Source organism: Enterobacter cloacae complex sp. IR5441 (genome assembly GCF_049238215.1).
Taxonomy (GTDB): domain Bacteria; phylum Pseudomonadota; class Gammaproteobacteria; order Enterobacterales; family Enterobacteriaceae; genus Enterobacter; species Enterobacter hormaechei_C.
Genome location: NZ_JBMKIA010000008.1, coordinates 111,895 through 169,405, shown reverse-complemented (window position 1 = coordinate 169,405; position 57,511 = coordinate 111,895). Strand labels below are relative to the sequence as shown.

Genomic DNA, 57,511 nt, shown 5'->3' with positions numbered 1-57,511 from the left:
AAGCCGAACGGGCACAGTTTGAACTGGCATGGGGTTTCAGCCGTGCACAGGCGATCCATCTCCTGTCGGTTGCCTGGACACGCGTTTTTCTGTTTGAACCCCATCCAGCCTATTGATGTAAAGGGCATTGCCTGCGCTATCCATACTCTACGCCGCCGATCGTTAATAAGGATCCCCTGGTTTGAAGTGGTGATGATTTCACCTGTACGAACGTAATAATCTCCCTTTAACCACAGGATATAATTCAGGCCATACTGTGTTTCAACTTTGCAAAAGATGGTTCCGCTTTCCGGGCTCGCAATAGTCTCAACAACCTTCCATTCCATAAAGTCCTCTTTACTCGCTATATTGCTGTTTTGTTGTGTAAAAATGCTGCTTTTCTGGCACATCTTATACAAATCTAATTTCGCACCATAAAATAAGCGTAGACAAAGCCAGGCATAGTGAGAACATCCTTACAAAAAAAAGGGCAATATTTACAAAACTGGCGTGCCTGTGCTGTCCAAAAAGCGACTCGCCTTCAACAGTTCATAAACGGATGGCTGTTTTATCGGGATTGCGAAAGCTTGCGAAAACAAGTCAGTTTATATTACCCGCGCCTGCTGGGGGCGCATGAGGCTTACGTGAGTTGGGTGGGTGATATGAACCAGGCTCAGGTCAACATACTTACTAATCAGGTGCCTGGCGTCATCCCCCCCTGTGTTCGGGAGCATGAAAAAATCATTTAATTTCATTGCGCTGGTGTCAACCTGAATAATCAGCGTTAAACTATTCATACCATTTATAAAGGGAGAAGTGATGATGCGCGTACTGGTTGTTGAGGATAACGCATTGCTACGTCATCACCTGAAAGTTCAACTTCAGGAGATGGGTCATCAGGTGGATGATGCTGAAGACGCAAAAGAGGCCGATTATTATCTCAATGAACACCTGCCGGACATCGCCATTGTCGATTTAGGGCTGCCGGATGAAGACGGATTGTCCCTTATCCGCCGCTGGCGTAGCCATGACGTTTCCCTGCCGGTGCTGGTGCTGACTGCCCGCGAAGGCTGGCAGGACAAGGTTGAAGTCCTGAGCGCTGGCGCGGATGACTACGTGACCAAACCCTTCCATATTGAAGAAGTCGCTGCGCGTATGCAGGCGCTGCTGCGCCGCAACAGCGGGCTGGCGTCACAGGTTATCTCTCTGCCGCCGTTCCAGGTGGACCTCTCTCGCCGCGAATTTTCTATTAATGATGAAGTGATCAAGCTGACCGCATTCGAATACACCATCATGGAAACGCTGATCCGTAACAACGGTAAAGTGGTGAGCAAAGATTCCCTGATGCTTCAGCTCTATCCGGATGCCGAGCTGCGCGAAAGCCACACCATTGACGTACTGATGGGTCGCCTGCGTAAAAAAATTCAGGCGCAGTACCCGCATGACGTGATCACCACCGTGCGTGGTCAGGGCTACCTGTTCGAATTACGCTAAATGAAAGGGATATTGCGCCACATTTTACCCCTTTCGCTGCGGGTTCGCTTTTTGCTGGCAACCGCCGCCGTCGTGCTGGTGCTGTCGCTCTCTTACGGGATGGTGGCGCTGGTCGGGTATAGCGTGAGCTTCGATAAAACCACCTTCCGCCTGCTTCGCGGCGAAAGTAACCTGTTTTATACCCTGGCGAAGTGGGAGAACAACCGAATCACCGTCGAGATGCCGGAAAACCTGAATCAGCAGAGCCCGACGCTGGCGCTGATCTATGATGAAAAAGGGAAATTGCTTTGGGCCCAGCGCGATGTCCCGTGGTTGAAAAAGCGCATCCGTCCGGAATGGCTGAAAACCAACGGTTTTCATGAAATAGAAGCCGACCTCAACTCCACCAGCAGCCTGCTGCGTGACGATCGCGCCTTACAGATCAAGCTTAATGAGATCCGTGCCGAAGATGACGACACGGAGATGACCCACTCTGTGGCCATCAACCTTTACCCCGCCACCCTGAACATGCCGCAGTTAACCATTGTGGTGATAGATACCATACCGGTTGAGCTGAAACGCTCGTATATGGTCTGGAACTGGTTTGTGTATGTTCTGGCTGCCAACCTGCTGCTGGTGATCCCTCTCCTGTGGGTTGCTGCGTGGTGGAGCCTCCGCCCGATTGAATCCCTTGCCAAAGAGGTGCGCGAGCTGGAGGAACATCACCGCGAGAAGCTAAACCCGGAGACCACGCGTGAGCTGACCAGCCTGGTGCGCAACCTCAACCGCCTGCTGAAAAGCGAACGTGAACGCTACGACAAGTATCGCACGACGCTCACCGACCTTACGCACAGCCTGAAAACCCCGCTGGCCGTGATGCAGAGTACCCTGCGTTCCATGCGCAGTTCGAAAATGAGCGTGGATGACGCCGAGCCGGTGATGCTGGAACAAATCAGCCGTATTTCACAGCAGATCGGCTATTACCTGCACCGCGCGAGCATGCGTTCCGGAAGCGCTCTGTTGAGCCGTGAACTGCACCCGGTAGCCCCGCTGCTGGATAACCTCACCTCTGCGCTGAACAAGGTGTACCAGCGTAAAGGGGTCAACATCAGTCTGGATATCTCACCGGAAATTAGCTTTGTCGGTGAGAAAAATGACTTTATGGAAGTGATGGGAAACCTGCTCGATAACGCCTGCAAATATTGTCTGGAGTTTGTCGAGGTGTCCGCGCGGGTAACGGATAACGAACTGCATATTATCGTTGAGGATGATGGTCCTGGCATTCCCTGTAATAAACGCGAAGTGGTATTCGATCGCGGCCAGCGCGCCGATACGCTGCGGCCAGGCCAGGGCGTCGGATTATCCGTCGCCAGGGAAATCGTCGATCAGTACGAGGGCAAGATTGAAACCGGTGAAAGTTTACTGGGCGGTGCCCGTATGGAAGTCATTTTTGGCCGCCAGCATCCCGTATCGAACGATAGTTGACCCGAAATGTGAAAAATACGCGGATCTCGCAGTCAGGGGGCGGTGCTTCCGTTATAATCCGTCTCAGTAAGAGCCTGCGGAATACAAAAATATGGATTATCAATTAACGCTTAACTGGCCCGAATTTATTGAACGTTACTGGCAAAAACGCCCGGTCGTTCTTAAACGCGGGATCAGCAGTTTTATCGACCCTATTTCTCCTGACGAACTCGCTGGTCTGGCGATGGAAAACGAGGTAGACAGCCGTCTGGTGAGCCACCAGGACGGGAAATGGCAGGTCAGCCACGGTCCCTTTGAAAGCTACGATCACCTGGGCGAAAACAACTGGTCTTTACTGGTGCAGGCGGTCAACAACTGGCACGAACCCACCGCAGCCTTAATGCGTCCCTTCCGCGCCCTGCCAGACTGGCGAATGGACGATCTGATGATCTCCTTCTCCGTTCCCGGTGGCGGCGTGGGTCCGCATCTGGATCAGTACGACGTGTTTATCATTCAGGGTACCGGTCGCCGTCGCTGGCGCGTGGGCGAAAAAGTGCCAATGAAGCAGCACTGCCCGCACCCGGATCTGCTTCAGGTTGATCCGTTTGAAGGGATCATTGATGAAGAGCTGGAGCCAGGTGACATTCTTTATATCCCACCGGGCTTCCCGCATGAAGGTTATTCCCTGGAAAACTCGCTGAACTATTCGGTTGGTTTCCGCGCGCCAAGCGGGCGCGAGATGATCAGCGGATTTGCTGACTATGTTTTACAGCGTGAGCTGGGCAGCTACCGTTACAGCGATCCGGACGTTCCGGCGCGTGAGCACCCGGCGGATATTCTGCCAGAGGAGCTGGATAAGCTGCGCGGGATGATGCTGGATCTGATCAATGAACCGGAGCACTTCAGACAGTGGTTTGGCGAGTTTATCAGCCAGTCGCGTCACGAACTGGACGTCGCACCACCAGAGCCGCCGTATCAGGCAGATGAAATTTATGATGCGCTCCAGCAGGGCGATAAGCTGGTTCGTCTGGGCGGATTACGCGTACTGCGCATTGGCGAAGAGGTATTCGTCAACGGCGAGCGCCTGGACTCTCCGCATCGCCCGGCGCTGGAAGCGATTGCCAGCCATATGGTGCTGACTGCGGATACCTTTGGCGACGCACTGGACGATCCCTCCTTCCTCGCCATGCTGGCCGCGCTGGTGAACAGCGGGTACTGGTTTTTTGAGGACTGAGCCGCTTTAATGCCCGGTGACGCTGCGCTTACCGGGCCTACGATCGAAATGTAGGCCGGGTAAGGCGTAGCCGCCACCCGGCTTTGTTTTACTTCCGCTCCCCCGCCGCAAAATCCTCAATCTCACCCGCCCAGTCTGCCGGATATAACCCTTCCCGCACGTCCCGATGAAACGTTGAATATGGCCAGTCGACGACTTTCCCGACATAGCCATGCTTCAGCGGATTGATGTAGACGTAATCCATATGCCGCCGATAATCCTGCTCATTGCGAATAGTGTGCTCCCAGAAACGCGGTTGCCAGACGTGGCGCATTTCAATGTTGCGGCTAAACGTTTTTTTGATGTCGCGCCAGCGCGCTGAAAAGTCACTGTCTCCTTCCGGCAGGGTCCAGATACAGTGCATATGTTCAGGCAGGATAACCCAGGCGTTAATGGTAAAGGGCTTCGCACGCTTAACCGTGGCGGTAGCGGAACGCAGGCTGTCGATGTGGCGAGTAAGTAAATCGCTCTGGCGGTTTTGCAGATTGACGGTGAAAAACCAGGTCCCACCGGGGATGTAGTGGCGGCGGTAGTTTGACATTGGCACTCCTTGCCCATTGCCCGGTGGCGCTGCGCTTACCGGGCCTACGATCGAAATGTAGGCCCGGTAAGGCGTAGCCGCCACCCGGCATAAAACATTACCGCTTCGCGGTTAACTCCGCTATCCGCACGATCACCTGCACCGCTTTCTCCATCCCTTCCAGCGTCACGAACTCATGCTTGCCGTGGTAGTTATATCCACCGGTAAACAGGTTCGGGCACGGCAGGCCCATAAACGACAGCTGTGAACCATCGGTACCGCCACGGATCGGTTTCATCACCGGCTCGATGTCACAATCGCGCATCGCCTGCTGGGCGATATCAAGAATATGCGGATGCTCCATCACCTTATCGCGCATATTGTAATAGCTGTCTTCGATGATGAGTTCAATATAGCAATCCGGATGTAGCCCCTTGCCGACCTTTTTCGCGATCTCCATCATCTTACGTTTGCGTGCTTCAAAGGCTTTGCGGTCGAAATCGCGGACAATATAGTGCATCTGCGCGCTGTCCACGGTCCCCTTGATGCTGGTCAGATGATAAAAACCCTCATACCCTTCCGTCATCTCCGGGCTCTCTTCGGCGGGCACTTCCGCATGAATACGCGCAGCCAGCGACAGCGCATTCACCATCACCCCTTTCGCAGACCCCGGGTGCACGTTATTCCCAACGATTTTGATCGTCACCGATGCCGCGTTAAAGTTTTCATACTCCAGTTCACCCACGCCGCCACCGTCGACGGTGTAGGCCCACTGCGCGTTAAAAGCCTCAACGTCAAAGTGTTTTGCGCCTTTTCCAACCTCTTCATCCGGCGTGAAGGCCACGCGGATATCGCCATGTGGGATATTTTTGCCCTTCAGCACCGCCAGCGCCGTCATGATCTCGGCGATGCCCGCTTTGTCATCGGCCCCCAGCAAGGTTTTGCCGTCAGTGGTGATTAACGTCTGCCCCAGCAGCTGATGCAGTACCGGGAACATCACCGGCGACAGCACTTCGTCGCCAATGCCCAGCGCAATATCACCGCCGCGGTAGTTTTCAACAATCTGCGGGTTTACGTGTTTACCGCTAAAATCAGGTGAGGTATCGACATGAGAAATAAAGCCAATTGCCGGGATATCGCCGTCAATATTCGCCGGCAGCGTTCCCATCACGGTCCCTTTTTCGCTGAGCGTGACATCAACCAGCCCCATGGCCTCCAGCTGCTCTTTCAGCAGATTTAGCAGCTTCCACTGGCCTTCGGTGCTTGGCACCTGTCGGACCCCCGGCTTAGATTGGGTATCCAGCGAAACGTAATGTAAGAAACGCTCAAGTAGTTTATCCATGCAGTCACCCTCACTTTTTGTGACAACATTATCATTAAGCAGCAAAACGCAAATATTGCGTCAGGTCACTTTTATCCCGCAAACGAGAACTTTTTACGTTTATATCGTTGTGCGTTAATAAATGTAGCTTATGAATAAGTGAGAAGGATTGGCGATTCAATGGGTTTGCCGTAGAATGTCCGCCCTCATTACGAGTCACCAAGGTGGTTACACACAAACCCCGCTTCAGTCTGCTGCCTGAGGCGTCTATATGGGACAGCGCGAAAATTGAATACACAACCCCGTTCCCTTTCACCGCTGGTGCAACTGGAACGAATTCGTAAAAGTTTCGATGGCAAAGATGTCATTTCCGACCTTAATCTGACCATCAATGACGGTGAGTTTCTCACGCTGCTCGGCCCCTCCGGCTGCGGCAAAACCACCGTCCTGCGCCTTATCGCCGGGCTGGAAAGCGTCGATAACGGCCATATCCATCTTGAGAACCAGGACATAACCCAGGTTCCAGCCGAAGATCGCCACGTCAATACCGTCTTTCAGAGCTATGCCCTGTTCCCGCACATGACCGTGTTTGAGAACGTGGCGTTTGGCCTGCGGATGCAAAAAACACCGGCCAGCGAGATCCCACCTCGGGTTACCGAAGCCCTGCGCATGGTACAGCTGGAGGCGTTCGCCCAGCGCAAGCCGCATCAACTTTCCGGTGGTCAGCAGCAGCGTGTGGCCATTGCCCGCGCCGTGGTCAACAAACCTCGCCTGCTCCTGCTGGATGAATCCCTCTCCGCGCTGGACTACAAGCTGCGCAAGCAGATGCAGAACGAGCTGAAAGCGCTTCAGCGTAAGCTCGGCATCACGTTCGTGTTTGTCACGCACGATCAGGAAGAAGCCCTGACCATGTCAGACCGTATCGTGGTGATGCGCGACGGCAAGATTGAGCAGGATGGCACCCCGCGTGAAATTTACGAAGAGCCGAAAAACCTGTTCGTCGCCAGCTTTATTGGCGAAATCAATATCTTTAACGCCACGGTGATCGAGCATCTGGACGATCGGCGCGTTCGCGCGAATGTGGAAGGCCGCGAATGCAATATTACCGTCAACTTTGCCGTCGAGAAGGGTCAAAAGCTCAACGTCCTGCTGCGCCCGGAAGATCTCCGCGTTGATGAGATCCACGACACGGCTGACGTCGAAGGTCTGATCGGTTACGTTCGCGAACGCAACTACAAGGGAATGACCCTCGAATCCGTTGTGGAACTGGAAAACGGTAAAATGGTGATGGTCAGCGAGTTCTTTAACGAGGACGATCCGGACTTCGACCACTCGCTGGATCAGAAAATGGTCATCAACTGGGTAGAAAGCTGGGAGGTTGTACTGGCTGATGAAGAACACAAGTAAGTTCCAGAATGTGGTGATTGCCACGATCGTCGGTTGGCTTGTGTTGTTTGTCTTTCTTCCCAACCTGATGATCATCGTGACCAGCTTCCTAACCCGCGACGACGCGAACTTCGTGACGATGGTCTTTACGCTGGACAACTACGCGCGCCTGCTCGATCCGCTCTATTTTGACGTGCTGCTGCACTCGCTCAATATGGCGCTGATTGCCACCCTCGCCTGTCTGGTGCTGGGGTATCCATTCGCCTGGTTCCTGGCCCGCCTGCCGCAAAAAGTGCGGCCGCTGCTGCTGTTTTTACTGATTGTACCCTTCTGGACCAACTCGTTAATCCGCATCTACGGGCTGAAAATCTTTCTCAGCACCAAAGGTTATCTGAACGAGTTCCTGCTGTGGCTGGGGGTGATCGAGACGCCGATCCGCATCATGTTCACCCCGGGCGCGGTAATTGTCGGCCTGGTCTATATCCTGCTGCCGTTTATGGTGATGCCGCTCTACTCCAGCATTGAAAAGCTCGATAAACCGCTGCTGGAAGCGGCGAAAGACCTGGGTGCCAGTAAGTTACAAACCTTTGTCCGCATCATTATTCCGCTGACCATGCCGGGTATTATCGCCGGCTGTCTGCTGGTCATGCTGCCTGCGATGGGCCTGTTCTACGTATCGGACCTAATGGGCGGGGCGAAAAACCTGCTGATCGGTAACGTGATTAAGAGCCAGTTCCTGAATATCCGCGACTGGCCGTTCGGCTCGGCCACCAGCATAACGCTGACGGTGGTGATGGGGCTGATGCTGCTGGTTTACTGGCGTGCATCACGCCTGCTGAATAAGAAGGTGGAGCTGGAATGATCGGTCGACTGCTTCGCGGCGGTTTTATGACCGCCATTTATGCGTATCTCTATATTCCGATAATCATTTTGATCGTGAACTCCTTTAACAGCTCACGCTTCGGGATCAACTGGCAAGGGTTTACCACCAAATGGTATGGCCTGCTGATGAACAATGACAGCCTGCTACAGGCCGCTCAGCACTCGCTGACGATGGCGGTATTCTCTGCCACCTTCGCGACGCTGATTGGCTCGCTGACCGCCGTGGCGCTGTACCGCTACCGTTTTCGCGGTAAGCCGTTCGTCAGTGGCATGCTGTTTGTGGTGATGATGTCCCCAGATATCGTGATGGCCATTTCACTGCTGGTGCTGTTTATGCTGCTGGGCGTCCAGCTCGGTTTCTGGTCGCTGCTGTTCTCGCATATCACCTTCTGTCTGCCGTTTGTGGTGGTAACCGTCTACGCGCGTCTGAAAGGGTTCGACGTACGCATGCTGGAAGCGGCGAAAGATCTGGGTGCGAGCGAGATGACTATTCTGCGCAAAATCATTCTGCCGCTGGCGATGCCCGCCGTGGCAGCAGGATGGCTGCTCAGCTTTACCCTGTCGATGGACGACGTGGTCGTGTCCTCCTTCGTCACCGGGCCGAGCTATGAAATTCTGCCGTTGAAGATCTACTCAATGGTTAAAGTCGGTGTTTCACCCGAAGTGAACGCGCTGGCGACTATTCTGTTGGTGTTATCGCTGGTTCTGGTAATTGCCAGCCAGGTTATTGCTCGTGATAAAACAAAATCTCAGGGGACACAGAAATGAAAAAAATGCTTGCCGCTGCGGCACTGGTGCTCGGAATGGGCGCCGCGCATGCTGATGACAGCAAAACGCTCTATTTCTACAACTGGACCGAGTATGTGCCGCCGGGCCTGCTGGAGCAGTTCACCAAAGAGACGGGCATCAAGGTGATCTATTCGACCTACGAGTCGAATGAAACCATGTACGCCAAGCTCAAAACCTATAAAGATGGCGCGTATGACCTGGTGGTGCCGTCGACCTATTTCGTCGACAAGATGCGCAAAGAAGGCATGATCCAGAAGATCGACAAAACGAAGCTAACCAATTTTTCAAACCTCGATCCTGAGATGCTAAACAAGCCGTTCGACCCGAACAACGACTACTCCATTCCGTACATCTGGGGCGCGACGGCAATTGGCGTCAACAGCGATGCCATTGATCCAAAAACGGTTTCATCCTGGGCTGACCTGTGGAAGCCGGAATACAAAAGCAGCCTGCTGTTAACCGACGATGCGCGCGAAGTGTTCCAGGTTGCGCTGCGTAAACTCGGCTATTCCGGTAACACCACCGATCCGAAAGAGATCGAAGCGGCGTATAACGAACTGAAAAAGCTGATGCCAAACGTGGCGGCGTTCAACTCGGATAACCCGGCTAACCCGTATATGGAAGGTGAAGTGAATCTGGGTATGGTCTGGAACGGCTCTGCGTTTGTGGCGCGTCAGGCCGGGACGCCGCTGGAGGTGGTCTGGCCGAAGGAGGGCGGCATCTTCTGGATGGACAGCCTCGCGATCCCGGCGAATGCGAAAAACGTCGAGGGCGCCCTGAAGCTGATCAATTTCCTGCTGCGCCCGGATGTGGCAAAAGAGGTGGCGGAAACCATCGGCTACCCGACGCCAAACCTGGCCGCGCGGAAGCTGTTAAGCCCTGAAGTGGCAAATGATAAATCGCTCTATCCGGACGCTGAAACCATCAGCAAAGGGGAATGGCAGAACGACGTCGGTGACGCGAGCCGCCTGTATGAAGAGTATTATCAGAAGCTAAAAGCAGGCCGTTAATGCACAACGGGCGACGCAATGTCGCCCGTTACTCTTACAGCCCCTTTAGGAGTTTATCCACAAAGGCTGGCACCACCTCGCTCGCCAGACCGTAATGTTTCTCTTCAAACTCGCTCCCGACCTGGCTTGGCTCCAGATTAAGCTCCACCGTATGGGCACCTTGCAGTCGCGCTTCGTGAACAAATCCTGCCGCCGGATAGACATGTCCCGAAGTGCCAATGGCGATAAAGACGTCCGCCATAGCCAGGGCGCTGTAGATCTCATCCATTCCCAGCGGCATTTCGCCAAACCAGACCACATGCGGACGCAGACGCGAAGGGAACTGACAGCAGTGGCAGCGGTCTTCGTCCAGCACGTCCTCTTTCCAGTCCAGCACCTGACCACTCCATGCGCACCGCACCTTGAGCAGTTCGCCGTGCATGTGAATGATGTTGTGGTTTCCGGCCCTTTCGTGAAGATTGTCGATGTTCTGCGTGACCAGCAGAAAACGATCCCCCAGCGCTTCCTCCAGCTTTGCCAGCGCCAGGTGCGCCGCATTCGGCGCAATCTCCGGCTGCTGAAGCTGGCGACGGCGGGCGTTGTAGAACGCCTGCACCAGCGCCGGGTCGCGGGCGAAACCTTCCGGCGTCGCCACATCTTCAACTCGGTGTTCTTCCCACAGTCCGTCCGCCGCGCGGAAGGTCTGAATACCGGATTCGGCGGAGATCCCCGCCCCGGTCAACACCACCACTCTGGGTTTATCCATCGCTTCTGGCATCATCCTGTCTCTGAAAAAGATCCGCTGACGCAGGCGTTCACGTAAGCGGCGTTTATTTTTGCGAAAACGGCTGAGTCGACCCTGGCGACGCGACAGCATAATAACCTCGTAAACTAATCGGTGAGATGAAGGAATGCGGCTCCGCGCATGCCTCCTGCGTCCCCGTGTCGCGCGCGTTCAATGCGCGGCACGCGGGCGACCGGCAATAAATGTCGGGGCAGACGCCCGGACAACTGTTCCGTAATCGCAGTGAAATTTGACAGCCCTCCCCCGATCACCAGCAGATCCGGATCGACGATGGTCAGGATATTCCCCAGGCACACGGCCAGCAGGTCGAGATAGCGTTCAACGTGCTCTCGCGCCTGCGCATCCCCTTGTTCCCACAGGGTAATGATTTGGGGGGCGTCATGTTTCTGATGATAGAAGTGTTCATAAAGCCATGCAAACCCACGGCCTGAAAGGTAACTCTCAATACAACCGTGCTGACCACAACCGCAGCGGATCAACGGGAAATCACGTCCGACAACATCCAGCGCATCCACCGGCAGTCGGATATGACCAAATTCGCCGGTAATGTAGCTGCGCCCGGTAATGGGCTTACCGTTAATGATTATCCCGCCCCCCACACCGGTTCCGAGGATCAACCCCATCACCAGCGGATAGCGACGAAACTCGTCGTCCCAGGCCTCTGAGAGAGCAAAACAGTTGGCATCGTTGTCTAAGCGCACGTCGCGCTCAAGGAGAGCAGAAAGATCGGCACGCAGCGGTTTGCCGCTGGCGGCAGGAACGTTGGCGGCATACAGCGTGCCATCGTCGGTTTCGGGCATACCCGGAATACCAATGCCGACGCTGCCTATGACGCCAAAGCGTTCATCCGCTTGCGCCACCAGCGCGGCAATGGCGGTTAAAAATTCATCGTAGCTTTCGCGCGGCGTGGGTACGCGGGTTTCCCATTGTAGCTTAAGGTCTTTATCGAACACGCCGAGCGCAATCTTGGTGCCGCCAATATCAAATCCGTAATACATGATGCATTCCTCTGTTTGATTCAGCGGCCAAAAGACCGCTAAACCATGACGAAATTACTGGCCACTTAATACCCTCGCCGGATCAATTCGGCTTGCGCGACGCGCCGGATACCAGCTTGCCAGCAGACTCAGTAAAAGTGCTGTAACCAGCACATAAATAACGTCCAGCCAGTGCAGTTCAGACGGCAGGAAGTCAATAAAATAGATATCGCCTGAAAGGAACTGATGGCCAATAAGCGCTTCAATCCCGTTGATAATCGGCGTCAGCTGAAGGGAAACCACCACGCCGATCGCCACGCCGCAGAGGCTGCCAAACAGCCCCGCCAGCAAACCGTACCAGACGAAGATGGCGCGAATAAGACCGTCTTTCGCCCCTAAGGTACGCAGCACGGCGATGTCGCCGCTCTTATCCTTAACGGCCATGACCAGCGTCGAGACGATATTAAAACACGCCACCCCAATCACCAGCACCATCGCCAGATACATAATCGCGCGGATCATCTGGATATCACGGTACATATACCCGTAAGTGCCGATCCAGCTTTTGATGTAGACATAGTTATTGGTCACGCTGCCAGCGTCACGCACCAGTTTATTGGCGTTGAAGACGTCGTTAACCTTAATGGCAATGCCCGTCACGCTGTCGCTCATATCCAGATACTGGCGCGCATCTTCCAGCGGCACCATCGCGAAGCTGTGATCGAGCTGGCCGCTCAGTTGCAAAATACCGGTGACGTGCAGACGTACGCGCTTAGGCTGCTGCAATTTGTGATCAGCGCTGGCGTTCGGGATCATGATCGAGACCCAGTCGCCCTGTTTCACCTTCAGCGCATCGGCAACGCCTTTGCCCATAATGATCTGCTGCTCGCCAGCCTTAAAGTTTGCCCATGCGCCATTTTGCACATAGCGCGGCAGCGCGCTCAGACGCTCTTCCTGACGAGGATTTACCCCTTTCACCTGAATGGCGCGCAGGTTTACCCCGCTCTCTACCAGCCCGGTAAAGTTGATGTAAGGTGCAGCCGCCGCAATGCCGGGCACCTTTTCCACTTTGTTAAGGGCATCACGCCAGCTGGACCACGGCTGGTTAACCGGCTCGATTTCACCGTGGGGGACAACGGCCAGAATGCGGTTATTCAGTTCACGCTCAAAGCCGTTCATGGCGCTTAAGCCCACGATCAACACCGCCACGCCCAGGGCGATACCGATGGTGGAGATCACGGAGATAAGGGATACCATCCCGCTCCGGCGACGACCGCGGCTAAAGCGTAACCCGATGAGTAACGATAACGGTGAAGCCATTACTCCGCTCCCATCAGCGTCAGTTCAGCATTCAAACGACCGTCGCGCATTTCCAGCTGACGCCCCATCCGCTTAGCCAGTTGTAAATCGTGGGTGACCACCAGAAACGCGGTTCCCTGTGCGGCGTTCAGTTCGCCGAGAAGCTGGAAAATGCTGTCTGCGTTACGCGCATCGAGGTTACCTGTCGGTTCATCCGCCAGCACCAGGCGCGGGTTGTTGACCAGCGCACGGGCGATGGCCACACGCTGACGCTCACCGCCGGAAAGCTCAGACGGACGGTGATTCCCGCGATGACCCAGCCCTACCGCTTTTAGCATGTCGCTGGCGCGGGCATTAATTTCCGCGGGTTTCTTTTTACCAATCAGCAGCGGCATTGCGACGTTTTCCAGCGCCGTAAAGTCCGGCAGCAGATGGTGGAACTGATAGATAAAGCCCAGCTCGCGGTTACGCAGCTCGGCTTTCGCCGTAGACGACATTTTACTCAGCGGCTGCCCGGAGAAGATCACATCGCCTTCGGTTGGCGTGTCCAGCCCGCCAAGCAGGTGCAGCAACGTACTTTTACCGGAGCCAGAGCTACCGACAATAGCCATCATCTCGCCTTCACCCACGCTAAAACTCACATTGTGCAACACGTCGGTCTGCACAGTGCCTTCCTGATAGCGTTTGGACAGGTTGTCGCACTGCAACAGGATCTTATTCATAACGTAAAGCCTCAGCGGGTTGAGTGGCGGCAGCCCGCCAGGAAGGATAAAGCGTAGAAAGCAGCGCAATGGCCATCGCGGCCAGCGCAATACCGACCACCTGGAGCGGCTCGATAGCCACCGGCAGCGCCGCGCCATCAAGCAGCGCGCCGATAATCGGCATGAGATTGTTGAGCTGGCTGGCGAGCAGCGCCCCCAGCGCCGCGCCGAGCAGCGCGCCAATGATGCCAGCGCTGGCACCCTGGACCATAAATACCGCCATGATCTGGCGCGGAGTCAGCCCCTGGGTTTGCAGAATGGCGACTTCGCCTTGCTTCTCCATCACCATCAGCCCGAGCGAGGTGATGATATTAAACGCGGCAACGGCCACGATCAGGCTCAGCAGCAGCCCCATCATGTTTTTCTCCATGCGCACGGCCTGGAACAGTTCGCCCTTCCGGTCGCGCCAGTCCTGCCATTTCGTCCCTTCCGGTAGCGTCTGCTGGCTAAGGGTATCCACCTTCAGCGGCGCATCAAGCCACAGACGCCAGCCGGTGATATTTCCCGCCGGGTAGCGCATCAGACGCGAGGCGTCCTGAATGTTCACCAGCATCTGGTAACCATCAACTTCGCTGTTCGCCGCAAACGTGCCAATCACGTTGAACAGACGCTGGCTTGGCAGACGCCCCATCGGCGTAAACTGACTGGCTGACGGCACCATCACACGCAGCTGATCGCCACGGTTGACCCCGAGCTGCCCGGCAAGCTGCTCGCCGAGGATGACGTTGTATTTACCCGCTTCCAGGTCGGTTTGTTTCACATTGACCAGGAACGGCGTCAGCGGATCTTTTTGCGCCGGATCGATACCCAGCATCACCCCGACCGCCACGCTACGGGCGCTTTGCAGCACCACATCGCCCGTCGTGAGCGGCGCAACGCGCGTGACACCCTGTAACTTCACCGCGCTTTCCGGCAGCTGTTGCGGATTAACGGAACCCTGAGTGGAAGAGAGAACGGCCTGCGGCATCAGCCCCAGGATATTGTTTTGCAGCTCGCGCTCGAAGCCGTTCATGACGGAAAGCACCGTCACCAGTGCCATCACGCCAAGCGTAATGCCAATAGTCGAAAGCCAGGAGACAAAGCGACCGAAGCGGTCCGCGGCGCGCCCACGCATGTAACGTAAGCCTATAAAGAGTGCGACAGGTTGATACATGAAATCCGTCTGTTTGCTGATAGCAGACCCACGAGTATATAAGCGAATCCGCTAAGCGTAAATGACTGAAACCGTAAGATTCGGTAATCATTTTTCCGAAAAATTCAGATAAATCATCATGCTACTGACTGAACTTCCGCCAGACAGCCTCCACCTTTTCCGAAAATCGTCCTGATACAGACTGTTACCCGTTACATCAGGGTTTCATTTTACAACAATCGTCCTTTCGTTTATGGCAACAAGGTCGTCACGCACAATGAAACAAAAAGCATTATGGATTAACCAGATAAAAGGTCTGTGCATCTGCCTGGTGGTGATTTACCACTCGGTGATCACCTTTTATCCTCACCTGGACGGGCTACAGCATCCGTTATCGGGCCTGCTCGCCAAATGCTGGGTCTACTTTAATCTTTACCTTGCCCCGTTCCGTATGCCGGTGTTTTTCTTTATCTCCGGCTATTTGATCCGTCGATATATTGACGAGGTGAACTGGCGCACCAGTCTCGACAAGCGGATCTGGAGCATTGTCTGGGTTTTGGCCCTGTGGGGCGTCCTGCAATGGCAGGCGCTGACTCATCTGAATGCCTGGTTCGCCCCCGAGCGAGAGCTGGCGACAGCATCCAATGCGGCCTACGCCGATTCCGTTTCAGGGTTTGTACGGGGAATGCTCACGGCCAGCACAAGCCTGTGGTATTTGTACGCCTTAGTGGTCTACTTTACGCTCTGTAAGCTGCTGAGCCGCTGGAAACTGCCGATGCTGGGGCTTCTGGCGCTGGCAAGCATCGCCATCAACTTCCTGCCGTTACCGTGGTGGGGAATGAACAGCGTGGTGCGCAACATGGTCTACTACAGCCTCGGCGCATGGTACGGCGCGCAGTTGATGGCGTGGATGAAAGGGATGAATTTGCGCCGCAGCTGGCTGATCCTCATCGCCTCTGGTGCGGTGTCGGTGGTGCTGTGGTTCGCTAATGTCCCTCTGCCGCTCTCTCTGCTGTCAATCGTGGTTATCATGAAGCTCTTTTACAGCTTCGAGCAGCGTTATGCCGTTCATCCCAATAACCTGCTGAACGTCATCGGTTCAAACACCATCGCGATTTATACCACCCACCGCATTTTAATTGAGGCGTTTAGCCTGCTCATGATCCGCGAAATGAATGCGGCGTACTGGCCGATCTGGGCGGAGTTAACGCTGATTCTGGTCTACCCGTTTATCAGCCTGCTCGTCTGCACGCTGGTTGGGCTGGGGGCACGTAAGCTCTCGACCGCCCTCTTTGGCGATCTTTTCTTCTCCCCTCCCGCGCGGCTTTCGCCCGTGCCCACGACCCGCTAACTAACCCTGTCCCATACGGGCTACAAAATAAGGCCTGCACAGACGGCTCCCTCTCCCTATGGGAGAGGGCTGGGGTGAGGGTGAACATACAGCTGTGGTGCTCGTTCCGTTCACCTTATGTTCCTTGCTATTCTATAACCGCACGAGCGGTGAACGTGCCAGGGTGGCTCAGTCGCCACCACCCTGGCAACCCGGGCTCCCGGCGGTAAATCGTCGCTTCGCGATACCCTCGGCTTATTCCTTCCGGCTATCGGGTCGGGCATGAGCCTGCATCCATGCAGGCCACGCCCTCTCGGCGCATCCCTGCGCCTCGCCCCGGCCTTCAGGAAACGCCTCAGCGATTTACAGCCGGACCAGGGCATCGCTGAAAGCCCTCAGTTAGTCTGAAGACAACGTTATTGCTTCTGCTTTCAAATTACTGAGGAACCCTCTACCCATCCGGGGGCACTTTCCCTCTTGTGCGGTTACGATTTGCTTATGTAAAACGATCGAGGATAATAAAGACATTGCGTATCAGTGATATGCCCCAATACTGTTGGTATATCCCCAAGAGACTCTGACATAGCCATGCCTGAACACTATCGTTACTCCTTGCCTGTCAAAGCGGGCGACCAGCGCCAGCTGGGCGAACTCACGGGCGCGGCCTGCGCCACCCTGGTGGCGGAAATTGCTGAGCGGCATCCAGGGCCGGTGGTGCTGGTTGCCCCGGACATGCAAAACGCCCTGCGCCTGCACGACGAAATTCGTCAGTTCACCGACAGTCTGGTATTCAGCCTGGCCGACTGGGAAACGCTTCCCTACGACAGTTTTTCTCCGCACCAGGAGATCATCTCCTCGCGCCTGTCGACGCTGTATCAGCTTCCCACCATGCAGCGCGGCGTGCTGATTGTGCCGGTGAATACCCTGATGCAGCGCGTCTGTCCGCACAGCTATTTGCACGGCCATGCGCTGGTGATGAAAAAAGGCCAACGCCTGTCGCGCGATGCCCTGCGCGTGCAGCTGGACGGAGCCGGCTATCGACATGTCGACCAGGTGATGGAGCACGGCGAATATGCGACGCGCGGTGCGCTGCTGGATCTCTATCCGATGGGCAGCGATCGGCCATATCGTCTGGATTTCTTTGATGATGAGATCGACAGCCTGCGCGTGTTCGACGCTGACACCCAGCGCACGCTGGAGGAAGTGGACTCCATTAACCTACTGCCCGCCCATGAGTTCCCGACGGATAAAACCGCCATCGAGCTGTTCCGCAGCCAGTGGCGCGACAGGTTCGACGTGAAGCGCGATGCCGAACATATCTACCAGCAAGTCAGCAAGGGCACCCTTCCGGCCGGGATCGAGTACTGGCAGCCCCTGTTCTTTAACGAACCGCTGCCGGCGCTGTTCAGCTACTTCCCGGCGAATACGCTGATTGTTAACACCGGGGATATCGACGCCAGTGCCAGCCGCTTTGAAAGCGAAACGCGCGCCCGCTTTGAAAACCGGGGCGTTGACCCGATGCGTCCGCTGCTGCCGCCGGAAATGCTGTGGCTACGTACCGACGAGCTCAACGCCGAGCTGAAACGCTGGCCGCGCATGCAGCTCAAAACCGACGCGCTTGCCGAGAAGGCGGCGAACACCAATCTCGCGTTCCGGACGCTGCCTGATCTGGCCGTCCAGGCGCAGCAGAAATCCCCCCTTGATAATCTGCGCAAGTTTCTTGAGTCCTTCACCGGGCCGGTGGTCTTCTCCGTTGAAAGTGAGGGTCGCCGTGAAGCGCTGGGCGAACTGCTGGGACGGATCAAAGTTGCGCCGAAGCGCATTCTTCGCCTGAGCGAAGCGACCGGAAATGGCCGTTACCTGATGATCGGCGCCGCCGAGCACGGATTCATTGATACGCTCAATAACCTGGCGTTGATTTGTGAAAGCGACCTGCTGGGCGAGCGCGTCGCGCGCCGTCGTCAGGACAGCCGTCGCACCATCAACCCAGACACCCTGATCCGTAACCTGGCCGAACTGCACCCCGGTCAGCCGATCGTTCACCTTGAACACGGGGTGGGTCGCTATCAGGGGATGACCACCCTCGAAGCAGGCGGCATCAAAGGTGAATACCTGATGCTGACCTACGCCAACGACGCCAAACTGTACGTGCCGGTGTCGTCCCTGCACCTGATCAGTCGCTACGCCGGGGGCGCGGAAGACAACGCGCCGCTGCATAAGCTGGGCGGCGATGCCTGGGCGCGCGCGCGCCAGAAGGCAGCGGAAAAAGTACGCGACGTGGCCGCCGAGCTGCTGGATATTTACGCCCAGCGTGCGGCCAAAGAGGGCTATGCGTTTAAGCATGATAAAGAGCAGTATCAGCTGTTCTGCGACAGCTTCCCGTTTGAAACTACGCCGGATCAGGCCCAGGCCATTAACGCCGTGCTGAGCGACATGTGCCAGCCGCTGGCCATGGACCGCTTGGTCTGCGGTGACGTGGGCTTCGGCAAAACCGAAGTGGCGATGCGTGCCGCCTTTTTGGCGGTGGAAAACAACAAGCAGGTGGCGGTGCTGGTGCCGACTACCCTCCTCGCCCAGCAGCACTTCGACAACTTCCGCGACCGCTTCGCCAACTGGCCGGTGCGCATTGAGATGCTGTCGCGTTTTCGCAGCGCCAAAGAGCAGACGCAAATCCTGGAACAGGCAAGCGAAGGCAAAATTGATATTCTGATCGGCACTCACAAGCTGCTGCAAAGCGACGTGAAGTGGAAAGATCTGGGGCTGCTGATCGTGGATGAAGAGCACCGCTTCGGGGTGCGCCATAAAGAGCGCATCAAAGCGATGCGCGCCGACGTCGACATTCTGACCCTGACCGCAACGCCGATCCCGCGCACCCTGAACATGGCGATGAGCGGCATGCGCGATCTGTCGATAATCGCCACCCCACCGGCGCGCCGTCTGGCGGTGAAAACCTTTGTTCGCGAGTACGACAATCTGGTGGTGCGCGAGGCGATCCTGCGCGAAGTGCTGCGCGGCGGCCAGGTGTATTACCTGTATAACGACGTTGAAAATATTCAGAAAGCCGCCGACAGGTTGGCAGAGCTGGTACCGGAAGCGCGCATCGCCATTGGTCACGGCCAGATGCGCGAGCGCGAGCTGGAGCGGGTGATGAACGATTTCCACCACCAGCGTTTCAACGTGCTGGTGTGTACCACCATCATTGAGACCGGGATCGACATTCCAACGGCGAACACCATCATTATCGAACGTGCGGATCACTTCGGCCTGGCCCAGCTGCACCAGCTGCGCGGGCGCGTCGGGCGCTCGCACCATCAGGCCTACGCCTGGCTGCTGACGCCGCATCCGAAGGCGATGACCACCGACGCGCAAAAGCGTCTGGAAGCTATCGCCTCACTGGAAGATCTGGGTGCTGGCTTTGCGCTGGCGACCCACGACCTGGAGATCCGCGGCGCCGGTGAGCTGCTGGGTGAAGACCAGAGCGGCTCCATGGAAACCATCGGTTTCTCGCTGTATATGGAGCTGCTGGAAAATGCCGTCGACGCGCTTAAAGCCGGACGTGAACCGTCTCTGGAAGATCTCACCAGCCAGCAGACCGAAGTGGAACTGCGCATGCCTTCTCTGCTGCCGGATGATTTTATTCCTGACGTGAATACCCGTCTGTCGTTCTACAAACGCATTGCCAGCGCGAAAAGCGAAGGCGAGCTGGAAGAGATCAAAGTCGAACTGATTGACCGTTTTGGGATATTGCCCGATGCGGCGCGCAACCTGCTTGATATTGCCCGCCTGCGTCAGCAGGCGCAGAAGCTGGGCATTCGCAAGCTTGAAGGCAATGAGAAAGGCGGCGTCATTGAGTTTGCCGAGAAGAACCACGTCGATCCGATGTGGCTGATTGGCCTCCTGCAAAAACAGCCGCAGCATTTCCGTCTTGATGGCCCGACGCGTCTGAAATTTACTCAGGATCTGACGGAACGTAAAACCCGCATGGACTGGGTGCGTAACTTTATGCGTCAGCTGGAAGAGAACGCCATCGCATAACGGTATCCCCCGCCAGCGCCCGGCTGGCGGGGGGACAATTTACAAACTCTTTGCACTTCGCCCGAACTTCCCGACTATACATTCGCCATAATTATCATTAACGCCTTATAAAACAATAACCTTATCATTTGTATGGATTATGATAATGATGATTTCTTCGCGTTTTACCCGCTGGTTAACTCTGTTTGCGCTGGCCGCGACGGTTGCCGTCGCGCTCCCTGCTCGCGCCAATACCTGGCCTCTTCCGCCTGCCGGCAGCAACGTCGTAGGTGAAAACCGCTTTCACGTGGTTGAAAACGATGGCGGTTCGCTGGAAGCGATTGCCAAAAAATATAACGTCGGGTTCCTGGCGCTGTTGCAGGCCAACCCGGGCGTAGATCCATACGTGCCCCGGGCAGGCAGCGTACTGACGATTCCGCTGCAAACCATCCTGCCGGACGCGCCGCGTCAGGGCATTGTGATTAATCTCGCCGAGCTGCGTCTGTATTACTACCCGCCGGGCAAGAACGAAGTGACCGTCTACCCTATCGGTATTGGTCAGTTGGGGGGCGATACGCTCACGCCTACCATGGTCACCACCGTCTCTGATAAGCGCGCTAATCCAACCTGGACCCCGACGGCAAACATTCGCGCCCGTTATAAAGCTCAAGGTATCGACCTGCCTGCCGTGGTGCCTGCTGGCCCGGATAATCCGATGGGGCACCATGCGATTCGCCTGGCGGCATACGGTGGGGTTTATCTTCTGCACGGAACGAATGCGGATTTCGGGATCGGGATGCGCGTCAGCTCCGGCTGCATTCGCCTGCGCGATGACGATATCAAAACGCTCTACCGCGTGATCGCCCCTGGCACGAAAGTGAATATCATTAATACGCCGATTAAAGTGTCTGAAGAGCCGGGTGGCGTCCGTCTGGTTGAGATCCACCAGCCGCTATCGAAAAACATCAATGACGATCCGCAGACGCTGCCAATTAATCTGAATGCCTCGATGGTGAGTTTTAAAACGAATGCCAATACCGATGGTGCGGTGATGGAGCGGGCGATGGAAGCGCGCTCGGGGATGCCAACCGATGTCACGCGGCATCATGAGGTTGCTCAGCAATCAATGTAAAGCAGTAATAACGACAAACGCCCTGCATCAGCAGGGCGTTTTTTATTGCAGTGGCATAACGGAGGGTTGCGTTACGCTTATTTGTAGATAACAGCGGTACCGTGCAGGGTGTTAGGACCGGTCACAGAGGTGATGCGGAATGATTTCGCACCCATTTCGTCAGCTTTTTGTGCCAGCTGATCTTCCAGAGAGCCCAGATTAGTCCCGGCAGTGGCAGAGATGGTACCGACTTTCTGCTGGTCTGCTGGCGTGGATTGCACTTCAACAGCAGCGAAGCTTGCGAAAGAGAGTGAACTCAGAACGGCGGCAGCGATGAGGGTTTTAACGTTTTTCATGATTTTATACCTTTAGGCAGATGATGTAGTGGTCGTTAGTTATTTAGTTAACGATCGATAGGTAAATGATAGATGTGATCCAGGTCACACGTCAACCCATTTTTATAATGGTCGTTAAATTAATTTCATTTGCCTTATATTTCATAAAGATAAAATTAAATTATTTTTCAGAAATCACCGCTGGTCGTTGCAGACATTTATTTTTATAATGACTATTCAACAAAACAACAGAGGACCAACGGCACATGACAACCGATGTTACGCGTTGCGCGAAGAAAAGCCGTGGCCGACCAAAAGTGTTCGACAGGGATGCGGCGCTCGATAAGGCTATGACGCTCTTCTGGCAGCATGGGTATGAAGCTACGTCGCTTTCCGATCTCGTGGAAGCAACGGGCGCGAAAGCCCCTACCCTGTACGCAGAGTTCACCAACAAAGAAGGCTTATTCCGGGCCGTTCTGGACAGATACATCGCGCGCTTCGCGGCAAAACATGAAGCCCAGCTGTTCTGCGAAGAAAAAACGGTTGAGCAGGCATTGCAGGATTATTTCACGGCAATCGCGACCTGCTATACCAGCAAGGACACGCCTGCGGGCTGTTTTATGATCAACACCTCCGCGACCCTCGCGGCATCGTCTAAAGAGATTGCCAACACGGTCAAATCGCGACATGCGATGCAGGAGGAGACGCTCAGCACGTTTCTGGCTCAGCGTCAGCAGCGCGGCGAAATACCGGCGCATTGCCGTCCGCAGGAGCTTTCCCAGTATTTGAGCTGTATTTTACAGGGGATGTCCATCAGCGCCCGTGAAGGCGCGACGCTGGAAAAATTGCAGGGGATTACGCAAACAACGCTGCGCCTGTGGCCTGAACTTCTTAAACTCTGACGCAAAAAAAAGCTCCTCAGCCTGAGCGCATGAGGAGCTAAGTTCAGAGAACATCTTTTTTACACTTTGTTATTCAGTATCAGCTGACCGTTGCTGTCGAGAGGGATCTGCGTGCCAGGATCTTTATCCATGCGGATTTTGCCCTGCTGATCGCCAATTTTGTAGGTTACGTCGTAGCCCAACATTTTTTCAGACTTGTCATACACGGTTTTACAGCGCTGCTGCGTTGTGGTGTAGGTATCATTTTCCTGCATCGCGCCCTGTACCTGGTTACCGGCATAACCGCCACCCAGCGCACCAACCACCGTCGCGACATCCTTACCACGGCCGCCACCAAACTGATGACCAATCACCCCACCAGCAACCGCGCCCAGCACGGAGCCAGCGATACGGTTTTCATCCTGAACCGGACGACGGTGGGTGACAGAAACATTACGGCACTCCTGACGAGGCGTCTTGACCGTCTCTTTGATCGGTGTAGCGGAAACCACCTGCGCATACTGCGGGCCACGATCAAGTACGTTCAGACTGGCTACGGCAGCCACACCTAACGCAGCTGCGACGCCAATCCCTATACCCGCCAACATTGATTTATTCACGGGACTTCCTCCTTTGTTGCAATTGGTAGCAATTTTGCAGCGCAATAAACGCTTCGCCAATAAGATAAAGGATCAAAATCAGGGCTGTTGACCGGGACAACGTGGGTTTAAGAGAACTCTTAAGCGTCAGGAGGGAAATGCACAGCATGATGTGCTAAGAATTCCCTCCGGAGGGCCCGGAGGGAGAGAGAAATTAGTGCAGCTTCAGGCGTGGACGGATCACGCGGTTGATGCGGCCAACCAGCATCATCAGGCCGGTTTTGAAGTAGCCGTGCAGCGCAATCTGGTGCATACGGTACAGAGAAATGTACACGAAGCGGGCGATGCGCCCTTCCACCATCATGGAGCCGCGCATCAGGTTACCCATCAGGCTGCCCACGGTGGAGAAGTTTGAGAGCGACACCAGAGAGCCGTGGTCTTTGTAGACATAGGCTTTCATCGGTTTGCCTTTCATCTGCGCCAGGATGTTATGCAGCACGAGGCTTGCCATCTGGTGCGCGGCCTGGGCGCGAGGCGGTACAAATCCGCCTTCCGGACGTGCGCATGAGGCACAGTCGCCAATGGCGAAGATGTCCGGATCGCGCGTGGTTTGCAGCGTCGGCTCTGTCACCAGCTGGTTAATGCGGTTCGTCTCCAGCCCACCGATATCTTTCATGAAATCAGGCGCTTTGATCCCCGCAGCCCAAACCATCAGGTCGGCCTGGATATATTCGCCGTCTTTGGTATGCAGGCCGCCCTCATCCGCGCTGGTCACCATGGTCTGGGTCAGCACGCGCACGCCTAGTTTGGTCAGCTCGTTGTGCGCCGCGCCGGAAATACGCGGCGGCAGCGCAGGCAGAATACGTTCACCTGCTTCCACCAGCGTCACATTCAGCGCTTCGTTAGTCAGCCCTTTGTAGCCGTAGCTGTGCAGCTGTTTGACCGCATTGTGCAACTCCGCCGATAATTCAACGCCCGTTGCGCCGCCGCCCACGATAGCAATGTTGACCTTGCCGTTAGCACCCATGTTATTGGTGTACTTCAGGAACAGGTTAAGCATCTCCTGATGGAAACGACGCGCCTGATGCGGGTTATCCAGGAAGATGCAGTGCTCTTTTACGCCTGGGGTGTTGAAATCATTGGAGGTACTGCCCAGGGCCATCACCAGCGTGTCATAGGCCAGCTTGCGCTCAGGAACCAGCAACTCGCCTTTATCATCACGCAGCTCAGCCAGCGTGATGGTTTTGTTTTCACGATTGATATCCACCACCGAACCCAGCTGGAACTGGAAGTGGTGGTTACGCGCATGCGCCAGATAGCTCAGCGCATCCACGCCCTCATCCAGCGACCCGGTCGCCACTTCGTGCAGTAACGGCTTCCACAGATGACTGTGGTTACGATCCACCAGCGTGATTTTGGCTTTCTTACCGCGACCCAGCTTCTTACCCAGCTGTGTCGCGAGCTCCAGTCCGCCAGCACCACCGCCGACAATCACTATCTTTTTCAATGGCGTAGTCAACGTGACCCCCTCAAATTATTAACCAATTGTTAATTAAAAGTTATATAAATAACCCTTAATTAACAACAGGTTACTGCGCTGAAACCATTCAGATTCATTGAGAATAGCACGTCAGGCGCATTGGTCATACCAAAATTGATATGTATCAAGTTTTGATGGTTTAAAAGTAGACAACTCTGACAAAAAAGAGGCCCGGTACGCTTTCACGTACCGGGCCTTTATCAGGTTCAGGGAGATCAGCCCAGCGTTTTAAAGGCTTTAATACGCTGCAAGTGCGGGGAAATGTTTTTGAACTTGTGGGTCTGCTCTTCGTCCCAGACAATTTCGTAGTAATGGTGCAGAAGCTCGGCGGCGCGGGAGCTGTTCAGCGCTTCATCGTTGCGGGAGAGGATCACCAGACACCGATCGCGGTTCTTTTCACGGAAATTGCTCACGCATTTAGTTGCGATGTCGGCGTACTCCTCCGGGCGATCGATTTTGCCTTCCATGTTTTCGTTCGGAAAGAGGTTAGGATTAAAAATGACCTGACGGATATCGCACAAAAAACCGATGCGCTCTGCCCAGTATCCTCCTAACCCCACGCCGCAGATCAGCGGGCGATCGTCGATATTGAGCTGCAACATTTTATCCACTTCTTTAAGCAGATGCTGCATGTCATGCTTCGGATGACGTGTGCTGTAACTGATCAGCCGGACATCCGGATCGATAAACTGCAATTGCAGCACTTTCTCATGATTACCAGGACTGTTTGAGTCAAAACCGTGTAAATAAATGATCATCGTCTCACCACGCTACGCCTTCCGGGATGAATTAAAGGGCTGCTTTATGTGCCTGCCAGCGCTCGTTCAGGGCTTCAAGCCGGGCGTTTACCGTTTTCCAGCGCGCCGAGTCCATCAGCTCCTGACGACTAAATGAACCTTTATGATACAATTGTGTAACACGTTCAGCATTGATCGGCGACAGGTTATCCAGCACGCTCACCGCCCCTTTACGATTATTGCAGACGAGGATCATATCGCAACCCGCATCCAGCGAAGCCTGCCCACGTTCGGCATAGCTACCCATAATTGCCGCCCCCTCCATGGATAAATCGTCAGAGAAAATTACGCCATTGAAGCCTAATTCCTGACGCAGTACGGTTTTCAGCCAGTGCGGAGAGCCGCTGGCCGGACGCGGATCGACCTCACTGTAGATGACGTGCGCAGGCATGATGGCATCCAGCTTGTTATCAGCGATCAGCGAGCGGAAAACCGACATGTCTTTAGCGCGAATGTCTGCTTCCGGGCGCGGATCGCGCGGGGTTTCTTTATGGGAATCCGCCGTCACCGCCCCGTGGCCCGGGAAATGTTTGCCGGTGGTTTTCATGCCCGCAGCATGCATACCGTCAATAAAGCGCGTCGCCATTGCCAGCGCAATACGCGGATCGTCATGATACGAACGCTCACCAATTGCCGCGCTAATGTGTCCTACGTCCAGCACCGGGGCGAAGCTGATGTCGATATCCATGGCGATCATCTCGCTGGCCATCAGCCAGCCGGCGTCCTGCGCCAGTTGACCGCCCTCTTCGATCCCCAGCAGCGCAGCAAAAGATTGCGCGGCGGGTAAACGGGTAAACCCTTCGCGGAAACGCTGCACACGCCCACCTTCCTGGTCTACGGCCACCACCAGGTGATTGCGCGACGCCGCACGGATCTGGCGAACCAGCTCACGCAACTGCTCCGAATCATGATAATTGCGGGTGAAAAGAATCAGCCCCCCTACCAGCGGATGCGCCAGAATTTCGCGCTCTTCCGCATCCAGCTCAAACCCTTCGACATCCAACATTACTGGACCCACACCTACCTCTCTTATCCTTTCGTTTGTAACTGACGCCAGGCATCATTTGCCAGCGCAATAAATTGTTTGTCATCTGTCTGCTGAAGGCGCATTTCAAACCATCCCGCCATCAGCATCAACACCCACGGACGCCAGCGCGCGACCTGCCGCGCAAGGGTGAGCGCATTGATGTTGGCGTTTCGGGCATAGGCGGTTATCAGCTGCTCGCGCGACGCCTCATCAGGCATCCAGACCGCAGCGAGTTCGAGCGCCACGTCACCGTCTCCGGCATATTCCCAGTCGATAAGTTTCTCGCCTGCCGTGGTATGAACGATATTACCCGCGTGGACATCCATATGCAGCGGCGCCAGACGTAACGCCTGCGGCTCTCCCGCTCTGCGTAGCCGCTTAAGCTGCGCCAGCCAGTAGGGCGTGCGTCGTCCAGGCGCAGCCTGCTGCCAGTAGTGATCCAGCAAAAGAAGTAACGTTACCCGCCAGCCCAGACGCGGCTGGCGATGCAGATGATACAGCATGGCTGCAAGCGCAGGCGTATCGGGAAGCTCGCTTTTGATCTCACCCGCAATAAACGCCACCGCCATCCAGTCTCTGATAAAGAGATGAGGTTGTGGCGCAAGGTCGGCGGGCAGGCGCTTCAGGGCGCGGAACTGGCGACGAAAATGGGAGGCAGGCGCGGCGGCATCGTGATGCTGACGTAAAACCAGCCGATGGTCGCCACGCTCAATAATGCAACTCGCGCCGCCAAGCCCGGCGGGGGCTTGCGGCGCGATAACACGGTACTGAGGGAAATAACGCGTCAGGACGTCATGACGCGTGCGCTTATTGTTGCGTAACGGCACCTTTACCTGACCAGATAATTTCGCCGGTCTGAACCAGCATTAACTGCATCTGCAACGACGGCGTGTTCACGTTGCCTGTCGCGTTAGAATAAAGGACATACTGCGCGCCAACGTTGCGGGCAATACCAATCGCTTTACTGCGCGAACCCAGGCTGTCCTGAGGCGACAGACCAAGCTGCTGCTTGGCGACCGCGAGCTGCTGAGCTGAGACCAGCGTAAATTTACCGTTGTTTGCCAGCGCGTTGCGCAGGGTTTCCGTCGCTTCTCCCGCATTCAGGGAACCGTTTGTACGGTTGTTCACGCTATCCACCAGCAGCACGCTGCCGGGCGTAACGCCCTGTGCCTGCAACATTTTGCCCACCATCGGCTGCATCGCGCCGTTCCAGTCATAGTGGCGTACTCGCGGCGCAGGCTGTGCGGTGTCGTCCGGATGTTCGATCGGGCCAGGCTGCGCCGGAATGGTCGGTACAGACGGCACGGTTGGAACAGGCTGCGCTGGTGTTGTTGGCTGTTCCGTTCCCGGCTTCGCCTGATCTACCGGTGCTGGTTCTTCCGTTCGCGTCACACAACCCGCCAGAAAGAGTGCAAAAGCACTCAGGAGCGCATAACGGCTCATTGTTTTAATCAAGGTTCACTCCTTACAAATAAAGATAAAGTCTCACCTTATGTGCACCCAGATAGCTGGCGCTGCCGTAGAGCGTGACTGACGATCTTGCCGGGATGGTCACGCTGCGCGGCGCCTCAAGCGGGTGCATCTCAAGACCTCTCACGTCATACCAGTAGAAGCGATAATGCACCGTCACTGGCTCTTGCCTTTCGTTATAGAGCGTAGAGGAGGCTGAAGACTGGATTTCGCTTATGGTCAGCGAAGGTTTCTCCGCCGTGATGCCCGCAGCAAGCACTGAGGACTCCATCACCAGCGTCTGTTCTTCACTGACCGGGATGGCGGGACGCGCGCTGCACCCAACCATTACCAGCGTCACGATCAGCGCTGCAATACGCCCAGTTAACATATTAAAGACCTTTATGTGCCAGCATCGGTCCCAGTGGACGTCCACCCAGCAGATGCATATGAATATGATAGACTTCCTGGCCGCCATGGCGATTACAGTTCATGATCAGACGGTATCCGTCTTCAGCAATCCCTTCCTGCTCTGCGATTTTCGCGGCTACCGTAAGCATACGGCCCAGCGCCACTTCATGCTCGGTTTTAACGTCATTAACGGTCGGGATCAGAATATTGGGAATAATAAGGATGTGCGTCGGCGCCTGGGGAGAAATGTCGCGGAAAGCCGTGACCAGTTCATCCTGATAGACAATATCCGACGGAATTTCGCGGCGGATAATTTTACTGAAAATCGTTTCTTCAGCCATGACCTTTTCCTTTTAAGTTTAATCTGGCGTCGTGCGTCCGTTGTTAACACACATTGTCTGATTTACTGCGTGACACAAGACAAGAGTATGAGCGAGTTTCTCCTGTCCTTTCAACCTTCTCCCGTGATTTCTTTCCTGATTGTCCGCCACCTGGCTGAAGAGGCATCGCTTTAGGACATTTCTTTTCTGAAACCTTATTTCAGTTCATCCCGAAACATCTGTTTACAGCGTTAATCACAATGCGTATATTTCGCATTTGCATTTTCATGCGCATTTTTAACATAGAAAACGACGTCAGCCCGTGCTAGCGGGACTGTCGCGAATTACCTTCACCATTCACTAAGGGTTTGATGATGTCTTTCATTAATCACACCAGGGATGGGCAACATCAGCCTGCCGCAACACCTTCGTTGCTGGCCGCCTGCATTGCTATGGCATTGACGCCAACCGCCGCTTTCGCTGCTTCAACCACCGAAGATACCGTCGTCGTAGACGGGGGTTTTGACAACACACAGGATCTTTCTGCCAGCCAGGATCAGGATTACAGCGTAAAAACCACCACCACCGGCACCAAACTGTTGCTGGTTCCCCGCGACATCCCACAGTCCGTCAGCGTTATCAGCCAGCAACGTATGGCTGACCAGAATCTGCAATCCATCGGACAGGTGCTGACGAATACCACGGGCATTACGGCCCAGGTGCAGGACAGCGACCGTACCGTGTTTTACTCACGCGGCTTTTTCGTCAGCAACTACGCCTATGACGACCTGCCAACCTCCATCAGTGAAGTGTGGAACTTTGGTGATACCGCCGCGGATACCGCGATTTATGACCGCATCGAAGTGGTTCGCGGCGCCACTGGCCTGATGTCCGGCACGGGCAACCCGGCGGCGTACGTTAATATGGTGCGTAAGCACGCGGACAGCCCGGAATTTAAAGGTAACGTCTCCGCCAGTTACGGCAGTTGGGACAAGCAGCGCTACGTGCTGGATCTCCAGGCGCCGCTGGTAGAGTCAGGTAAGGTACGGGGCCGTCTGATTACGGGTTATCAGGACAACGACAGCTTCGTGGATAACTACCACTACCGGAAGAAATTCCTCTACGGTGTGATGGACGCGGATGTCACCGACAGCACCACCCTCTCGGTAGGGTATGAGTATCAGGAAAGCCATACCGCCGACCCAACCTGGGGCGGGCTGCCGACCTGGTACAGCGACGGAAGTAAGACCCACTACAATCGCAGCCAGACTGTCGCACCTGACTGGGCTTATTCAGATAAAGACAGCACCCGCATCTTCGCTAACCTGACTCAGCGTTTCGATAATGGCTGGGAAGCGCACATCAACGGCATGCATGCTGAAACCAACTTCGACTCCAAACTGATGTATATGTCCGGCTATCCGGATAAAGAGACCGGTGCGGGCCTGGTGGGTTACGGCGGCTGGAACCGTGGGGAACGTAAACAGGATGCGGTTGACGCCTTCCTGCGCGGCGGCTTCGATCTCTTTGGCCGTCAGCACGAAATGATGTTCGGCGGCAGCTTCAGCCGTCAGCGTAACCATTACGACAACTCCATGCCGGATGCGGTATACGGCATGGTTGATGTCGGCAACTTTAAGAACTGGAACGGGAACATCGCCGATCCCCAGTGGACGCCGTGGAAACTCTACAGCAAGGATGATATTCGCCAGTCTTCAGCCTATTCGTCGGCTCGTTTCTCGCTGGCCGATCCGCTGCACCTGATCCTGGGCGCGCGCTACACCCAATATAACATTCGTTATAACCCGGCAGGATCGCCGAATACCCGTCTGGAAAGCACCAAAGATGATGTCACGCCGTACGCCGGCCTGGTGTATGACATCAATGAGGACTGGTCGACCTACGTCAGCTATACCTCTATCTTCCAGCCGCAGGATAAGCGCGACGCCAGCGGACGTTATCTCGACCCTACCACGGGTAAAAGCTACGAAGCCGGGGTGAAGGCGGACTGGTTTAATACCCGCCTCACCACCTCGCTGGCGATTTTCCGCATTGAGCAGGATAACGTCGCCAGCAACACCTATACCTACATGCCGAGCGGTGAGTCGATCTATGAATCGCTGGACGGGGTGGTCAGCAAAGGGGTCGAGTTCGAGCTCAACGGTGCCCTGACCGATAACTGGCAGCTGACCTTCGGCGCGACGCGTTACATCGCAGAAGATAAGAATGGAAACGCCGTCAGCGCCGATCAGCCGCGCACAACCATGAAGCTCTTCACCCGCTATCAGTTGCCAATGCTGCCGGAACTGACCGTGGGCGGCGGCGTAAACTGGCAGAACAAAGTGTGGACGGACGTGGAAGGCGGCCCGGCAGGACGTTCCCGCGCGGAGCAAGGCAGCTATGGGCTGGTGAACCTGTTCAGCCGTTATCAGGTCACCAAAGATTTTGCGGTGCAGGCTAACGTCAACAACCTGTTCGACAAAGAGTATTACGATTACGTCGGTTCTTATGTAGTGTATGGCGCGCCGCTGAACGTCTCGGTGAGCGCGAGCTACGATTTCTGAGTGACAGAAGCCCGGTGGCGCTGCGCTTACCGGCCCTACCCATCACGTAGGCCGGGTAAGACGCAGCCGCCACCCGGCACCACAAACCGCAGTAATAAAAAAGGCAGCCATTCGGCTGCCTTAGTCTCCCCAGGTCACAGCTTAGTTGTTGCGGATGTACTCATCCATTTCGGTTTTCAGGTTATCGGATTTCGTACCGAAGATTGCCTGAACACCAGAACCTGCAACAACGACGCCCGCTGCGCCCAGTTTTTTCAGACCCGGCTGGTCTACTTTCGCAACGTCGGCAACGCTCACACGCAGACGAGTGATACACGCGTCCAGGTTAGTGATGTTCTCTTTACCGCCGAAAGCAGCTACCAGAGCAGGCGCCATTTCGCTGGTCACACCGGCTTTGCTGTCTTCCGTTGCATCTTCACGACCCGGCGTTTTCAGGTCCAGTGCTTTGATCAGCACGCGGAAGACGGTGTAGTACACCACTGCGTAGCCCGCACCCACAATTGGGAACAGCCACAGCTTGCTGCTGTTACCGGACAGAACGATGAAGTCGATCAGACCGTGAGAGAAGGACGTACCGTCACGCATACCCAGCAGGATACAGATTGGGAATGCCAGACCTGCCAGTACCGCGTGGATGATGTACAGGATCGGCGCAACGAACATGAAGGAGAACTCGATCGGCTCGGTGATACCGGTCAGGAACGAGGTCAGCGCTGCGGAGATCATGATACCGCCCACTTTTGCACGGTTCTCTGGTTTAGCAGAGTGCCAGATCGCAATTGCGGCGGCCGGCAGACCGTACATTTTGAACAGGAAGCCACCAGACAGTTTACCTGCCGTTGGGTCACCCGCCATGTAGCGTGGGATGTCGCCGTGGAACACCTGGCCTGCTGCGTTGGTGTATTCACCAATCTGCATCTGGAATGGAACGTTCCAGATGTGGTGCAGACCAAATGGTACCAGGCAGCGCTCAATGAAGCCGTAGATACCGAACGCCACAACCGGGTTCTGGTAAGCCGCCCACTGAGAGAAGGTCTGGATTGCTGTACCGATTGGTGGCCAGATGAAAGACAGAACCACACCGGTGAAAATCGCGGCCAGACCAGAAATGATCGGCACAAAACGTTTACCCGCGAAGAAGCCCAGATACTCAGGCAGCTTGATGCGATAGAAGCGGTTAAACATATACGCTGCAATCGCACCGGAGATGATACCACCGAGAACACCGGTGTCCGCCAGATGCTTAGCGGCAATCTCTTCAGCAGGTAAGTGCAGTACCAGCGGCGCAACCACAGCCATGGTTTTCACCATGATGCCGTAAGCAACAACGGACGCCAGCGCGGATACACCGTCGTTATTGGTGAAGCCCAGAGCAACACCGATAGCGAAGATCAGCGGCATGTTAGCAAAAACAGAACCGCCTGCTTCGGCCATCACGTGGGAAACTACGGCTGGCAGCCAGCTGAAGTTTGCAGAACCGACACCCAGCAGGATACCTGCGATAGGCAGTACGGATACTGGCAGCATCAGCGATTTACCGACCTTTTGCAGGTTAGCAAATGCATTCTTAAACATAATTGAGAGTGCTCCTGAGTATTTGTGCTTTTTTTACGTTTTCACGCATTGGCCCGGGGGGAGTACCGCGCCGTGGACAGGACATCTAAGCGCCCTTTATTTATTACACAGAGTAAAATAATTCCCTCTGAGTTTGTTTGACGGCTATCACGTTTCAGTTCAAGACGGCCAAAAAACTTGCAGATATTTACATAAAGCATGTCTGGATGTGTCTAAAAACGCCATCACCGCCCCAAATGAGGCGGTGAACTTTACTCGTTTTACTTATTAATTACGAGCCTAAAAATAACAGGCGTATCAGACAGATTGCAGGCGGGCGGGGTCGATATGGAACAGACTGGCGAAGTTTTCCGTTGTCACGCGAGCCAGCTCTTCAATACTGACACCTTTCAGAACGGCCATATACTCAGCGACATCCCGGGTCATCGCTGGCTGATTTTCTTTGCCGCGATGAGGCACCGGTGCCAGGTACGGGGAATCGGTTTCCACCAGAATACGATCCAGCGGAACATATCGCGCCGCATCACGCAGTTGCTCAGCATTCCGGAACGTTACAATCCCCGAGAACGAGATATAAAAGCCTAAATCAAGCAGCTTACCCGCCGTTTCTCTGTCTTCAGTGAAACAGTGTAGTACGCCACCGCAATCCGTCACCTTTTCTTCCCGCAGGATCGCCAGCGTGTCGGCGCGCGCATCGCGGGTATGAACGATAACAGGCTTATTCAGTTCACGGCCAATACGGATGTGGTTGCGGAAGGATTCCTGCTGGCGAGGTTTCGTTTCCGGGGTGTAGAAATAGTCCAGGCCGGTCTCGCCCATCGCCACTACGCCCTCTTCTGCGGCAAGACGGCGTAAATCCTCAATATTGTACGCTTCATCCTGATTCAGCGGATGCACGCCGCAGGAGAAGACGACATTATCGCGCTCGCCTACCAGTTCACGCATGGAGCGGTAACCCGGCAACGTGGTCGCCACGGCCAGGCAAAATTTCACATCGCGCGCGGCGGCTTTCGCCAGCACGTCGTCCACATTTTTATGCAGGGACTGATAATCCAGGCCATCAAGATGGCAGTGTGAGTCGACTAAAAACATAACGTCTCTCTCAGAGGTGGGAAACCGGCGGTATGACGCCCGGTTGCAGGTAGTGTTCGATACGCAGTAACTGGTCGGTCAGTAAAAGCTCGCGATTGAGACCGGTTACCGTCAAAAGTTGTTCACGACTCTGGCAGATATCATGAAGGATAGCGTGCAGCGACTGCCCTGACAGGCGATTCGCCAGCGTGGTGACCAGCGCCCACACGTCAGGGTTAGTCAGAAGCGTCGCCCCCTGCTGGATTTTGAGCGCATCCAGCAGCAGCGCGGCCAGCCAGTGCAGCCGTTCCGGTGCCTGATCGCTGTTCAGCGCTGGCAGCACGCTCAGCCAGTCATGGCTGTCGAGGGCTGATTCAACCGCACGATATAGCGTTTCACGCTGGGACCACACTTCCGGCTGCAATAAGGCCAGCGCAGCCGCAGGCGCACCGCTGCACAGGCGCAACGCCGAGCGCGCCGCATCTTGTGACACCGTCACTTCTCGCTCAAGCCAGGCGAGCGCCCAGGATTCCTGAGGGACAGCGAGGTGGTGAAGAAGGCAGCGACTGCGCAGCGTCGCCAGCAAGCGTTCCGGCTCGCGGCAGGAGAGGAAAAACCAGGTATTCTCTGGCGGCTCTTCCAGGGTTTTTAACAGGGCGTTGGCTGCGGCTTCCGTGAGTAGCGCGGCGTCTTTCAGCCACACCACTTTCGCCCCCCCCAGACGCGCATATTCGTACAGTTTCTCACTGACCTCACGCACCGCGTCGATACCGAGCGTATTTTTGCCCTTCTCGGGTTCGAGGGTGTAATAGTCAGGATGCGTGCCCGCCTGCATAAGCTGGCAACCCCGGCATTTACCGCAGCTTTTATGTCCTTCCGGCTGTTGGCACATCAGAAAGCGGGTGATGGCGTAAATCAACGCATCATCACCCATTCCCGGCAGCGCCTGGATCAGTAACGCATGATGCCCCCGACCAACCTGATAGCTGCCGATCAGCTGTTCAAAGTGTGGGCGCAACCATGGATACCATTTCATGCCTGCTGCTCCTGTAGCCACTGCGTAACGGTCTGCTGAATATCACGCGTAACGTCTTCAAGGGATTGCGTCGCATCGATGGTACGAATGGTCTTGTCCTGCCCGGCCAGTTCCAGATAACGCGCACGGGTGCGGTTAAAGAAATCAAAAGACTCCTGTTCAATGCGGTCCAGTTCGCCGCGGGCACGGGCGCGCTTCAGGCCCACCTCAGGGGTCACGTCCAGATACAGCGTCAGGTCAGGACGGAAATCGCCCAGAACCGCGTCGCGAAGCGTAGCCAGCATGGTCTGGTCGATACCCCGGCCACCGCCCTGATACGCCTGGGTTGAGAGATCGTGGCGATCACCAATCACCCATTTCCCTTCTGCCAGAGCGGGTTTGATCACCGTCTCCACCAGCTGAACGCGCGCAGCATAGAACATCAGCACTTCCGCTTTGTCGGTAATAACTTCATCGCCAACGGATTTGATATCCAGAACCAGGCTGCGCAGTTTTTCCGCCAGCTGCGTACCGCCCGGCTCGCGGGTAAAGACCATGTCGGCAACGCCAAGCGACGTAAGCGTATCCACCACCACGTTACGGGCAGTTGTTTTGCCCGCCCCTTCGAGTCCCTCAATGACAATGTATTTACTGCGCATTTTTTTCCTTAAGTGCCTTCAGATAGTCCTGAACGGAGCGATTGTGGCTGGCCAGGTTGGTATTAAACGTATGCCCCCCTTTTCCGTCAGCCACAAAATAGAGATACGGCGTTTTGGCCGGGTGCGCGGCGGCCTTCAACGATGCTTCACTCGGCGTCGCGATCGGTCCAGGCGGCAGGCCGCTAATCACGTAGGTATTATACGCCGTTGGCGTCTCCAGATCTTTTCTGGAAATCCTGCCGTTGTAGTTTTCGCCCATGCCGTAGATGACGGTAGGATCGGTTTGCAAACGCATGCCGATGCGCAGACGGTTAATAAACACCGAGGCAACCTGGTCACGTTCGGCAGCAACGGCCGTCTCTTTCTCGATGATCGAGGCCATCGTCATGAACTGGTTTTGATCTTTATAAGGCAGGCCCTCTGCTCGCCCTTTCCAGGCAGCGTCTACCGCCGCGACCATTTTGTTGTGCGCGCGCTTCAGAATGGCCACATCCGTCGTGCCTGCCGTATACATCCACGTATCGGGCCAGAACCAGCCTTCCACCCACTCGGGATGTTCGAATTTTAAGACGTCTGCCACGGTCTGGTAGCGGTCATCTTTCAGCGTATGCTTAATGTATGGCGCGTCCCGCAGCTGCCTGAGGTAATCGCTCAGACGCATACCTTCCACAAAACGCAGCGGGAACTGGGCTTCTTTACCACTCTCCAGCAGTTGCAGCATCTCGCGCACGGTCATGCCAGGGGTAAAGCGATAGGTGCCGGCCTTGAAATGGGACAGGTCCGGTTCAATACGCAGCAGCCACTGGAATACGCGTGGGCGATTGATAATTTTGTCGTCATACAGCTGCTGACCAAGCGCCTGCCGCCCGGTCCCCGCTTTCAGGGTAAAAATCGTCTCGTCTTTTATCAGGATCTGACTCTCCGCCAGCTGACGGACTTTCCACACTCCCGCTCCGCCAGCGATACCGAACGCAACGATAAGAAGGAGGACAAAGCGTAACATTTTCTTCATGACTACCTGGTTTGCTCACATAACGGGGCCAGAAACTGGAACAGCTCGCGGGATGACCAGCATTTGCGGCCATAAGCGCGAACGGGGACAACGGGCATCAGCGCATTGCAGATAACAACTTCATCGGCAGACAGCAGCGCCTCTTCCTTAGCGTTGACTTCGACAACGCGAAAGCCTGCACGTGCCAGCTGGTGCATACAAAACTGCCGCATAATGCCGTTGACGCCGGCCTGCTCCAGCGAAGGCGTGAACACGTCACTGCCCTTCCGCCAGAGTAAATTAGCCGCACAGCATTCCGTAATGTACCCTTCGCTGTCAAGAACCAGCGCCTCCCCGGCCTCCGTCTGCTCAAGATGAGTACGAATAAGCACCTGTTCAAGGCGGTTGAGATGTTTTATGCCAGCGAGCATCGGGTTTCGCCCCAGACGTACCGGACTTAACGCCAGGGCTACGCCCTCTTCACGCCAGTGCGCATAATGGGAAGGATAATCTGAAACGGAAAGGACCCGCGTAGGATGCAGACAGGCAGAACCGCTATAGCCCCGGCCACCGCTCCCGCGGCTGATAATGACTTTCAGGACGCCGCTTGCTTTATCTGACGCCAGCCGACGCATTTCACTTTCAAGAATGTCCCACTGCGAGAAAGGGATCAGTAGTGCTTCGCAGGCTTTTTGTAAACGAAGGATATGGGCCCCGAGCAGACACACGCCACCGTCGAGAATACGCGCAGTCGTGAAACAGCCATCGCCAAACTGGGTCGCCCTGTCGCTTGCCGGCAGCGTTTCTTGCTCAAGGCCATTAATTAAAAACATGGTGGCTCCTTATGCGTGGAGGCTCAGTCTGGCAGGATGTGAGCAGCCGGACAAGGGGATTTCACCTAATAAAAAAGGCCCGGCAAGCGGACCTTTTTTATCGTCAGCGACTAACCAGACTCAGACCTTTTTGAAGATCAGAGAACCGTTAGTCCCACCGAAGCCGAAGGAGTTACACAGGGTATACTCCATACCGCTAACCTGGCGCGCTTCGTGAGGAACGAAGTCCAGATCGCAACCTTCATCCGGATTATCCAGGTTGATGGTTGGCGGTACAGCCTGATCGCGCAGCGCGAGGATAGAGTAGATTGACTCTACTGCCCCCGCAGCACCCAGCAGGTGACCGGTCATGGATTTCGTGGAGCTTACCATTACGCGGCCGGCAGATTCGCCGAAGATAGACTTAACAGCCTGCGCTTCTGCTTTATCGCCCGCAGGGGTAGACGTCCCATGCGCGTTAACGTAGCCAATCTGTGCCGGGATAATGCCCGCATCACGGATGGCGTTTTCCATCGCCAGCGCAGCGCCTGCGCCGTTCTCTGGAGGAGACGTCATGTGATAAGCATCGCTGCTCATGCCAAAGCCAACAACTTCAGCATAAATTTTCGCGCCACGTTTTTTCGCGTGTTCGTACTCTTCCAGTACGATCATGCCTGCACCGTCACCCAGCACGAAACCGTCACGGTCTTTATCCCACGGACGGCTCGCCGCCTGCGGATTATCGTTTCGGGTAGAGAGCGCACGCGCTGCACCGAAGCCACCGACGCCCAGCGGGGTACTGGCTTTTTCAGCGCCGCCCGCAACCATAGCATCTGCATCGCCGTACGCAATGATACGCGCGGCCTGGCCGATGTTATGCACGCCAGACGTACAGGCTGTCGCGATTGAGATGCTTGGGCCACGCAGGCCGAACATAATGGTCAGGTGACCTGCCACCATGTTGACAATCGTAGACGGAACGAAGAACGGGCTGATTTTACGCGGGCCGCCATTCATCAGAGATGTATGGTTTTCTTCAATCAGACCAAGACCGCCAATCCCGGAGCCGATAGCGGCGCCGATACGGGTCGCGTTCTCTTCCGTAATCTCAAGGCCAGAATCCTGCATGGCCTGAACGCCAGCGACAATTCCATATTGAATGAAGGCATCCATCTTGCGCTGTTCTTTGCGCGAGATGATCTCTTCACAGTTAAAATCCTTTACTAAGCCAGCAAATTTCGTTGCATAGGCGCTAGTATCGAAATGGTCGATTAGGCTGATGCCGCTCTGACCGGCAAGGAGAGCTTTCCAGGTGGACTCTACGGTATTGCCGACAGGAGACAACATGCCAAGTCCGGTCACAACTACACGACGCTTAGACACGCTTGTCCTCCAGGGAGGGATAAAAAAAGAGATTCGTGGGACAACAAAAGATAAAACTCAGGCGGTCGAATGACCGCCTGGAGATGTTCACTTACGCCTGGTGACCGTTGATGTAATCAATGGCAGCCTGAACGGTGGTGATTTTCTCAGCTTCTTCGTCCGGAATCTCAGTATCAAACTCTTCTTCCAGAGCCATTACCAGCTCAACGGTGTCAAGAGAATCTGCGCCCAGGTCTTCAACAAAGGAAGCGGAGTTCACAACTTCTTCCTGCTTAACGCCCAGCTGTTCGCCGATAATTTTCTTAACGCGTTCTTCGATAGTGCTCATACTCTTAAATTTCCTATCAAAACTCGCTTTCGCGATGGTTTTCGTAGTGTATAAAATGTTGAAAAATTTGCAACTAAATCCCGGCAGGTCTTACCACGATTTTACGTTATTTTGAGGCCATTTGCCCAAATAACGCAAATATTTTCGATCGTGATTAAACCATGTACATCCCGCCGTTGACGTGGAGGGTTTCACCAGTGATGTAACCCGCTTCGTCAGAGGCTAAAAATGCAACCGCGCTGGCGATTTCTTTAGGGTCGCCAAGACGACCCGCCGGAACTGCCGCCAGCGTACCCGCACGCTGCTCATCAGTCAGCGCACGCGTCATGTCCGTTTCAATAAAGCCCGGAGCAACAACGTTTACAGTAATTCCGCGGGACGCGACTTCACGCGCCAGCGACTTACTGAAACCGATCAGACCTGCTTTCGCCGCAGCGTAGTTAGCCTGACCAGCATTTCCCATGGTACCAACCACAGAACCTACAGTGATAATACGACCATGACGCTTTTTCATCATAGCGCGCATTACCGCTTTTGACAGACGGAATACAGATGACAGGTTGGTTTCGATAATATCGTTCCACTCGTCGTCTTTCATTCGCATCAGCAGGTTGTCGCGAGTGATCCCGGCATTATTGACCAGAATATCCACTTCGCCAAACTCTGCGCGAATATTTTCCAGAACAGATTCGATAGATGCTGGTTCAGTCACATTCAGTACCAGACCTTTACCGTTCGCACCCAGATAGTCGCTGATGGCCTGTGCGCCATTCTCACTGGTCGCAGTCCCGATCACCGTCGCGCCGCGCGCAACCAGTGTTTCAGCAATAGCGCGCCCAATACCGCGGCTTGCGCCGGTCACCAGGGCAATTTTTCCTTCAAAACTCATGGTATTCCTCTTTTATTGCGAGAGTGCCGCTTTCATGGCTTCCGGCTCGTTAATCGCCGAGGCAGTCAGGGTGTCTACAATACGTTTTGTCAGACCGGTAAGTACCTTACCTGGACCAACTTCATACAGATGTTCAACGCCCTGAGACGCCATAAATTCAACGGTTTTAGTCCACTGAACCGGGCTGTAGAGCTGGCGAACCAGCGCGTTACGGATAGCCTCCGGCGCGGTTTCGCACTGCACATCGACGTTATTCACAACGGAAATCGTCGGTGCGTTAAAGGTCATTTTTTCCAGCTCAACCGCCAGCTTATCGGCAGCGGGCTTCATCAGCGCGCAGTGAGACGGTACGCTCACCGGCAGGGGCAGTGCACGTTTTGCGCCCGCAGCTTTACAGGCAGCGCCTGCACGCTCAACCGCTTCTTTATGACCCGCGATAACCACCTGGCCTGGCGAGTTAAAGTTTACTGGAGAAACGACCTGACCTTCAGCAGATTCTTCACAGGCTTTAGCGATAGAAGCATCATCCAGACCGATGATGGCAGACATGCCGCCCGTGCCCTCTGGCACCGCTTCCTGCATGAATTTACCACGCAATTCAACCAGGCGTACCGCGTCAGCGAAGGCAATCACCCCTGCGCAGACCAGCGCAGAGTATTCACCCAGGCTATGACCCGCCATCAGCGTCGGCGCTTTGCCGCCCTGCTGCTGCCATACGCGCCACAATGCGACGGAGGCTGCCAGCAGTGCCGGTTGAGTTTGCCAGGTTTTGTTCAGCTCTTCAGCGGGGCCCTGTTGGGTCAGCGCCCACAGATCATAACCCAGCGCGTCAGAGGCTTCACGGAAAGTCTCTTCAATAACCGGATAGTTTGCTGCCATTTCAGACAACATCCCAACAGTTTGCGAGCCCTGTCCCGGGAACACAAAAGCAAATTGCGTCATTTTTTAATCCTTATCCTAGAAACGAACCAGCGCGGAACCCCAGGTGAACCCGCCACCAAAGGCTTCAAGCAAGACCAGTTGGCCCCGTTTAATTCGTCCATCGCGTACCGCTTCGTCAAATGCGCACGGTACCGATGCCGCAGAGGTGTTGCCGTGGCGATCAAGCGTCACCACAACGTTATCCATAGACATGCCCAGCTTCTTCGCCGTCGCGCTGATGATACGCAGGTTCGCCTGATGCGGCACCAGCCAGTCGAGTGCGGTGCGTTCAAGGTTATTGGCTTCCAGCGTCTCATCGACAATATGCGCAAGCTCAGTCACCGCCACCTTGAATACTTCATTACCTGCCATGGTGAGGTAAATGGAGTTATCAGGATTAACGCGATCGGCGTTAGGCAGCGTTAACAGCTCGCCGTAGCGGCCATCGGCATGCAGGTGCGTGGAGATGATGCCCGGCTCTTCGGACTGCCCCAGCAGCACCGCGCCCGCGCCATCGCCAAAAATAATGATCGTGCCGCGATCGGTCGGATCGCAGGTACGCGCCAGCACATCAGCGCCGATCACCAGCGCATATTTTACGGCGCCCGATTTTACATACTGATCGGCGATGCTCAGCGCATAGGTGAAACCCGCGCACGCTGCTGCAACATCAAATGCCGGGCAGCCTTTGATGCCGAGCATGTTCTGCACCTGGCACGCTGCGCTTGGGAAGGCATGCGTGGCAGAGGTTGTCGCCACCACAATAAGCCCGATCTGTTCTTTATCAATGCCAGCCATCTCAAGCGCTCGCTGAGCGGCTTCGTAGCCCATGGTGGACACAGTTTCGTCTGGCGCGGCGATACGACGTTCACGGATACCTGTGCGCGTGACAATCCACTCGTCAGACGTATCTACCATTTTTTCAAGATCGGCGTTGGTACGCACTTGTTTTGGCAGGTAGCTGCCGGTACCTAAAATCTTCGTATACATGTACGCTCAGTCACTTTTAGCTAATACAGATCCCAGGCGAGCGGCAATCCTCTGAGGGACTTGTCGCTGCACCGCCTGCACTGCCTGTTCAATCGCGACGGTAAATGCTCGCTGATTGGCGGCGCCATGACTCTTAATCACGATGCCGCGCAATCCTAACAGACAGGCGCCATTATACTGGTCGGGGTTGAGGTGACTGAATCGCCGCGTCAGGCTTTTTTGTAACCAACGCTTTAATAAAATCAGCCACCAGGACCTTTTTTTACCTTCTCCCTGCGATTTCAGCAGAGAAAGGAACATTCGTACGACCCCTTCCATGGTCTTCAACGTCACGTTTCCGGTGAAGCCATCACACACTAATACATCCGTTTTGCCCGTCAGCAACTCATTGGCTTCGAGATAACCAATATAGTTGATGGAGGGGACCTGTTTGAGTATTTCCGCAGCGTCGCGGATACTGTCCAGGCCTTTGGTCTCTTCTTCACCAATATTCAGTAAAGCAACGCGGGGATTGTTAATCCCGACCACGTCTTCAGCCAGCACCGACCCCATAACGGCAAACTGAGCCAGCATTGTACTATCACAATCCACGTTAGCGCCCAGATCCAGCACCACCGTTTTGCCCTTCTGCTGATGCGGTAATACCGTCACCAGCGCCGGACGCTCAATGCCCTCAATCGGCTTGAGCAATAATTTCGACAGCCCCATCAGCGCACCAGTATTTCCCGCGCTGACGCAAGCCTGCGCTCGCCCTTCTTTCACCAGCTCCAGCGCCATTCGCATAGAGCTGCCGCGGCTATTACGAATAGCCTGCGATGGCCGGGCATCACTGGCAATAACTGACTGCGCAGGAATAATCTGCAGACGCGAACGTTGTTCAAAGTCAGCTTTTGCAAGTAATGGCGTGATTGTGTCGGGATTACCGACTAAAAGAAGTATGAGTTGCGAATTAGAATTCAGTGCCTGCAATGCTGCAGGCACTGTCACGGTAGGGCCAAAATCTCCCCCCATGACATCTAACGCCAGGGTTAGACGTGTCAAGGTATCGTCGCAGCCTGGTTCGGTAAACTCCCCGTTTGCACGGGGAAGTTCCTCACTAAGCCTAATCACGCTGACGCGTGATTACTTAGTGATAACCTTGCGGCCGCGGTAGAAACCGTCAGCGGTGATGTGGTGACGCAGGTGTTTCTCACCAGAAGTCTTGTCTACAGACAGGCTGGTAACTGCGGTCAGCGCGTCATGGGAACGACGCATGCCACGTTTGGAACGGGTTGGTTTATTCTGTTGTACGGCCATGGACCTTACTCCTCAATTACTTACGCTTTAAGCTGGCTAATACGGCAAATGGGTTTGGTTTTTGCGCTTCATCAGGCAGTTCCCCAAAGACCATGTCCGCCTCGGACACTTCACAGTGTTCAGAATCATGCACCGGAACGACTGGCAGGGAGAGGATGACTTCATCTTCAACCAGCGCCAGAAGATCGATTTCACCGAATTCGTTAACCTCAATCGGCTCATACGCTTCCGGGAGTGCTTCAGCCTGTTCGTCAGAACGAACCGGACTAAAACAATACGTTGTGTGAACATGCTGTACAAACGGTTTCCCGCAACGCTGACATTCGAGCGTTACCGTCACCTTTGCATCACCGGTTAACACGGCGAGACGCTGGTTGTCGATAGCGAACGACATGGAGCATTCTACATCACTGTCCACACTGACTACAGATTCGGCAATACGCTCAGCCTGATCGGAAGAATAGATTCCTTCGTAATCGAGGCGTTTTTGAGCCGTACGAACCGGATCAAGAGTCAGGGGTAATTTTACCTTTTGCATAGGGCGCGCATATTAACTTTGTAACGTCATAGAGTCAAAGAAAAAGGCAACCAGAGCTGCCTTTTGCCAATTATTCGCACACATTGCGGCCTGTAGTTTAAAATGGCTGGCATCGATACGCTATATCTGGTGATAAAAATATGCCAAATCTCGTCCTTGCTTCCACTTCACCTTATCGCCGAATGCTGCTGGAAAAGCTCGGGATCCCGTTTGAATGCGCTGCGCCGGAGGTGGATGAAACGCCACAGCCGGGCGAGTCACCGCGTCATCTGGTGACCCGTCTCGCGAAAGAGAAAGCACAGTCGCTGGCCGTACGTTACCCCGCACATCTGATTATAGGCTCCGATCAGGTTTGTGTGCTGGACGGCGAAATCACCGGCAAACCGCATACGGAAGAAAACGCCTGCCAGCAGCTGTTGCGTGCGCGAGGCGGTATCGTGACCTTTTATACCGGCCTGGCGCTTTATAATTCGGCTTCCGGTCATCTGCAAACCGAGTGCGAGCCGTTTGATGTGCACTTCCGTCATCTTAGCGAGCAGGAGATTATGGATTATGTGCGTCGGGAACGTCCGCTAAACTGTGCAGGGAGCTTTAAAAGTGAAGGACTAGGGATTGCGTTGTTCGACAAGCTCGATGGCCGCGATCCCAACACGCTGGTGGGGTTGCCGCTGATTGCACTGTGCCAGATGTTAAGGCGAGAAGAGTGTAATCCGCTGACGATGTGACCGTTGCGGCCTGATGCTCACAGGGAGAGGGAGAAAAACATGTTGGCCGGGTAAGCGCAGCGCCACCCGGCACAAAATCAGCCGCGCAGAACTTTCAGACAGCGTTTGAGCTGCTCATCCAGCGGCGCTTCAATACGGATAACTTCGCCGGTATTAGGATGGGTAAATTTCAGCGCTGCCGCGTGCAGGAACAGACGCGACAGCCCTGTTCCCGCCAGCTGCTTATCAAATTCGCGATCGCCATAGCGGTCATCAAACGCAATCGGATGGCCCGCAAACTGGGTATGGACGCGAATCTGGTGGGTACGCCCCGTCACCGGACTACAGCGCACCAGCGTGGCGAATTCGTAGCGCTCTTCAACTTTAAAGCGCGTCTCAGACGGTTTCCCTTCCTGATTAACACGAACAATGCGCTCGCCGCTTTGCAGAATATTTTTCAGCAGCGGCGCCTGCACCACTTTCACGTGGGACTGCCACTGGCCGCGCACCAGCGCCAGGTAATCTTTCTGCATCCCTTTTTCGCGCAGCTGTTCATGCAGTGAACGCAGCGCAGAACGTTTTTTCGCCACCAGCAGCACGCCAGAGGTATCGCGGTCAAGACGGTGAACCAGTTCGAGGAAACGCGCTTCCGGGCGCAGCGCGCGTAACCCTTCAATCACGCCGAAGCTCAGACCGCTCCCCCCGTGTACCGCCGTTCCGGACGGTTTATTCAGCACCAGAATGTGGTCGTCCTCATAAAGGATAACGTCGCTCAGGGCCGCGACTTTTTGCAGCTTCGGAGAAACGACCTCTTCTTCACGCTCTGCAACACGTACCGGTGGAATCCGGACTTCATCGCCCGCCTCGAGCTTATACTCTGGCTTCACGCGTTTTTTGTTCACCCGCACCTCGCCCTTACGCAAGATGCGATAAATCATACTTTTTGGCACGCCCTTCAACTGGGTGCGCAAAAAATTATCGATACGTTGCCCCGCCTCGTCGTCGGCGATGGCAACCATTTTTACGGCTGGAGTCTCTGTTTTCATGGTTGGCGATTCTAAATAGCGTCAGACATTAGCGCCACTCATTTTTCTATGCTTATATTTACTTTTATCCGGACCACTCCCCTTTCGCGCAATCGATTTGGTGGTTATTAAACCAATCACCCCGTTGAAGTGAAGAAACTGTGAGTAACCGGGTGATAATTGGTAAAAGTCATCTTGCTATAACCCGGCGAGCAGTGGAATAATGAATCCGTTTTCCGCGTTAAATCCGGGTTTTGTAAGGATGTCGACGGAATGACCAATTTTGTCTGACCGATCATCCACGCAGCAATGGCGTAAGACGTATTGATCTTTCAGGCAGTTAGCGGGCTGCGGGTTGCAGTACTTCCCGGTATAAGGATTGTTCTCTGGAGAGTTTTCCCAGGCAATTCCCCTGATAATTGCGCTGTGTTTCCGTATGAAACACAGGCAACCGACACTCTGCGCCTCTTAAGCGAGCGACAACCGTGAGGTTGGCGACGTGAATAGACACGAGGCCATCGGTTCATACCCCGGAAAGCGTCACCTTGCCCGCAGCTTTGTCGTCAATGTAAGAATAACGAGTAAGTTACGATGAAAAGAATGTTAATCAACGCAACTCAGCAAGAAGAGTTGCGTGTCGCCCTTGTGGATGGGCAGCGCCTGTACGATCTGGATATCGAAAGTCCTGGACACGAACAGAAAAAAGCGAACATTTACAAAGGCAAAATCACCCGCATTGAACCAAGCCTTGAAGCTGCATTTGTCGATTACGGTGCTGAGCGTCACGGTTTCCTTCCTCTCAAAGAAATCGCCCGCGAATATTTTCCTGCAAACTACAACTCCCATGGCCGTCCGAACATTAAAGATGTTCTGCGTGAAGGTCAGGAAGTTATCGTCCAGATCGATAAAGAAGAGCGTGGCAACAAAGGTGCCGCACTGACCACCTTTATCAGCCTGGCAGGAAGTTATCTGGTATTGATGCCAAACAACCCGCGTGCGGGTGGCATCTCTCGCCGTATCGAAGGCGATGACCGTACCGAGCTGAAAGAAGCGCTGGCAAGTCTCGAGCTGCCAGACGGCATGGGCCTTATCGTGCGCACCGCAGGCGTCGGCAAATCTGCCGAAGCGTTGCAGTGGGACCTGAGCTTCCGTCTGAAGCACTGGGAAGCCATCAAGAAAGCGGCTGAGAGCCGTCCTGCTCCGTTCCTGATCCACCAGGAAAGCAACGTTATTGTGCGTGCCTTCCGTGATTATCTACGTCAGGACATCGGTGAAATTCTTATTGATAACCCGAAAGTGCTTGAGCTGGCTCGCCAGCACATCGCCGCGCTGGGTCGCCCGGATTTCACCAGCAAAATTAAACTGTACACCGGTGAAATCCCGCTGTTCAGCCACTATCAGATTGAATCCCAGATCGAGTCTGCCTTCCAGCGTGAAGTGCGTCTGCCGTCCGGCGGTTCTATCGTAATTGATACCACCGAAGCGCTGACCGCTATCGACATCAACTCCGCGCGTGCAACCCGTGGCGGCGACATCGAAGAGACCGCCTTCAACACCAACCTTGAAGCCGCTGATGAAATCGCCCGCCAGCTCCGCCTGCGCGACCTGGGTGGTCTGATTGTTATCGACTTCATCGACATGACCCCGGTTCGCCACCAGCGTGCGGTTGAAAACCGTTTGCGTGAAGCGGTGCGCCAGGATCGCGCACGTATCCAGATTAGCCATATCTCGCGCTTCGGCCTGCTGGAAATGTCCCGTCAGCGTCTGAGCCCGTCACTCGGCGAGTCCAGCCATCACGTCTGCCCGCGCTGTTCCGGTACGGGTACCGTGCGTGACAATGAATCGCTCTCCCTCTCTATTCTGCGTCTGATTGAAGAAGAAGCGCTGAAAGAGAACACCAAAGAGGTTCACGCCATCGTTCCGGTGCCGATTGCCTCCTACCTGCTGAACGAAAAACGTGCAGCGGTAAGCGCAATCGAAGCGCGTCAGGGCGGTGTTCGCTGCATCATCGTGCCAAACGACGAGATGCAAACCCCGCACTATCACGTGCTGCGCGTGCGTAAAGGCGAAGAGACAAGCACCCTCAGCTACCTGCTGCCGAAGCTGCATGAAGAAGAAATGGCGCTGCCATCGGATGAAGAGCCTGCCGAGCGTAAACTGCCTGAGCAGCCTGCATTAGCAACCTTCATCATGCCGGAAGCCCCGCCGGAAGCGACGCTGGAAAAACCAGCGGCAAAACCTGCCGTGCAAAAGGCGGCCCCTGCCGCGCCAAAAGCGCAGCCTGAGCAGCCGGGTCTCCTGAGCCGCATCTTCGGCGCGTTGAAAAAAATGTTTGCTGGCGAAGAAGTTCAGCCTGAGCAGCCGAAAGAAGCGCCAAAAGAAGCGAAGCCAGAGCGTCAGCAGGACCGTCGTAAGCGTCAGAATAATCGTCGCGATCGTAATGACCGCAACGACCGTAGCGATCGTAACGAGCGCCGTGATAATCGTTCCGAGAACAACGAAGGTCGTGAACAACGCGAGGACAACCGTCGCAACCGTCGCGAGAAGCAACAGCAGAACGTTGAAGATCGTGAGATTCGCCAGCAGGCGGGCGATGAGTCCGAGAAGAGCAAACAGCGTGACGAGCAGCAACCTCGCCGCGAGCGTAACCGTCGTCGTAACGACGAGAAACGCCAGGCCCAGCAGGAAGTCAAAAACCTGAACCGCGAAGCGCCTGTTGAACAGCAGGACACGGAGCAGGAAGAGCGTACTCAGGTTATGCCGCGTCGTAAGCAGCGTCAGCTGACCCAGAAAGTACGTGTGGGTGCTGTTCAGACGGAAGAAAACGACGTTATCACGGTTGAAGCAGCAGAAAGCACAACGGGTACCCAGGTTGCGAAAGTTGACCTGCCAGCCGTCGTGGAAAATCAGGTTGAGCAGGACGAAAGCAGCGAAAACCGTGACAACGCAGGTATGCCGCGTCGCTCCCGTCGTTCTCCGCGTCATCTGCGCGTGAGCGGTCAGCGTCGTCGTCGCTACCGTGACGAGCGTTACCCGACTCAGTCGCCAATGCCGCTGACCGTGGCGTGCGCGTCACCTGAGATGGCATCCGGTAAAGTCTGGATCCGTTACCCGGTTGCTCGCCCGGAGCAGGCTGTTGAAGAACAGGCTGTGACCGAAGAGGTGATTGCACCGGTAGCAGCGGTGGAAGACGTCGTGACTGAAGCGGCAACCGTGGTTGAACCGCAGGTTGTTGACACGGCGGCACCGCAGGCTGTGGAAGTGGAAACGACCCATCCTGAAGTGATTGCTGCGCCGGTTGATGCCGCCCCGCAGATCATTGCCGAAGAAGATACCGTGGTGGCTGAAGAAGTCGCGGAGGAAGCTGAGCCGGTCTCCGCAGCAGAAGAGCCCGCAGACGTTGCCGTCGAGACGGTGACGGAAGAGTTAGTTCAGGACGTCGAGATTCAGGTTGAACCTGTTGTCGAAGAGGTCAAAGCGCCTGAAGTGAAATCCGAGCCGGTTGAGGTCGTTGCCGCGCCAGCGCCTGCTCACGTTGCTACCGCGCCGATGACTCGCGCCCCGGCACCTGAGTATGTACCTGAAGCGCCACGCCATAGCGACTGGGTTCGTCCGGCATTCAACTTCGAAGGCAAAGGTGCTGCCGGTGGTCACAGTGCAACGCACATGGCTACTGCGCCAGCTACTCGTCCTCAGCCTGTTGAATAACGCACACTAAGACTGAAAGCCGACCTTCGGGTCGGCTTTTTTATGGCTGTTGCAGGGGCTTTCTCATTCCGGTGACCTCCGGCATTATCTGCCGCATCAGCTCCAGAAAACGCCGCAAGCGCGCCGGATAATAACGAGACCAGGGGTAAACCAGATGTACCGGTAACGCTGCCGGCTGCCACTCTGGCAGTAGATGCACCAGTCTTCCTTCCTGAATATCATCCTGTACTGTCCAGCTGGATACCACCGCCACGCCCAGCCCGGTGAGTGCCGTATTGCGCGCCACATACAGGCTGTCGGTACTCAGGCGTGGCGTAATGGTAACCCGCGCCGGGGCAGATGATGCATCGTGGAAAAGCTCCACATGGCGTTGATAAAAAGAGCTGATGGCAATCCAGGGAAGCTGCTGCAAATCTTCCGGCGTTTTAACCGCGGGATAACGGGCCAGTAATTCCGGTGAAGCCACCACCGAGCGCGGCACTTCAGCCAGCAGCACGGACACGGTTGCCGGATCGACTTCCACACCCACCCGAATAGCACAGTCAAGGTTGTCGCCGAGGAAATCAACCGAGCGATCGTTGAGCATCCACTCAACAGAAAGCTGGGGATAGCGCTGTAAAAATTCGGTTAACGGTTTCAGAAGCTGATCCTGGCCAAACGCGTGCGGGGCGCGCACCCTCAGCACCCCAACCGGTTCATCTTCCGTCTGCCCTACCTCGTCTTCCAGCGCCAGCCAGCTGTCAATCACCCGTCGGGCATGCTGATAGCAGCGTTCGCCGTCATCGGTCAGCCGGGTCGTATGGGTTGTGCGCAGCATCAGACGTACTCCCAGCATGGTCTCAAGCGACTGCAACCGTCGGCTCACCGTGGCCTGGGTTGTTGCCAGCTGACGTGCCGCCGCAGAAAGAGACCCCGCCTCCACAATGCGAACAAACGTTCGCATCAGTTCTACCCGATCTATACGCTCAGACCTTTTCATACCATTTTTACCCATACGCCACACGTATAAGCGTTTTACCACCGCGCCCGCTACCGTCGCAAGGCGTACTGATAAAAAATAGCCGCACACGACGAATGAGGAACATCTTATGAACACAACCACCACCCGGGCCGTAAGCCGCTGGGTAATCTTAATGCTGGCGCTCGGTGCGGGCTTTAGCGTGGCATCCATCTATTATGCCCAGCCTCTGCTGCCGCTGATGGGCTCAGACCTGCATCTGAGCATCGAAGGCATGGGCATGGTCCCGACGCTCACCCAGGCGGGTTATGCCCTGGGCATCCTGTTTCTGCTCCCGCTCGGCGATCGTCATGACCGCAGAACGCTGATCCTGATAAAAAGTGCGGCTCTGGCGCTGTTCCTGCTGGGTTGTAGCCTGACCGGACAGCTGCACTCCCTGCTGCTCACCAGCCTGCTGATTGGCATGGCCGCCACCATGGCGCAGGATATTGTCCCGGCCGCAGCGATCCTCGCGCCGGAAGGTAAACAGGGAAAAACGGTCGGCACGGTGATGACCGGCCTGCTGCTGGGGATTTTACTCTCCAGAACCGTCAGCGGCGTGGTGGGTGAAGCCTTTGGCTGGCGGGTGATGTATCAGCTGGCTGCTGCAAGCATTGCCTTTGTCGGCGCGGTGATGTGGGCCGTACTCCCACGTTTTGCTATTCACTCCACGCTGAGCTATCCCGCGCTGATGCGTTCCATGGAGCACCTGTGGCGTCGTTACCCGGCACTGCGTCGCGCGGCGCTGGCTCAGGGTTTTCTGTCGATTGCCTTTAGCGCATTCTGGTCAACGCTGGCGGTCATGCTGCTGGAACGGTATCACCTTGGCAGTGCCGTAGCGGGTGGATTTGGTATTGCCGGAGCCGCTGGCGCGCTGGCCGCACCGCTGGCAGGGGGTCTTGCCGATAAGCTGGGCGCCGGTAAAGTGACCCAGTTGGGTGCCGCGCTGGTGACCCTCTCGTTTGCCCTGATGTTCCTGATGCCGGCACTGGGTGTACACGGTCAGTTGATCCTGATTGCCCTCTCAGCGGTCGGTTTCGATCTCGGCTTGCAGTCCAGCCTCGTGGCCCACCAGAACCTGGTCTACAGCCTTGAGCCGCAGGCCCGCGGACGCCTGAACGCCCTGCTGTTTACCGTCATTTTCATCGGAATGGCGCTGGGTTCGGCATTAGGCAGCAATATCTATACGCTGGCAGGCTGGTCTGGCGTGGTGGCTCTGGCAACCCTGTGTGGTGCCATTGCGCTGGCTATCAGAGTGATTGAAAGCGCCCGGGTGCTGTCCGCACAGGCAGAAAGTGTGTAAAAAAATGCCCAACCCGGACGGGTTGGGCAGTCAAAACATGCCCAGTTTCAAGACATGTCAAACAGGTCAGAATCTTATTTGTTCATCTGGAACAAAGACATACCCTGCATATCGCTAAAGGCTTTATACGAGGCCTGCAACGCCGCCTGCTGCATGGTGTAGGACGAAATCACCGAGTTCCAGTCCACGTCAACCAGGTTACTCATCTGCTGCGTCTGACCCAGCGCGCGGTCTTCACCCAGAGCGTCCAGCTTGCCCAGCTCATCCAGCTTGATGCCGAGGTCGGCGCGCACGGTCAGCACGTTGTTGAGGGAGTTGCTCAGGCCACGGTTGGCTTTATCAATAGCCGCCGTAAAGGCCTCGGCTTTCGTTTCGTCCTCCCCAATCGGCGTATTCAACGCTTCAATTGCGGAGTCGAGGATCTTGAACAAATTCGTTTCCGGCGCACTACCATCTGGCTCTGGCTTGGCATTGCTGGTGAAGCTATCGAAAACTTCAGTGCCCGTATGGCTAATTTGCATCGTGCGCGCGGAGTCAACCTGCTGGCTGATTGGCGTTCCGCCGCCCTTATAATCACCCGTCGCCTGGTCGAAAGCCGCCGCTTCGGTCTTGTAACCGGAAAAAATATAGCGACCGTTACCGTCCGTGCTGTTAGCCAGGTTCATGAGCTGATCGCGAATACCTTGCAGGTTTGTGGCCAGCGAAGCGCGGTCATCGTCACTTAACGTACCGTTGCCCGCATTGACAATCTTTTCCTGAGCAGCCTGGATGGCGGTTGTCACTTGCGATAACACGTTCTCTTCCAGCGAGACTTTCGTCGTAGCGAAGGAGCGTGCCAGCGCATACTGGCTGTTTTGCGTTTGAGCCTGAGAGAGCACAACGGCCTGCGAGGCGGCAATCGGATCGTCAGACGGACGGTTGATGCGCTTCCCCGTAGACATCTGCTCGCCGTAGCTGAGCCAGAGACTTTGGGAGTTCGTCACGCCGCGCATGCTTTGCTCATACATCATTTGAGTACTAATACGCATTTTTTATGCCTCAGCCTTAGCGGATATTGATCAATGCATCAAACAGCGTGCTCGCCGTTTGCAGCACCTGCGCATTCGCCAGATAGTACTGCTGATAGCGTTGCAGGTTGCCATACTCTTCATCCAGGTTAACCCCGGAGATTGACTGCTGTTGTTTGGTCAGCTGCGTCACCACGTTAACTTTGGTTTCGCTGCTGGTTTTCAGCGACGCCGTGGTGCTGCCCACCGTACTGACCAGCGCGGCATAAGCATCGTTAAAGGTTTTGTTCCCTCCCACCAATTTGGCGCTCTGTAAATCCAGCAGCTTCTGGCCATTGGTATTGTCGCTTTCACCGCTTCCTTTCGCGGAGGCCATCGCCAGTTTGGATTCGTCGCTGATCGCTACGTCCATATTCACAATGACGTCATTCACCGGTTTGACGATGAAACTGTCTTTATTATCGGCTGAGCCGCTAATCTTAACGTTGAGACCATCAAACGACAGATTACCGCTGGCGTCAGGCTTGGCCGTGAAGCTGGTGTTGTCCGACAGACGCGTGATTGTCCAGTCAGTACCGTTGTACTCGACTTTATAGTTTGTCGCCTGGACCTTTGTACTGTCCGTCATCGTGGCCGTAACGGACGCGCTTCCGGTGTTTTTACCGTTACTCAGCACTGCCGGAGAGCCAAAATCAAACAGCTTGCCGCCTGCATCCCCGTTGGCATCAAAGCCAGCCTGGTGCTGGGTATTCATGGCATCCGCAAACGCCAGCGCCATCTGGTTAAGGGTGTTTCGCGCCTGATCCAGATCCTGAGAACGGAACGTTAACAGCCCCCCAAGCGACCCCGTGGTGATCTGTTTTTCTGAGATCTCCACGTTGCCCGCAGCGGCATCCACATACGCAATTGTTGTACGCGCTGGGTCCGCACTGGATTTCACCGCCGCCAGCTGGCTGGCGTTGCTGCCCTGTACCAGGGTGTAACCGTTGGCGATAGAGATGTTGTAGGTGCCGCTGTCCTGTACGGTGACGTCCACACCGACAATCTTGTTCAGTTCACTCACCAGCTGATCGCGCTGATCGAGCAGTTCATTCGGGGATGCGCCCGCACCGACGCCAGTCAGCCGGGAGATCTGATCGTTAAGATTGGCAATCTGTTTCGCGTAGTTATTGATCTGATCGACGCTGGTAGAAATCGCCGTATTGACCTGCGCATCCTGATCGCGGAGATATTGATCGTTGGTTTTAAACTGGTTTACCAGACCATCCGCCTTCCCGAGTACCGTCTGGCGAGCAGCCGGATCTTCTGCGTTACTCACCAGCGTTTGCAGGCTTTTAAAGAAATCCTGGAGGTTGGCAGAAAGCGAGTTCGTGGTATCAGAAAGCACATCGTCAATTTTTGACATCTGCTGGTAGCGCGTGGTCAGCCCACTGCTCTGGTTCTGCGCCGCGCGCAGCTGGTTGGTGATAAACGCATCATATTCACGCTGAACACCGGAGACATAGACCCCGTTACCCACCCAGCCACCGCCGGTCAGGGTGCTGTTTGATGCCCCCAGAATGGTGGTCTGGCGGGTATAACCTGCCACGTTGTAGCTTGAAATATTATTACTGACGGTATTGAGTGCCGACTGCGCAGCACTGAGGCCACTCATGGCGCTGTTAATCAAACTGGACATGGGGGTTCCTTTTATACGTTCAGACACGAGTCCTGATGAAGGTTATCGGCAACCTCCACCGGGACTTGAGAACTTTCAGAACAGATTTTCGAGATCTGTGCTATACGCTTTGCTGACCTTCTCAGACATGGATTTCAGCTGCTGGATCATGCTGGTCAGCTTGCGCGCATAGTTTGGATCGGTCGCGTAGCCAGCATTCTGCAATGCCTGAGCGCCCTGCTCTGGCGTGGCGGCCTGGGTCACGGCGGTGTAGCGCGGATTCCGGCTCAGCAGCCCGACATAATCCGACAACGCTTCCAGATACGAGCTGTAGACGCGGAATTTGGCTTTCACCTTCACTGCCGCACCGTTCTCATATTCGGTGGTGGTGATCTCGGTGGTCGGCCCTTTCCAGCTGGAGGTGGCCTTCACGCCAAAGATGTTGAAGCTCGGCTCACCGTTCTCCCTGCGGATCTGACGTTGCCCCCAGCCCGACTCCAGCGCCGCCTGCGCCAGAATCAGATGGTGCGGCACGCCGCTCTCTTCACTGGCAAGACGCGCCGGCAGGGAGAGCTGCGCCAGGAAGTCTTTGCTGTCGCCGGAGAGCGGCTCGTCACGCGTTTCTGCCGGCTTCGGCATCGCCTTACGCACCATCTGCGTCAGCGCCTGATTTTGATAACTGGTCACCTTTTCGAGATCAAACTTCAGCGGCACCTGCGGCGGGGCCTCTTCAGGCGGGAGCCCCTGAGCGGCTGCGGTCTGCTTCACGATCATGTCCGCCAGGCCGAGCCCCTTTCCGGCGGTCATTTGCTGGGCAATCTGCTGATCGTACATGCTGGTGTAAAGCCGCGTGGAATCACTGCTGAACATGCCATCTTTCGGCAGGGTTTCACGCATGCTTTTCAACATCATCTGTACGAACATGCCTTCCACCTGACGGGCAACCGGGCGGATATTCGCCGCCGGATCCTTGCCCGCTTTGGTTTTCAGCTCGTTGAGCGACTGGGCATCCCAGGCGGCACTGGTCAACAGTTTGCTATCGGTCAGCATTTAGATGATTTCCAGTCTGGCGCGCAGGCAGCCTGCACTTTGCATGGATTGCAGAATGGACATCAGATCCATTGGCGTTGCACCCAGCGCATTCAGAGCACGCACCACGCTGTTCAGGTTGGCGCTGGAGCGCACGCTCTGCAACGAACCGCCGCTCTGTCGCAAATCAATCTGCGTTTGCGGGGTCACTACCGTCTGACCGCCACCAAACGGGGTATCCGGCTGGCTGACGTTGGCCGAGCGGTTAACCGTGACGGAGAGATTGCCCTGCGCCACGGCGCAGCTGTCCAGCGTCACTTCGCGGTTCATCACCACCGAGCCGGTACGGGAGTTGATAATGACTTTCGCATCCTGCACCGGCACGTTCACTTCCATATTCTGGATATCGGCCAGCAACCGCACCTGGTTGCTGCTGCCGGTTGACGTGCGGATCTGCACGGTACGGGCATCCAGCGCGGTGGCGCTGCCGTAGCCCCGGCTGCGGTTGATGGTGTCAGCGATCTGCTGCGCCATCGTAAAGTCTTCGTTATTCAGTTGCAGGTTAATGGTGTTGCCGGTGCCGAACTGGGTCGGCAGCTCACGTTCGATGATCGCGCCGTTGGTAATACGTCCCCCGTTCAGCTGGTTCACCTGCACGCTGCTGCCGCCCGCCGACGCGCCTGCTCCGCCAACCAGAATGTTGCCCTGCGCCAGAGCATACACCTGGCTGTCGACCCCTTTCAGCGGCGTCATCAGCAACGTACCGCCGCGCAGGCTTTTGGCGTTACCCATCGACGAGACAACCACGTCGATGGTCTGCCCCTGACGCGCAAAGGCCGGATAAGACGCGGTCACCATCACGGCCGCCACGTTTTTCAGCTGCATGTTGGTCCCGGCCGGTACGGTAATACCGAGCTGCGAGAGCATATTGTTCAGGCTCTGGGTGGTGAACGGCGTCTGGGTCGTCTGGTCACCCGTCCCATCCAGCCCCACCACCAGGCCGTAGCCAATCAGCGAGTTTTCGCGCACGCCCTGCACGCTGGTGAGATCGCGTATGCGATCGGCCTGCGCAACGGTAGCGACCAGCGACAGCGCCACGGCGAAGAGAAATTTATACATAGGTCACCTCGCTTACATCGGCGATAAGTTAAGGAAGAAGCGTTGCAGCCAGCCCATATTTTGCGCTTCGTTAATGTAGCCGTTGCCGACGTACTCAATGCGCGCATCCGCCACCTGGGTGGACGGTACGGTGTTGGTGCCGCTGATAGTGCGAGGGTTAACCACACCGGAGAAGCGAATGAATTCCGTACCCTGGTTAATGGCGATCTGTTTTTCGCCCACCACGTGCAGGTTGCCGTTCACCAGAACCTGGTCAACCGTAACCGTCAGCGTTCCGCTGAAGGTGTTGCTGGCGTTCGCACCACCTTTACCGTTAAAGGTGTTGCCGCCGGAGGCTTCCACATCCGCACGGGCGTTGCCGAACAGCCCTTGCAGATAGCGCGGCACGGTGTCGAAGCCAAAATTGGTTTTGCCATCGCGGCTGGCGTTCGCCGACGAGCTCTTACTCGCACTGACGTTTTCCTGCAACACAATGGTCAGCGTATCGCCAACGTTACGCGGACGACGGTCTTCAAACAGCGGCTGATAACCGTAGTTAATCGGCTGCGCGGTCTGGAAAATAGAGCCGTTCACCACCGGCGCGGGGCCGGGAACGGGTTGGGCGGTAGTCGCACCCTGTACCAATGGTTTAGACGGGATCCAGGCACACCCGCTGAGGGTGACGGCCAGAACAGTCAGGATCGGATAACGAAACGCCGCGTTTTTTTGCATTGCCTTCATCTTCGAAAACAGGGAGCCGGTGCGACGTTTACCGCACCGGGCTACACCTTAGAGTTGCGTCAGTTTTTGCAGCATCTGGTCGGTCGTCGACACTGCTTTACTGTTAATTTCATAGGCGCGCTGGACCTGGATCATATTCACCAGCTCTTCCGCCACGTTAACGTTCGAGGTTTCCACATACCCCTGATACAGCAGCCCCGCCCCGTTCAGGCCCGGGGTACTTTCATTTGGCGTGCCGGAAGACTGCGTTTCGGTGTAGAGGTTCTCGCCGATGCTTTCCAGTCCGGTATCGTTCATGAAGGTGGTCAGGTTGAGCTGTCCAACCTGGACCGGCGCGGCCTGACCT

Annotated in this window: 54 protein-coding genes (2 of these 54 running past the window's edge); 15 read left to right on the top strand and 39 right to left on the bottom strand. The window is 55.5% G+C overall.

Going from position 1 to position 57,511, the window contains the following annotated elements:
- Positions 1–326, bottom strand: the 5' portion of a protein-coding gene (locus tag ACOTX5_RS11775) for a hypothetical protein (protein ID WP_023296319.1). 67 nt of this gene lie to the left of the window's left edge; only the first 326 of its 393 coding nucleotides appear in the window; it begins with the start codon at positions 324–326; its stop codon lies off the left edge, out of view.
- 475 nt (positions 327–801) lie between these two features.
- On the opposite strand from ACOTX5_RS11775, the gene phoP reads away from it, so the two are divergent.
- The 3 genes from phoP to ACOTX5_RS11760 all read left to right on the top strand — a co-directional run bounded on the left by phoP (position 802) and on the right by ACOTX5_RS11760 (position 4,150).
- On the top strand, positions 802–1,473 hold the full coding sequence (phoP, locus tag ACOTX5_RS11770; RefSeq protein ID WP_026094318.1) for a two-component system response regulator PhoP: 672 nt from the start codon (positions 802–804) through the stop codon (positions 1,471–1,473).
- Positions 1,474–2,937 carry a two-component system sensor histidine kinase PhoQ gene (gene phoQ, locus ACOTX5_RS11765; RefSeq protein ID WP_032634007.1) on the top strand — a complete coding sequence of 488 codons (1,464 nt, stop codon included), beginning with the start codon at positions 1,474–1,476 and terminating at the stop codon, positions 2,935–2,937.
- Between the two features lie 91 nt (positions 2,938–3,028).
- Positions 3,029–4,150: a cupin domain-containing protein gene (locus tag ACOTX5_RS11760; protein WP_045911623.1), complete on the top strand. Its 1,122-nt coding sequence runs from the start codon at positions 3,029–3,031 to the stop codon at positions 4,148–4,150.
- 88 nt (positions 4,151–4,238) lie between these two features.
- Here the strand turns inward: ACOTX5_RS11760 and ACOTX5_RS11755 are convergent, their stop codons facing one another.
- Positions 4,239–4,730, bottom strand: a complete 492-nt coding sequence (locus ACOTX5_RS11755; protein ID WP_017384707.1) for an REP-associated tyrosine transposase — start codon at positions 4,728–4,730, stop codon at positions 4,239–4,241.
- A gap of 97 nt (positions 4,731–4,827) precedes the next feature.
- On the bottom strand, positions 4,828–6,051 hold the full coding sequence (pepT, locus tag ACOTX5_RS11750) for a peptidase T (RefSeq protein WP_006809220.1): 1,224 nt from the start codon (positions 6,049–6,051) through the stop codon (positions 4,828–4,830).
- Positions 6,052–6,288: 237 nt separating this feature from the next.
- On the opposite strand from pepT, the gene potA reads away from it, so the two are divergent.
- From potA to potD, 4 genes are read left to right on the top strand one after another with little or no spacing between them, the layout of a single operon-like run.
- Positions 6,289–7,437 (top strand): spermidine/putrescine ABC transporter ATP-binding protein PotA, encoded by a 1,149-nt coding sequence (potA, locus tag ACOTX5_RS11745; protein ID WP_162837483.1) that lies wholly within the window; start codon positions 6,289–6,291, stop codon positions 7,435–7,437.
- Entirely contained in the window at positions 7,421–8,278 is an 858-nt protein-coding gene (gene potB, locus ACOTX5_RS11740; protein ID WP_015570804.1) for a spermidine/putrescine ABC transporter permease PotB, read from the top strand. The genes potA and potB overlap by 17 nt, the downstream gene beginning before the upstream one ends.
- Entirely contained in the window at positions 8,275–9,066 is a 792-nt protein-coding gene (gene potC / locus ACOTX5_RS11735; protein ID WP_015570805.1) for a spermidine/putrescine ABC transporter permease PotC, read from the top strand. The genes potB and potC overlap by 4 nt, the downstream gene beginning before the upstream one ends.
- Complete coding sequence (gene potD, locus ACOTX5_RS11730) at positions 9,063–10,097, top strand: spermidine/putrescine ABC transporter substrate-binding protein PotD (RefSeq protein WP_015570806.1); 1,035 nt, start codon at positions 9,063–9,065, stop codon at positions 10,095–10,097. The genes potC and potD overlap by 4 nt, the downstream gene beginning before the upstream one ends.
- A gap of 34 nt (positions 10,098–10,131) precedes the next feature.
- Here potD and cobB read toward each other — a convergent pair whose 3' ends face one another.
- The 5 genes from cobB to lolC are packed head-to-tail and all read right to left on the bottom strand — an operon-like array spanning position 10,132 to position 15,071.
- Positions 10,132–10,953, bottom strand: coding sequence for a Sir2 family NAD+-dependent deacetylase (gene cobB, locus ACOTX5_RS11725; protein WP_006809226.1), 822 nt, complete (start codon positions 10,951–10,953; stop codon positions 10,132–10,134).
- Between the two features lie 14 nt (positions 10,954–10,967).
- Positions 10,968–11,879, bottom strand: a complete 912-nt coding sequence (gene nagK, locus ACOTX5_RS11720; protein ID WP_045911622.1) for an N-acetylglucosamine kinase — start codon at positions 11,877–11,879, stop codon at positions 10,968–10,970.
- A 54-nt stretch (positions 11,880–11,933) separates the two neighbouring features.
- Entirely contained in the window at positions 11,934–13,178 is a 1,245-nt protein-coding gene (gene lolE, locus ACOTX5_RS11715) for a lipoprotein-releasing ABC transporter permease subunit LolE (RefSeq protein WP_017384711.1), read from the bottom strand.
- A complete protein-coding gene (lolD, locus tag ACOTX5_RS11710) occupies positions 13,178–13,879 on the bottom strand; it encodes a lipoprotein-releasing ABC transporter ATP-binding protein LolD (protein WP_015570809.1) in 702 nt (233 codons plus the stop codon). The genes lolE and lolD overlap by 1 nt, the downstream gene beginning before the upstream one ends.
- Positions 13,872–15,071 carry a lipoprotein-releasing ABC transporter permease subunit LolC gene (gene lolC / locus ACOTX5_RS11705; RefSeq protein WP_017384712.1) on the bottom strand — a complete coding sequence of 400 codons (1,200 nt, stop codon included), beginning with the start codon at positions 15,069–15,071 and terminating at the stop codon, positions 13,872–13,874. The genes lolD and lolC overlap by 8 nt, the downstream gene beginning before the upstream one ends.
- Before the next feature lie 256 nt (positions 15,072–15,327).
- On the opposite strand from lolC, the gene ACOTX5_RS11700 reads away from it, so the two are divergent.
- The 3 genes from ACOTX5_RS11700 (at position 15,328) to ldtC (ending at position 21,526) form a co-directional block, all read left to right on the top strand.
- Positions 15,328–16,401: an acyltransferase family protein gene (locus ACOTX5_RS11700; RefSeq protein ID WP_045911621.1), complete on the top strand. Its 1,074-nt coding sequence runs from the start codon at positions 15,328–15,330 to the stop codon at positions 16,399–16,401.
- A 567-nt stretch (positions 16,402–16,968) separates the two neighbouring features.
- The gene (gene mfd, locus ACOTX5_RS11695; protein ID WP_017693631.1) at positions 16,969–20,415 is read left to right on the top strand and encodes a transcription-repair coupling factor; all 3,447 of its coding nucleotides are present in this window, start codon (positions 16,969–16,971) and stop codon (positions 20,413–20,415) included.
- Positions 20,416–20,560: 145 nt separating this feature from the next.
- Positions 20,561–21,526: a L,D-transpeptidase LdtC gene (gene ldtC / locus ACOTX5_RS11690; protein ID WP_023303432.1), complete on the top strand. Its 966-nt coding sequence runs from the start codon at positions 20,561–20,563 to the stop codon at positions 21,524–21,526.
- 77 nt (positions 21,527–21,603) lie between these two features.
- Here ldtC and bhsA read toward each other — a convergent pair whose 3' ends face one another.
- Positions 21,604–21,861 (bottom strand): multiple stress resistance protein BhsA, encoded by a 258-nt coding sequence (gene bhsA / locus ACOTX5_RS11685; protein WP_006809234.1) that lies wholly within the window; start codon positions 21,859–21,861, stop codon positions 21,604–21,606.
- Between the two features lie 245 nt (positions 21,862–22,106).
- Here bhsA and ACOTX5_RS11680 point away from each other — a divergent pair, with 245 nt between their 5' ends.
- Positions 22,107–22,742, top strand: a complete 636-nt coding sequence (locus ACOTX5_RS11680; RefSeq protein WP_015570813.1) for a TetR/AcrR family transcriptional regulator — start codon at positions 22,107–22,109, stop codon at positions 22,740–22,742.
- Positions 22,743–22,801: 59 nt separating this feature from the next.
- Here ACOTX5_RS11680 and ACOTX5_RS11675 read toward each other — a convergent pair whose 3' ends face one another.
- The 8 genes from ACOTX5_RS11675 to hinT form a co-directional block, all read right to left on the bottom strand.
- Positions 22,802–23,341, bottom strand: coding sequence for a glycine zipper 2TM domain-containing protein (locus ACOTX5_RS11675; protein ID WP_017384715.1), 540 nt, complete (start codon positions 23,339–23,341; stop codon positions 22,802–22,804).
- Between the two features lie 193 nt (positions 23,342–23,534).
- The gene (locus tag ACOTX5_RS11670; RefSeq protein WP_017693633.1) at positions 23,535–24,839 is read right to left on the bottom strand and encodes an NAD(P)/FAD-dependent oxidoreductase; all 1,305 of its coding nucleotides are present in this window, start codon (positions 24,837–24,839) and stop codon (positions 23,535–23,537) included.
- A gap of 236 nt (positions 24,840–25,075) precedes the next feature.
- Positions 25,076–25,618 (bottom strand): alpha/beta hydrolase YcfP, encoded by a 543-nt coding sequence (gene ycfP / locus ACOTX5_RS11665; RefSeq protein ID WP_006809239.1) that lies wholly within the window; start codon positions 25,616–25,618, stop codon positions 25,076–25,078.
- Positions 25,619–25,649: 31 nt separating this feature from the next.
- The gene (gene nagZ / locus ACOTX5_RS11660; protein WP_045911618.1) at positions 25,650–26,675 is read right to left on the bottom strand and encodes a beta-N-acetylhexosaminidase; all 1,026 of its coding nucleotides are present in this window, start codon (positions 26,673–26,675) and stop codon (positions 25,650–25,652) included.
- 11 nt (positions 26,676–26,686) lie between these two features.
- Positions 26,687–27,511: a thiamine kinase gene (gene thiK, locus ACOTX5_RS11655; protein ID WP_045911617.1), complete on the bottom strand. Its 825-nt coding sequence runs from the start codon at positions 27,509–27,511 to the stop codon at positions 26,687–26,689.
- On the bottom strand, positions 27,492–28,136 hold the full coding sequence (lpoB, locus tag ACOTX5_RS11650; RefSeq protein WP_085929697.1) for a penicillin-binding protein activator LpoB: 645 nt from the start codon (positions 28,134–28,136) through the stop codon (positions 27,492–27,494). Before lpoB ends, thiK begins: the two co-directional genes overlap by 20 nt.
- A gap of 13 nt (positions 28,137–28,149) precedes the next feature.
- On the bottom strand, positions 28,150–28,524 hold the full coding sequence (locus tag ACOTX5_RS11645; protein ID WP_003857939.1) for a YcfL family protein: 375 nt from the start codon (positions 28,522–28,524) through the stop codon (positions 28,150–28,152).
- 1 nt (position 28,525) lies between these two features.
- Entirely contained in the window at positions 28,526–28,885 is a 360-nt protein-coding gene (gene hinT / locus ACOTX5_RS11640) for a purine nucleoside phosphoramidase (RefSeq protein WP_006809243.1), read from the bottom strand.
- 353 nt (positions 28,886–29,238) lie between these two features.
- Between hinT and fhuE the strand changes: the two genes are divergently transcribed.
- A complete protein-coding gene (gene fhuE, locus ACOTX5_RS11635; protein WP_017384719.1) occupies positions 29,239–31,428 on the top strand; it encodes a ferric-rhodotorulic acid/ferric-coprogen receptor FhuE in 2,190 nt (729 codons plus the stop codon).
- Between the two features lie 141 nt (positions 31,429–31,569).
- Here the strand turns inward: fhuE and ptsG are convergent, their stop codons facing one another.
- From ptsG to yceD, 14 genes are all read right to left on the bottom strand, one after another.
- The gene (ptsG, locus tag ACOTX5_RS11630; RefSeq protein ID WP_006809245.1) at positions 31,570–33,003 is read right to left on the bottom strand and encodes a PTS glucose transporter subunit IIBC; all 1,434 of its coding nucleotides are present in this window, start codon (positions 33,001–33,003) and stop codon (positions 31,570–31,572) included.
- 297 nt (positions 33,004–33,300) lie between these two features.
- Positions 33,301–34,095, bottom strand: a complete 795-nt coding sequence (locus ACOTX5_RS11625) for a metal-dependent hydrolase (RefSeq protein WP_045911616.1) — start codon at positions 34,093–34,095, stop codon at positions 33,301–33,303.
- A 10-nt stretch (positions 34,096–34,105) separates the two neighbouring features.
- Positions 34,106–35,110, bottom strand: a complete 1,005-nt coding sequence (gene holB / locus ACOTX5_RS11620) for a DNA polymerase III subunit delta' (RefSeq protein WP_045911615.1) — start codon at positions 35,108–35,110, stop codon at positions 34,106–34,108.
- Entirely contained in the window at positions 35,107–35,748 is a 642-nt protein-coding gene (tmk, locus tag ACOTX5_RS11615; protein ID WP_003857946.1) for a dTMP kinase, read from the bottom strand. Before tmk ends, holB begins: the two co-directional genes overlap by 4 nt.
- Positions 35,738–36,760, bottom strand: a complete 1,023-nt coding sequence (yceG, locus tag ACOTX5_RS11610; protein ID WP_045911614.1) for a cell division protein YceG — start codon at positions 36,758–36,760, stop codon at positions 35,738–35,740. The genes tmk and yceG overlap by 11 nt, the downstream gene beginning before the upstream one ends.
- Positions 36,761–36,762: 2 nt before the next feature.
- A complete protein-coding gene (gene pabC / locus ACOTX5_RS11605; RefSeq protein WP_017384723.1) occupies positions 36,763–37,572 on the bottom strand; it encodes an aminodeoxychorismate lyase in 810 nt (269 codons plus the stop codon).
- A gap of 120 nt (positions 37,573–37,692) precedes the next feature.
- Complete coding sequence (fabF, locus tag ACOTX5_RS11600) at positions 37,693–38,934, bottom strand: beta-ketoacyl-ACP synthase II (protein ID WP_045911613.1); 1,242 nt, start codon at positions 38,932–38,934, stop codon at positions 37,693–37,695.
- A gap of 91 nt (positions 38,935–39,025) precedes the next feature.
- Positions 39,026–39,262: an acyl carrier protein gene (gene acpP / locus ACOTX5_RS11595; protein ID WP_003857954.1), complete on the bottom strand. Its 237-nt coding sequence runs from the start codon at positions 39,260–39,262 to the stop codon at positions 39,026–39,028.
- A gap of 154 nt (positions 39,263–39,416) precedes the next feature.
- On the bottom strand, positions 39,417–40,151 hold the full coding sequence (fabG, locus tag ACOTX5_RS11590) for a 3-oxoacyl-ACP reductase FabG (protein WP_003857956.1): 735 nt from the start codon (positions 40,149–40,151) through the stop codon (positions 39,417–39,419).
- Between the two features lie 12 nt (positions 40,152–40,163).
- On the bottom strand, positions 40,164–41,093 hold the full coding sequence (gene fabD / locus ACOTX5_RS11585; RefSeq protein WP_015570824.1) for an ACP S-malonyltransferase: 930 nt from the start codon (positions 41,091–41,093) through the stop codon (positions 40,164–40,166).
- A 15-nt stretch (positions 41,094–41,108) separates the two neighbouring features.
- Positions 41,109–42,062 (bottom strand): beta-ketoacyl-ACP synthase III, encoded by a 954-nt coding sequence (locus tag ACOTX5_RS11580; protein ID WP_017384725.1) that lies wholly within the window; start codon positions 42,060–42,062, stop codon positions 41,109–41,111.
- 6 nt (positions 42,063–42,068) lie between these two features.
- The gene (gene plsX, locus ACOTX5_RS11575) at positions 42,069–43,103 is read right to left on the bottom strand and encodes a phosphate acyltransferase PlsX (RefSeq protein ID WP_202816162.1); all 1,035 of its coding nucleotides are present in this window, start codon (positions 43,101–43,103) and stop codon (positions 42,069–42,071) included.
- An 81-nt stretch (positions 43,104–43,184) separates the two neighbouring features.
- Positions 43,185–43,358, bottom strand: coding sequence for a 50S ribosomal protein L32 (rpmF, locus tag ACOTX5_RS11570; protein WP_003857964.1), 174 nt, complete (start codon positions 43,356–43,358; stop codon positions 43,185–43,187).
- A gap of 16 nt (positions 43,359–43,374) precedes the next feature.
- On the bottom strand, positions 43,375–43,896 hold the full coding sequence (gene yceD, locus ACOTX5_RS11565; protein ID WP_003857966.1) for a 23S rRNA accumulation protein YceD: 522 nt from the start codon (positions 43,894–43,896) through the stop codon (positions 43,375–43,377).
- Positions 43,897–44,036: 140 nt separating this feature from the next.
- Between yceD and ACOTX5_RS11560 the strand changes: the two genes are divergently transcribed.
- The gene (locus tag ACOTX5_RS11560; protein WP_017693639.1) at positions 44,037–44,621 is read left to right on the top strand and encodes a Maf family protein; all 585 of its coding nucleotides are present in this window, start codon (positions 44,037–44,039) and stop codon (positions 44,619–44,621) included.
- Between the two features lie 77 nt (positions 44,622–44,698).
- On the opposite strand, the gene rluC is transcribed toward ACOTX5_RS11560, so the two are convergent.
- Positions 44,699–45,646 carry a 23S rRNA pseudouridine(955/2504/2580) synthase RluC gene (gene rluC, locus ACOTX5_RS11555; RefSeq protein WP_003857970.1) on the bottom strand — a complete coding sequence of 316 codons (948 nt, stop codon included), beginning with the start codon at positions 45,644–45,646 and terminating at the stop codon, positions 44,699–44,701.
- A gap of 570 nt (positions 45,647–46,216) precedes the next feature.
- On the opposite strand from rluC, the gene rne reads away from it, so the two are divergent.
- Positions 46,217–49,333 carry a ribonuclease E gene (rne, locus tag ACOTX5_RS11550; protein ID WP_045911612.1) on the top strand — a complete coding sequence of 1,039 codons (3,117 nt, stop codon included), beginning with the start codon at positions 46,217–46,219 and terminating at the stop codon, positions 49,331–49,333.
- A 40-nt stretch (positions 49,334–49,373) separates the two neighbouring features.
- Here the strand turns inward: rne and ACOTX5_RS11545 are convergent, their stop codons facing one another.
- A complete protein-coding gene (locus tag ACOTX5_RS11545) occupies positions 49,374–50,327 on the bottom strand; it encodes a LysR family transcriptional regulator (protein ID WP_032671510.1) in 954 nt (317 codons plus the stop codon).
- A gap of 94 nt (positions 50,328–50,421) precedes the next feature.
- Between ACOTX5_RS11545 and ACOTX5_RS11540 the strand changes: the two genes are divergently transcribed.
- The gene (locus tag ACOTX5_RS11540) at positions 50,422–51,633 is read left to right on the top strand and encodes an MFS transporter (RefSeq protein WP_045911611.1); all 1,212 of its coding nucleotides are present in this window, start codon (positions 50,422–50,424) and stop codon (positions 51,631–51,633) included.
- 74 nt (positions 51,634–51,707) lie between these two features.
- Here ACOTX5_RS11540 and flgL read toward each other — a convergent pair whose 3' ends face one another.
- The 6 genes from flgL to flgG all read right to left on the bottom strand — a co-directional run.
- The gene (gene flgL, locus ACOTX5_RS11535; RefSeq protein ID WP_017384730.1) at positions 51,708–52,661 is read right to left on the bottom strand and encodes a flagellar hook-associated protein FlgL; all 954 of its coding nucleotides are present in this window, start codon (positions 52,659–52,661) and stop codon (positions 51,708–51,710) included.
- A gap of 16 nt (positions 52,662–52,677) precedes the next feature.
- The gene (gene flgK, locus ACOTX5_RS11530) at positions 52,678–54,318 is read right to left on the bottom strand and encodes a flagellar hook-associated protein FlgK (protein ID WP_032670131.1); all 1,641 of its coding nucleotides are present in this window, start codon (positions 54,316–54,318) and stop codon (positions 52,678–52,680) included.
- A gap of 75 nt (positions 54,319–54,393) precedes the next feature.
- Positions 54,394–55,347 (bottom strand): flagellar assembly peptidoglycan hydrolase FlgJ, encoded by a 954-nt coding sequence (gene flgJ, locus ACOTX5_RS11525; RefSeq protein WP_017384732.1) that lies wholly within the window; start codon positions 55,345–55,347, stop codon positions 54,394–54,396.
- Entirely contained in the window at positions 55,348–56,445 is a 1,098-nt protein-coding gene (locus ACOTX5_RS11520) for a flagellar basal body P-ring protein FlgI (protein WP_017384733.1), read from the bottom strand.
- A gap of 12 nt (positions 56,446–56,457) precedes the next feature.
- Positions 56,458–57,156: a flagellar basal body L-ring protein FlgH gene (flgH, locus tag ACOTX5_RS11515; RefSeq protein ID WP_003857987.1), complete on the bottom strand. Its 699-nt coding sequence runs from the start codon at positions 57,154–57,156 to the stop codon at positions 56,458–56,460.
- A 57-nt stretch (positions 57,157–57,213) separates the two neighbouring features.
- Positions 57,214–57,511, bottom strand: partial view of a flagellar basal-body rod protein FlgG gene (gene flgG, locus ACOTX5_RS11510; RefSeq protein WP_000625853.1) — the end only. Its footprint extends 485 nt past the window's final position; the window shows 298 of its 783 coding nt (coding positions 486–783); its start codon lies off the right edge, out of view; its stop codon occupies positions 57,214–57,216.

Excerpts from the sequence above, each read along its gene's own strand:
- phoP (WP_026094318.1), top strand. The coding sequence starts at position 802 with ATGCGCGTACTGGTTGTTGAGGATAACGCATTGCTACGTCATCACCTG.
- phoQ (WP_032634007.1), top strand. The coding sequence starts at position 1,474 with ATGAAAGGGATATTGCGCCACATTTTACCCCTTTCGCTGCGGGTTCGC.
- ACOTX5_RS11760 (WP_045911623.1), top strand. The coding sequence starts at position 3,029 with ATGGATTATCAATTAACGCTTAACTGGCCCGAATTTATTGAACGTTAC.
- ACOTX5_RS11755 (WP_017384707.1), bottom strand. The coding sequence starts at position 4,730 with ATGTCAAACTACCGCCGCCACTACATCCCCGGTGGGACCTGGTTTTTC.
- pepT (WP_006809220.1), bottom strand. The coding sequence starts at position 6,051 with ATGGATAAACTACTTGAGCGTTTCTTACATTACGTTTCGCTGGATACC.
- potB (WP_015570804.1), top strand. The coding sequence starts at position 7,421 with ATGAAGAACACAAGTAAGTTCCAGAATGTGGTGATTGCCACGATCGTC.
- potC (WP_015570805.1), top strand. The coding sequence starts at position 8,275 with ATGATCGGTCGACTGCTTCGCGGCGGTTTTATGACCGCCATTTATGCG.
- potD (WP_015570806.1), top strand. The coding sequence starts at position 9,063 with ATGAAAAAAATGCTTGCCGCTGCGGCACTGGTGCTCGGAATGGGCGCC.
- cobB (WP_006809226.1), bottom strand. The coding sequence starts at position 10,953 with ATGCTGTCGCGTCGCCAGGGTCGACTCAGCCGTTTTCGCAAAAATAAA.
- nagK (WP_045911622.1), bottom strand. The coding sequence starts at position 11,879 with ATGTATTACGGATTTGATATTGGCGGCACCAAGATTGCGCTCGGCGTG.
- lolE (WP_017384711.1), bottom strand. The coding sequence starts at position 13,178 with ATGGCTTCACCGTTATCGTTACTCATCGGGTTACGCTTTAGCCGCGGT.
- lolD (WP_015570809.1), bottom strand. The coding sequence starts at position 13,879 with ATGAATAAGATCCTGTTGCAGTGCGACAACCTGTCCAAACGCTATCAG.
- lolC (WP_017384712.1), bottom strand. The coding sequence starts at position 15,071 with ATGTATCAACCTGTCGCACTCTTTATAGGCTTACGTTACATGCGTGGG.
- ACOTX5_RS11700 (WP_045911621.1), top strand. The coding sequence starts at position 15,328 with ATGAAACAAAAAGCATTATGGATTAACCAGATAAAAGGTCTGTGCATC.
- mfd (WP_017693631.1), top strand. The coding sequence starts at position 16,969 with ATGCCTGAACACTATCGTTACTCCTTGCCTGTCAAAGCGGGCGACCAG.
- ldtC (WP_023303432.1), top strand. The coding sequence starts at position 20,561 with ATGATGATTTCTTCGCGTTTTACCCGCTGGTTAACTCTGTTTGCGCTG.
- bhsA (WP_006809234.1), bottom strand. The coding sequence starts at position 21,861 with ATGAAAAACGTTAAAACCCTCATCGCTGCCGCCGTTCTGAGTTCACTC.
- ACOTX5_RS11680 (WP_015570813.1), top strand. The coding sequence starts at position 22,107 with ATGACAACCGATGTTACGCGTTGCGCGAAGAAAAGCCGTGGCCGACCA.
- ycfP (WP_006809239.1), bottom strand. The coding sequence starts at position 25,618 with ATGATCATTTATTTACACGGTTTTGACTCAAACAGTCCTGGTAATCAT.
- ACOTX5_RS11645 (WP_003857939.1), bottom strand. The coding sequence starts at position 28,524 with ATGTTAACTGGGCGTATTGCAGCGCTGATCGTGACGCTGGTAATGGTT.
- hinT (WP_006809243.1), bottom strand. The coding sequence starts at position 28,885 with ATGGCTGAAGAAACGATTTTCAGTAAAATTATCCGCCGCGAAATTCCG.
- fhuE (WP_017384719.1), top strand. The coding sequence starts at position 29,239 with ATGTCTTTCATTAATCACACCAGGGATGGGCAACATCAGCCTGCCGCA.
- ptsG (WP_006809245.1), bottom strand. The coding sequence starts at position 33,003 with ATGTTTAAGAATGCATTTGCTAACCTGCAAAAGGTCGGTAAATCGCTG.
- ACOTX5_RS11625 (WP_045911616.1), bottom strand. The coding sequence starts at position 34,095 with ATGTTTTTAGTCGACTCACACTGCCATCTTGATGGCCTGGATTATCAG.
- holB (WP_045911615.1), bottom strand. The coding sequence starts at position 35,110 with ATGAAATGGTATCCATGGTTGCGCCCACACTTTGAACAGCTGATCGGC.
- tmk (WP_003857946.1), bottom strand. The coding sequence starts at position 35,748 with ATGCGCAGTAAATACATTGTCATTGAGGGACTCGAAGGGGCGGGCAAA.
- yceG (WP_045911614.1), bottom strand. The coding sequence starts at position 36,760 with ATGAAGAAAATGTTACGCTTTGTCCTCCTTCTTATCGTTGCGTTCGGT.
- pabC (WP_017384723.1), bottom strand. The coding sequence starts at position 37,572 with ATGTTTTTAATTAATGGCCTTGAGCAAGAAACGCTGCCGGCAAGCGAC.
- acpP (WP_003857954.1), bottom strand. The coding sequence starts at position 39,262 with ATGAGCACTATCGAAGAACGCGTTAAGAAAATTATCGGCGAACAGCTG.
- fabG (WP_003857956.1), bottom strand. The coding sequence starts at position 40,151 with ATGAGTTTTGAAGGAAAAATTGCCCTGGTGACCGGCGCAAGCCGCGGT.
- fabD (WP_015570824.1), bottom strand. The coding sequence starts at position 41,093 with ATGACGCAATTTGCTTTTGTGTTCCCGGGACAGGGCTCGCAAACTGTT.
- ACOTX5_RS11580 (WP_017384725.1), bottom strand. The coding sequence starts at position 42,062 with ATGTATACGAAGATTTTAGGTACCGGCAGCTACCTGCCAAAACAAGTG.
- rpmF (WP_003857964.1), bottom strand. The coding sequence starts at position 43,358 with ATGGCCGTACAACAGAATAAACCAACCCGTTCCAAACGTGGCATGCGT.
- yceD (WP_003857966.1), bottom strand. The coding sequence starts at position 43,896 with ATGCAAAAGGTAAAATTACCCCTGACTCTTGATCCGGTTCGTACGGCT.
- ACOTX5_RS11560 (WP_017693639.1), top strand. The coding sequence starts at position 44,037 with ATGCCAAATCTCGTCCTTGCTTCCACTTCACCTTATCGCCGAATGCTG.
- rluC (WP_003857970.1), bottom strand. The coding sequence starts at position 45,646 with ATGAAAACAGAGACTCCAGCCGTAAAAATGGTTGCCATCGCCGACGAC.
- rne (WP_045911612.1), top strand. The coding sequence starts at position 46,217 with ATGAAAAGAATGTTAATCAACGCAACTCAGCAAGAAGAGTTGCGTGTC.
- ACOTX5_RS11545 (WP_032671510.1), bottom strand. The coding sequence starts at position 50,327 with ATGGGTAAAAATGGTATGAAAAGGTCTGAGCGTATAGATCGGGTAGAA.
- ACOTX5_RS11540 (WP_045911611.1), top strand. The coding sequence starts at position 50,422 with ATGAACACAACCACCACCCGGGCCGTAAGCCGCTGGGTAATCTTAATG.
- flgL (WP_017384730.1), bottom strand. The coding sequence starts at position 52,661 with ATGCGTATTAGTACTCAAATGATGTATGAGCAAAGCATGCGCGGCGTG.
- flgK (WP_032670131.1), bottom strand. The coding sequence starts at position 54,318 with ATGTCCAGTTTGATTAACAGCGCCATGAGTGGCCTCAGTGCTGCGCAG.
- flgJ (WP_017384732.1), bottom strand. The coding sequence starts at position 55,347 with ATGCTGACCGATAGCAAACTGTTGACCAGTGCCGCCTGGGATGCCCAG.
- ACOTX5_RS11520 (WP_017384733.1), bottom strand. The coding sequence starts at position 56,445 with ATGTATAAATTTCTCTTCGCCGTGGCGCTGTCGCTGGTCGCTACCGTT.
- flgH (WP_003857987.1), bottom strand. The coding sequence starts at position 57,156 with ATGCAAAAAAACGCGGCGTTTCGTTATCCGATCCTGACTGTTCTGGCC.